Consider the following 56,680-nt stretch of genomic DNA (forward strand, 5'->3'; position numbering starts at 1 on the left):
TTGGGCATTGAGCGCATGACCCAGGAACTGACCTCGGGGCGCAACACCATCGAGATGATCCTGGCACTGGGCGGTTCACGCTGGGAAGCCGCCCAGGAGGCGATCCGCCAGGCCGTGCGCGCCGGGATGATCCCGACGCTGAACCAGATGACCGTGGTCGGCATCGTCAGCCTGCCCGGCATGATGACCGGCCAGGTACTGGCCGGCGAAAGCCCGGTGGACGCGGTGCGTTACCAGATCGTGATCATGTTTCTGATCGCCGCGTCCTCGGCCTTGGGCACGGTAGGTGCGGTGCTGCTCACCTACCGTCGGTTGTTTTCCAACAGCCATCGGTTTTTGCGCGATCGGCTTGAAGAGCGCGCTTGAACCTCAGGTGCTGGTCTGGCCGTTCCGTCACCTGATGCCCGCTGCTCAACCCACATGGCGCTTTTCTGTGGGAGCTGGCTTGCCTGCGATACGGGCACCTCGGTACATCAGGTACACGGAGGTGATGCAATCGCAGGCAAGCCAGCTCCCACATTTGACCGGGCCCCGTCCTGCCAGAAGGCCGCCACAACGCTGAATCAAGCTCAGTCAGTCACACCAAAATCCAGCACCACTTTCATCGCCTGGGTCTTGTCCGCCGCCAGTTCAAACGCCAGCACCGCCTGTTCAAACGGCACGGTGTGGGAGATCACCGGTTTCACATCAATGATACCGCGATTGAGCAAATCCACCGCCTGGGCAAACTCGCTGTGAAAGCGGAAGGTGCCGCGCAAGTCGATCTCGCGGCTCACCAGCAGGTTCAATGGCAACGACACATCGCCGCCGAGTCCGACTGTCACCAGCACACCCCGTGGCGCGATGCATTCCAGGCCATTGCGCAAGGCCTGGGCGCTTCCGGAGACTTCGAACATCACCTCGAAATAGCCCTTTTCGGCGGTGTAGCGCTTGAGTGCCTCCGCGCCGTCGGCAATGTTGTGGGTGCGCGTGGCGCCCATTTTTTCGGCGCAGGCGAGGGCGCTGGCAGACAGGTCCACGGCGACGATTTTACCCGCCCCGGCAGCCCGCAAACTGCCAATCAGCAGGTTGCCGATCGGGCCGCAGCCGGTCACCAGCACGCGTTTGCCGAACACCGCGCCGGCGCGTTGAATCGCGTGTAGGCCCACCGACAGCGGCTCGGCCAGCGCACCTTCGGCCAGGCTCACGTGGTCGGCCAGCCGATGTGCCTGATGCGTCTCGATCACCAGGCTCTGGCGAAACGCGCCCTGAATATGCGGAAACGGCATCGCACTGCCGTAGAAACGCATATTCAGGCAGTGATTCGGCAGGCCTTGATGGCAGTAGCGGCAACCGCCGCACGGGCGCGAGGGCGATACGCTGATGCGCTGGCCGACCTTGAACAGCCCGGCGTCCGCACCCACGGCATCAATCACCGCTGACACTTCGTGGCCGAGCACCATCGGCTCGCGCAGGCGCACGGTGCCGAAGCCGCCGTGCTGGTAGTAATGCAGGTCCGAACCGCAGATGCCGCCACGCGCAATGCGCACGCGCAGTTGATCGGGGGCGAGGGGTTGCGGTTCGTCCTGGGGGTCGACCCGCAGGTCTTTGGAGGCGTGACAAACGATAGCGTGCATACAGTTCTCCGGTTTACAGCGACGCGGTGATACCACCGTCGACGTACAGAATATGGCCGTTGACGAAGCTGGCAGCGTCACTGGCAAGGAACACGGCGGCACCGGCCAGTTCGGCCACGTCGCCCCAGCGGCGACTCGGTGTGCGTTGCACCAGCCAGTCGCTGAACTCGGGGTTGGCCACCAGGTTGGCGTTCAACTCCGTCTTGAAATAACCGGGGCCGATGCCATTGACCGTCAACCCATGCGGGCCCCAATCGATGGCCATGCCCTTGGTGAGCATCTTCAGCGCGCCTTTGCTGGCCGCATACGGCGCGATGCCGGGGCGGCCCAGCTCACTTTGCACCGAACAAATATTGATAATGCGCCCGCGCTTGCGCGGGATCATCGCCCGCGCCACGGCCTGGCCAACCAGAAAGGCGCTGTCCAGATTGGTGCTGATCAACTCGCGCCAGTGCTGCTCGCTGTAGTCCTCCAGCGGCCCACGCCGTTGCATGCCGGCGTTGTTCACCAGGATCTCCAGCGGGCCGAGGCGCGCTTCGATGTCCGCCACGGCGGCTTGGATCGCCGTGCTGTCGGTCACGTCAAACGCCTGGGTGTGCACCGTCAACCCTTCGGCCGCCAGCAGCGCCGCCGCATCGCGCAAGGTGCTGCGGTTGCGCCCGTTGAGCACCACCTGCGCCCCGGCCTGGGCCAGGCCACGGGCAATTGCCAGGCCGATACCGGCACTGGAGCCGGTGACCAGCGCCAGCCGGCCATCAAGGCGGAAGTTGTCTAGAACGCTTTGCATGGCTACCTCTCCTAACGCTTCACACTACCAACGACAGCAGCATGATGAACTCCAGGGCGACAAAGGGATGGACCTTGAGGTGGGTGATCAACAATATCTATCCGATAATCGTGATCAGCGCGACCCGCAGCAGATACGTGGGGTCCGTGTTCGGATTGTTATAGGCCACGCCCCGTCATATCGTGTATGAATTGGGCTTACTTCACCCCAGGCGCTGGGCAGCGTCCAATTTTCATTTGTGATCGGGTGATCACCGTTTGTGATAACCGTTTCTAATGGCTGAGAGAATTTAATGGAGTTGAAGCATTTGCGCGCCTTCGTGGTGCTCGCCCAGGAGCTGCATTTCGGTCGGGCAGCGGCGCAGCTGTCGATCGTGCAACCGGCGCTGAGCATGCAGATCAAGCTGCTGGAAAGCGGCTTGGGCGTGCGCCTGCTGGATCGTAACCGCCACTCGGTCACACTCACCGAAGCGGGGCGGGCGTTCTTGCCTGAGGCCCAGGCCACCTTGCACCAGGCCGCTCGGGCGGCAGAGGCGGCGCGGGCATCCAACCGCGGTGAAATCGGCCGGGTGCGCCTGGGGTTTGTGTCCTCGGTATTGCCGCAATTGCTGCCGCAACTGATCCGCGCGGTGCATCAGCGTTACCCGCGTATCGAACTGGAACTCAAGGACATGCCCGGCCCCGACCAAGCCGCCGCGTTAAAGAATGGCCAGCTGGATTTCGGCCTGATGCGCCTGCCGGCCGCCCACCCCGGCGTGCAGACCCGTGCGGTCTTGCGTGAGAGTTTCTGCGTGGCGCTGCCGATGGACCACCCTTTGGCCGCCCTGGAGTCCATCCAGCCTGCCGACCTGCTCACGTGGCCGGTGTATATCCTCGCCAGGCGTTACGCGCCGGGGTTCTACGATGAGTTTATCCAGGCCGTCGGCATGCCCTTGGACATCGCCAGCGAACTGGGTGAGTTCACCACCATGCTCGCGCTGGTCTCCGCCGGGTTGGGCATCGGCGTGTTGCCGCAGCAGGCGGCGCGGGCGTTGCCAGTCAATTGCGTGTCGCGGCCTTTGCAATTGGGTGGGTTTCAGGCCACCACGGGGTTGGCCTGGACCGAGTTGGACAGTGCGGTGAAGACCACCTTGTTCAACCTGATCGTGGAATTGTTTGGCGAGTGATTGTTTCATCGAGTGAAATGCTCGATTGTAAAGTCTGGTGATTCCATCGATCAGGGCAGCGGTGGAGTATGTGTGGCGTCAACACCCCCACTTTTGGAGCCTCTCATGTCCCAGCCTGCGATCAAGCTTTATGGTTTCCCCTTGTCCGGCCACTCCCACCGGGTCGAGCTGATGTTGTCGTTGCTGGGCTTGCCCAGTGAATTTATCCTGGTCGACCTCAAGCAAGGCGCGCAAAAAGCGCCGGACTTTATCGCCCACCTCAACCGCTTTGGCCAGGTGCCGGTGATTGACGATAACGGCACGGTGTTGGCCGACTCCAACGCGATTCTGGTGTACCTCGCCAACCAATATGGCAACGGCCAGTGGCTGCCGAGCGACCCTGTCGGCCAGGCTCGCGTGCAGCGCTGGTTGTCGGCGGCTGCCGGCCAACTGCACGCCGGGCCCGCTGCTGCGCGGTTGGCGGTGGTGTTTGGTGCCGAAGTCGATACCGTCGCGGCCATCAGCCGTTCCCATGCGCTGCTCAAGCTGGTGGACGAACAACTGAGCCAAAGCCGCTTTTTGGTCGGTGAGCAGCCGAGCATCGCCGATGTGGCGTTCTACACCTACGTGGCCCACGCGCCGGAAGGCAATGTGTCGTTGGCCGACTACCCTCAAGTGCGTGCCTGGCTTGCTCGCATCGAGGCGTTGCCGGGGTTTGTCGGCATGCCGCGCAGCGCCGTGGGTCTGCAAGCAAAGTAACGTAAACCCCCTGTGGCGAGGGAGCTTGCTCCCGCTGGGCTGCGCAGCAGCCCCAATAAGGGCAGCGCATTGATTCAGGCAATACGCGGTCATTTTTTTGGGGGTCGCTGCGCGCCCCAGCGGGAGCAAGCTCCCTCGCCACAGGTAAGTAGTTTTTCAGCTAATGAGAAGGCGTGCCGATGGATCGATTTCATGAGATGCAGGTATTCCTGGCGGTGGCCGAGGAGGAGGGCTTCGCTGCCGCTGCGCGGCGCCTGAAAACCTCGCCGCCCAGCGTGACCCGAGCGATTGCCGCCATGGAACAGCGTATCGGCACGCAGTTGCTGGCACGCACCACCCGCAGCCTGCACCTGACCGAAGCCGGCCAACGTTACCTGGAAGATTGCCGACGCATCCTGGCCGAGCTCGATGAAGCCGAGGAAGCGGCGGCGGGCAGCTACTCCATCCCCGGCGGCCACCTGACGGTGACCGCGCCGGTGCTGTTCGGCGAGCTGTATGTGGCGCCGGTGCTGGGGGATTACCTGGACCGCTTTCCCTTGGTAAATATCACCGCCTTACTGGTCGACCGTGTGGTTAACATGACCGACGAAGGCGTCGATGTGGCCGTGCGTATCGGTCATCTGCAAGAACTTGGACAGCAGGCCATAAAGGTCGGGGAAGTGCGCCGGGTGGTGTGTGCATCGCCCGGTTACCTCGACCAGCACGGTCGGCCGCAACGGCCTGAGCAGTTGCGTGAAGCCAAGATCGTCACGTCATCCTCCAGCCAGTTGGTAAGTGAATGGGCGTTCGTCGACGCCGGGCAGCCGTTGACGGTGCCCATCGAGCCGCGTCTGGTGGTCACGGCAAATAATGCGGCGATCAACCTGGCGCGCCTGGGTTGGGGCATGACGCGGGTGCTGTCTTATCAGGTCGCGGCAGCGGTGGCGGCGGGGGAGTTGGAGGTTGTGCTGGAGGCTTTTGAACCGCCACCGCTGCCGATCCAGGTGGTGTTCCAGAAAAGCGGCCGCGTACCGGCCAAGGTCCACACCTTTGTGGACTTCCTCACCCATCGCCTCGGGCAGGACGCTGCCCTGAACCCGGCGATGAAGCGCCGCGGCTGATGGAACGCTATCGCGACATGCAGCTGTTTGCAGCGCTGGCTGATCAGCCCAGCCTGGCTTCGGCGGCGCGCCAGGCCCAGGTTTCCGGCCCGACCCTGATCCGTGCGGTTGCTCGCCTGGAAGCCCGCCTGCGGGTGCCGTTGTTGCAACGCAGCACACGCGGCGTGAGCCTGACCGAAGCGGGCAGCGCCTATCTGGCCGATTGCGTGCGGTTGCTGGCAGCCGTCGATACCGCCGAGGCTTCGGCCAAGGGCTTGCACGTGCAGGCCCAGGGCAATTTGCAGGTGTTCTTGCCGTTTCTGTTCAGCCGTTATGTGATGGCGCCGGTATTGGCCAGCTATATGGACAACTACCCCGACGTCCGCCTGGTGGCGCGCTACCACGACTACTACCCGAACCTGCACGAAGAGGGGCTGGATGTGGCGATCCTGGTCGGCGAATTGCCCAATTCATCGCTGATCGCTCGGCCGGTGGGGCAGGTGCGGCATATCCTCTGCGCCAGCCCCGATTACCTCGCCGCCCATGGCGAACCCCGACATCCGAGCGAGCTTAAAAAGCATCGGCTGATTGCCAGTGCCGACCCGGTGGCCTGGGATTTTCAAGGCTTGCAGCTCAAGGCCCGCGCGCGTTTGAGCTGTGCCAGCGTGCAAGGTGCAATCAACGCGGCGGTGCAGGGTGCGGGGGTGATTCGTTGCGTGAGTTACCCGCTGCACCAGCACCTGCAGAGCGGCCAGTTGCGCCGTGTGTTGCCTGACTTTGAACAGCCGCCGTTGCCGGTGCATGTGGTGTACCGCGAGGGCCGCAACGCACCGATGCGCGTACGCAGTTTTGTCGACCACTGTGTGGCGGCGCTGCGTGAGCATCCGGCATTTCAGTCGGTGAAATAGTGGATTGCCAAGTGTGGGCATTCTCACGTTGGCAGGTGGGGCGCAGCATGGGCGCATCCAACCTGAGGTGCTCAACATGAACCCAGTCGAACAATCTCCCTGGCATGCCGGCGAACGGCACCTGCAAGCAAGCGCTGGCGCGGCTGAGCGCATGGCCGTGGTCGGGCTCAAGGTGATTCGCGATCACTTGCCGGAGCAGCATCGCGACTTCTACCCGCTGTTGCCCTACCTGATGCTCGGCGTAGTGGATCCCCAGGGCATTCCCTGGGCGACCATGCTTGAAGGCGCGCCGGGCTTTGCGCATTCACCCGACCCACACACCTTGCAGATCGACAGTTTGCCGTCCAAAAGCGACCCGGCGCTTGGCGCCTTGCACTTAGGTGCCAGCGTGGGTTTGCTCGGCATTGACCTAAACACCCGGCGCCGCAACCGCATGAACGGCCGCATCGGTGGTTTGGACCACGAAGGTTTTTCGGTCGATGTGGTGCACACCTATGGCAACTGCCCCAAATACATCCAGTTGCGGCCCGTCGACGGCATCGCCCGCAAGCCCGGCACCACGGTCGAGCGCCTCAACGGCCTGGACGCTGCGGCACAAATGTTGATCCGCAGCGCCGACACTTTCTTCGTCGCCAGCTACGCCGACGTGGATGGCGCACGCTCGGTGGACGTTTCACACAGAGGCGGTAATACGGGGTTTGTGCGGGTTGAGGGTGACGTGCTGACCATCCCGGATTTTGCCGGCAACCTGTTCTTCAATACCTTGGGCAATTTGCAGCTCAACCCGGTGGCGGGGTTGCTGTTTATTGATTTTGAGTCGGGCGATGTGTTGCAGGTTGCCGGGCGCACTTCGCTGATCCTCGACGGGCCTGAGGTGGCCAGGTTCGAGGGCGCCCAACGGCTGTGGACAGTGACCGTGGAGCAGGTAGTACGCCGCCCGGCGGCATTGGCGCTGCGCTGGCAGTTTGCGGAGTTTTCGCCGCATAGCCTGGCGATGGGCGGTTGGTAACTTCTGTGGGAGGTAGTGTTTACAGCATGTGTAATCAGTACCGAATCATCACCGACTTAAGCTCGGTGTAATCCTCGATAAACGCACTGCCAAACTCGCGCCCAACCCCCGAAGACCGATTGCCTCCAAACGGCACCGCCGGGTCGAGCAGGGTGTGCATGTTCACCCACACAGTGCCGGCATTGACGGCCGGGATCATGCGCAGCGCCTTGCCGAGGTCGTTGGTCCACAGGCTGGCGCTCAACCCATAAGGGCCGTTGTTCATCAGTGCCAGCAGTTCGTCTTCGCTGTCGTAGGGCAGGAAGGTGGCGATGGGGCCGAAGGTTTCTTCGTTGAGCAGAGTGTCGTTGATGCTATTGGCCAGGATCACGGTGGGTTCGAAGTAGGAGCCGGGGCGCTCGATCAGGTTGCCACCGTGAATGATTGTGTTTTTTTCGGCGCGGGCCTGATTGATGTAGCCGAGCAGTTTTTGCTGGTGCTGCCGGTGAGTCACCGGGCCGAATTCGGTGCGTTCGTCCAGGGGCGAGCCGATGTTAAGGGCGCTGAGGCGCTGGCTGAGCGTGTCGAGCACGGCGTCGATCTGCGAGCGATGCACGAAAAAGCGTTCGGCCGCCGCGCAGATTTGCCCGGAGTGTAAAAAACCGGCTTCGATGATGCCGCCCACGGCTTTGTCCACGTCCATATCGCGCAGGAATCCGGCGGCATTTTTGCCGCCCAGCTCCAGGGTTGCGCGGGTCAGGCCTGCGCCCATGGCGCTGCGGCCGACGGCGATGCCAGTGGGCACGGAGCCGGTGAACGATACCTTGTGGGTGCCCGGATGCTCCACCAGGCCTTTGCCGACATGGCCGCCGCCCGTCAGCACGTTGAGCACACCGGCAGGCAACCCGGCGTCGATCGCCAGTTCAGCGATGCGCAGGATCGTCAGCGGCGTGAATTCGCTGGGCTTGATGATGATGCTGCAACCGGTGACCAGCGCCGAGGCGAGTTTCCAGATGGCGATCATGGTCGAGAAATTCCACGGCACGATGCCCACCACCACGCCCACCGGTTCACGCAGGGTAAAGGCGGTGTAGCGCTCGCCATTGAAGGAGGGCAGCGATGGCGTGAGCGTCTGGCCGCTGATCTTGGTGGCCCAACCGGCGTAGTAGCGCAAAAAGTGCGTCGCCTGGTCGACCTCGAATGCTCGGGAAATCTGGATGATCTTGCCCGACTGGCAGGTTTCGATCTGCGCCAGTTCTTCGCGGTTTTGCTCCAACAGATCGGCCAGTTTGAGCAGCACATTCCCGCGAGTGGCGGGTGCGGCCTGGGACCACTGCTTAAAACCCCGATTGGCAGAAGCCACCGCCGCGTCGATATCCGCCACGTCCGCATCGGCAACCTCTGCGATCACCTGGCCGGTTGCCGGGTTGGTCACTGTCAGCGTCTGGCTGGCGTGGCTGCGCACGCTGACGCCGTCGATAAACAGCCCATGTTGGCGACGTAAAAAAGTTTCGACGTGGGGCAGCAGCGCAATATCACTCATGGCAGGTTCCTGGCAGTTCACAAAGGAAAACTCGAGGGTAACCAACCCTCCTGGAGGCGGCTTGACTGTGCCTGCCAGGTTTTATGCCTGTGCCTGCCGTGCTTGTGAAAAGTACAACCTTGCCTGCCGAATGTGCATGTTGCGCCGCTGCCCCGCGGCCGATACTGGGCCTGCATCCAGCGCCGCTCTTGACCTCGGAGCGCCTGCCGGACTTCCAATAATAAGCAGGGCTATCCATGAAAAAGCCAAACCCGCTGCTCGAAGACCTCAAACCTCTCTTGCCTGCCATTGCCGCGAATACCGCACGTGCCGAACAACTGCGCCAAGTGCCGGATGAAAATATCGCCTGGCTCAAAAGTATCGGCCTGCACCGTGCCTTTCAGCCCAAAGCCTTTGGCGGCCTGGAACTCTCGCTGCCCGAGTTCGCCGACTGCATCGCCTTGCTCGCCGGCAGCTGCGCCAGCACTGCCTGGGCCATGAGTTTGCTGTGTACTCACAGCCATCAGTTAGCGTTGTTCAGCGTACAGTTGCAGCAAGAAATCTGGGGTGCGAACCCCGACGCCACCGCCAGCAGCAGTATTGCGCCCTTCGGGCGTGTCACCGAGGGCGAGGGCGGCGTGTATTTCAGCGGTGAGATGGGTTGGAGCAGTGGTTGCGACCATGGCGAGTGGGCGATTGTCGGCTGCCGTCGCCAGAACGCCGAAGGCAACCAGGATTACTGCTTCGCCGTGCTGCCGCGCAGCGACTACCAGATCCGTGACGACTGGTACGCCGCCGGCATGAAAGGCAGCGGCACCAAGACCTTGATCATCGACCGTGCCTGGGTGCCCGAGCATCGTATCCAGAAAGCCAAGGACATGATGGAAGGCAAATCCGCAGGCTTTGGCCTCTACCCCGACAGCAAGATTTTCTACGCGCCGTACCGGCCGTATTTCGCCAGCGGGTTCTCCACCGTGAGCCTGGGCGTGGCCGAGCGCATGTTGGAGGTGTTCCGCGAAAAAACCAAAACCCGCGTGCGCGCCTACACCGGCGCTGCCGTGGGCGCGGCGACCCCGGCCTTGATGCGCCTGGCCGAGTCCACCCATCAGGTCGCCGCCGCTCGCGCCTTCCTGGAGAAGACCTGGCAGGAACATGCCGAGCACAGCGCCGCGCACCAATATCCCAGCCGCGAAACCCTGGCGTTCTGGCGCACCAATCAGGCCTACGCGACCAAAATGTGCATCGAGGCGGTGGACCGTCTGTTTGCGGCAGCAGGCGGCAATGCCTGGTTCGAGCATAACGAGATGCAGCGCCTATTCCGCGATTCCCATATGACCGGCGCACATGCCTACACCGACTACGACGTTTGTGCGCAGATCCTCGGCCGCGAGCTGATGGGCCTGGAACCTGACCCGAGCATGGTCTGACGGGTTTGCCACCACACTAATCAGGGCGGCCGTTTAGCCGCCGTCCGGGAGTCTTGCATGTCTGACAGCAGCCTTTTCGACCCACGCGCCTTTCGTCGCGCCCTGGGCAATTTTGCCACCGGTGTGACCGTGGTCACCGCCGCCACCGCCTCCGGGCGTAAGGTCGGTGTGACTGCCAACAGTTTCAACTCGGTGTCTCTCGACCCGCCGCTGGTGCTGTGGAGCATCGACAAACGCTCCAGCAGTCACGAGGTGTTCGAGGAGGCCAGCCACTTTGCCGTGAATGTACTGGCTGCCGACCAAGTGCACCTGTCGAATAACTTTGCGCGCCCGCGTGAAGACCGTTTCGCCTTGATCGAATACGAACCGGGCGAGGGTGGCTCGCCCGTGTTCGCCGACTGCTCGGCGCGCTTTCATTGCGAGAAATACCAGCAGATCGACGGTGGCGATCACTGGATCATGATCGGCAAGGTAGTGGCCTTTGATGACTTCGGGCGTGCGCCGTTGCTTTATCACCAAGGCGCTTACGCAGAGGTTCAGGCGCTGCGTCCGTGCGCGCCCGAAGGGCTTCAAAACGGTACGGCAACCACCAACTGACTGTAGACATTGGTGCCGTTACCGACGACCTGGTTGCCGCCGGTTTCGGCATCCTTGTTGGGCTTGTACAGGCCCATCAGCGGCGTAATGATCAGGTGCTCGTTGACCGCCCACTCGGCGTACAGGTCCAGCTCACGGCCATCCAGGTTGAGCTGGCCACGGGTGCTGACGGTGCTGTAGTCAAAAAACAACGCGCCGAGGGTCAGGTTGTCCAGTGGCTTGAGCTTGAACGCCACGTGCTGCACCCCCGTGTTGCTGTTGTAGGGGCCGGAATAGTTGCCCGCCACTTCGCCCTGAACCCAGGTACCGTAGCCGCGATTGAAGCCTGAGAACATGCCGTCCCAGTTTCTTGAGTAGCGCGCATAGCGATAGGTCAGGTCGGGTGACCACGGCAAGCCAGCGAAGGTGTAGCCGGCCTCGGCGTAACCGGCGTTTTGCTGGCTGTCGCGGCGGTCCTGACGCGCCAGTTCAAAGGCAAAGTGCGCGTTATCGATACCGGCATTGCCGCTGCCGCGCAGGCTATAGAGGTTCATGCCCTTGCGCTGGCGTTGCAGGTCAGTGGCGTAGCGCTCATCCACGTCAATGCCGTGAATATAAGTCAGGCCCAAGGTGCCCGGCGCGGCGCTGTAATCGAGGGTGCTGATGGCCATTTCGGTCATGGCTTGCGCCGGGTTGTCGGACTTGAGCCACATCAGGCTGCCGTGCACGCCGTCCTTGCCGCCCAGGCGGATCACCGCCGCCTTGTCGAACGCGTGGCGCGCAGCAATGTAGTAGGCACCGCCGCGATTGAACTCGCCATCGCCCACGCCCTTGCCCAGGTTGGGGCCGTCGTCGTTGATGATAAAACCGTCCCCCAGCGTGATGATTTGCCGCCCGAAGGACAGGTCGACGCCATCCTTGCCCAGCGCCGGAAACAGGTCACCGGAGCGCCAGCCGGCGAAGGCTTCGTCGAATTTGGTGGTGCGCTCGGTGCCGTTGGTGACCCCGGACGCATCGCCATCGCCCCAGGTGCCGGAACTCACCAGGTTGGCGGTGCCGTACACGCCGCCAAAGTTGCCCAGGTTTTGCTCGACGCTCAGGCCGTACTTAATGAACGCCTCACGCCAGGTCGAGCCGCCGCTGCGCCCGTCGTAGTTTTTCGGGCTATTGAACATGCCGTACACGGCGAGGAAGTTACCGGTGACCCTGGTGTCGGCATCGCTGTACAGCTCGATGGCTTGAACCTTGCCGACCAGCAACGCGATGCCCAGCCCTACCGCCTGGCGCAAGCGACGGTTTTTCAGTGTGTGCTCCATTGTTATTGTCCCCAGCTTGGTTAAGAGTGAGGGCGCATTAGGGCGAGCGCTGCAGGCGCAAGTCTTTCATTTGCGTGCCAGGGAATTGACCCTGGCCGCCAGGCAATACGCCGTGGCAGGCAGCAACAAAACCGGCGGCAGACAGGGGCAAGACGACCAACTTGGGTGGGGCGCACAGTGCTGGCACATTAAAAAAACGCTTTCGAGGACCCCATTATGTCGATCAATGACCGACTCACCGCGCACCTCAACCGGGGCACGGTAGGTTTTCCCACCGCCTTGGCCAGTACCATTGGCCTGATCATGGCCAGCCCGGTGATCCTCACCGCCACCATGGGCTTCGGCATCGGCGGCAGCGCGTTTGCCCTGGCGATGCTGATCGCCGTGGTGATGATGCTGGCCCAGGCCACCACTTTCGCCGAAGCCGCCTCGATCCTGCCCACCACCGGCTCGGTGTACGACTACATCAACTGCGGCATGGGGCGGTTTTTTGCGATCACCGGCACCTTGTCGGCCTACCTGATCGTGCACGTGTTTGCCGGCACCGCCGAAACCATTCTAGCCGGCGTCATGGCCTTGGTGAACTTCGAGCACCTCAATACCTTGGCCGAGTCCGCTGGCGGTTCCTGGCTGCTGGGCGTGGGCTTCGTGGTTGTTTTCGGGGTGCTGAATGCCTTTGGTGTCAGCGCTTTCGGCCGGGCAGAAATCATCCTCACCTTTGGCATGTGGACCACCTTGATGGTGTTCGGCGTGCTTGGCCTGATCGCCGCGCCAGCGGTGCAGTTGGACGGCTGGTTCGGCGTGTCATTGGTCGGCACCGACATGATCACCGTGCTGTCCCTGGTGGGTATGGCGATGTTCATGTTCGTCGGCTGCGAGTTCGTCACGCCGCTGGCGCCAGACCTGCGCCAATCGGCCAAGGTCATGCCCCGGGCGATGATGCTCGGGCTGGTGGGCGTGGCCACGTGCATGTTCATCTACGGCGCTGCAATGAAGCGCCAAGTGGAAAACGTGGTGCTGGACGCTGCGTCGGGCGTGCACCTGCTGGACACACCCATGGCCATCCCCAAGTTCGCCGAGCAGGTGATGGGGCAGGTCGGCCCGCTGTGGCTGGGCATCGGCTTCCTGTTTGCCGGCGCGGCGACCATCAATACCCTGATGGCCGGTGTGCCGCGGATTCTCTACGGCATGGCGGTGGATGGTGCATTGCCCAAGGTCTTTACCTACCTGCACCCGCGCTTTAAAACACCGCTGCTGTGCATCCTGGTGGCGATGCTGATTCCGTGTCTGCACGCGCTGTACCTGGGCGGCAACACCGACAACATCATGCACCTGGTGCTGGCGGCGGTGTGTGCCTGGAGTTTCGCTTATCTGCTGGTAACGGTGTCGGTGGTGAGCCTGCGCATTCGTCGCCCGGATTTGCCACGGGCCTACCGTTCGCCGTGGTTCCCGCTGCCGCAGATCGTCTCGAGCATCGGCATCTTGCTGGGCATGTGGTTTATCACACCGCCGGGCATGAACCCGGCGGATATCTACGTGCCGTTCGGCGTGATGCTGGCGATCACCGCCGCCTATGCGTTGTTCTGGACCCTCGTGGTGCAGAAGGTCAACCCCTTCAAGCCGGCCTCCGTGGAGGAGGTGCTGGCCAAGGAATTCGGCAATGAACCGGGGCATTCCCATGAAGGTTATAGCGACTTTGCGGCAAAAGCTGTTTGAGCTGTTTCGCGCGGATCGTGCGCCTTCCGGCTATCGGCCTGGGGTAACGCTGGAGCGTCTGCGGCGCAATTTGGGGCTGGCGACACTGGAAGTGGAGGGTGTGGCGTTCGAGATTGTCGAACGCGCCGAATCGCAGTTGCTGATGCACCTGGTCATGACCGAGTTCGTGCTGCATGTGCCTGCGACGACAGGAGGCACGGGCAGTTTTGCGGTGCACCATGGCGGCGCGATTCGGCGCACTGGCGTGCGTGTACGCCGGCGTGCAGGCAACCAGGCGCTGGGCCGTGAATTGCAGGCGCGTTTGCTGGCGGATGAGGCGTTGTTTCGGGCTTTGATGCCGCTGGATTTCAAGCGCCTGCGTATCGAGTTGCAGGACCAGCAATGGTGTGTGCGCCTGGAACATATGGGCGGCAGCGAGGTGGTCAATCGCCTGCCGGCGTTTCGGCGTTACATTGCCCTGAGCCCTGTGCAGAGCGAGCATTTGCTGGTGACACTGGTGGGGCTGCAACGGGTGTTGTCGAACCTCTGATTGGCATCAATAGTGCTTCTGCAAGGGTAAACCGGTAGTTGTTGCGCGCATATAGATAACATGTTAACTATTGCAGCAGAACAACAAGAACAAGCCATTGCGGAGGCACCCCATGAGCATCCAACAGCAGGCACACGACGGGCTGGACAGCTGGAACCACGAACTGCGCGCTGCGTGTGGGCACTTCGACACGGAACTGGCCTTCAACCGCTCGCTGTTTATCGGCGAGATCAACAACTTGCCCCGTGGCCTGGCGATCCTGCGCACCAATGCCGGGCTGATCAAGCGCCCCACGCACCATGCCGACCACGACAACGACCAGGAGTGTTTCCTGGTCAGCCAGCGCAGCGGTTATTCGCAAATTGTGCAGAACGGCCAGATCCTGCAACTGGCGCCTGGCGAGATGCTGTTGATGGACTCGGTGGGCTCCATCGAGATTACCCCTTTTGGCTTGATCGAACACGCGTCGCTGTCGCTGTCGCGGCCTGAGGTGTGCAAGCACTTGGGCGGGGAGTCGCGCGCGTTTGGCAAAATTTCTTCGACCAAGGCCTGTGGGCGCATGTTGCATGTGTTGATGGACCAGCTGTGCAAGGACGATACGGCCGATGGGGCGGGCGAAGTGGCGGCGCTGCAGACGGCGTTTGTGTCGCTGTTGGGTTCGGCGCTGGAGCAGGGTGACGAGTGCCGCGAAGGGCTGGCGACGTTGCAGGGCAATAACCTGCGCAGCTATGTGCAGAAGGTGATTGACGAGTCGCTCAGCCAACCCGGCCTGAGCCCGGTGGGTTTGGCCAACCGGCTGAATATTTCGGTGCGGCATTTGTATCGGTTGTTTGAGGAACAGGATGACAGTGTGTGCCGCTATATCCAGCGGGCGCGGCTCAAGCGCAGTGCGGATGACCTGACTAACCCGTTTTTGCGCAGTGAGTCGATTACGTCGATTGCGTATAAGTGGGGGTTTACGGATTCGGCGCATTTCAGCCGATCGTTCAAGAAGCAGTTTGAGCTGTCGCCCAAGGATTTCCGGTCCAGCCGGTTGCAGGCGGTGGGGGCGTAAGAAAATGCGTTGTGGGCTGGTGTGGGAGCTGGTTTGCCTGCGATGGCATCACCGCAGTGTGACTGACACGCCGAGGTGGCTGTATCGCAGGCAAGCCAGCTCCCACATTGGAATTGGGTTTTAGACTTCTGGCAGGGTTGAACCGCCATCCACCACTAAGGTCTGGCCAGTGATGTAGCCCGCCAGATCCGAAGCCAGAAACACCATCGCCCCAGCAATATCCTGCGCCGAACCCAGGCGCCCCAACGGCACGCGCCCGGCAATGCTGTCATTCAACGCAGCATCACCCAGGTTCCCCATCGCTGGCGTAGCGATCATCCCCGGCTCCACACCATTGACCCGCACATTCAACGACGCCAATTCCAACGCCGCATTGCGGATAAAACCATTGACCCCGGCTTTCGACGCCGCATAGTGAGTGAGCCCCGGATAACCCACCCGATTGCCAGTGACTGAAGACGTCACCAGTACGCAACCACGGCCTTGCTCACGAAACATCGGCAACGCCGCCTGAGTCAGCCAGAACAACGCCGACAGGTTCACCGCCAAGGTGCGCTGCAGAATCTCTGGGGTAATGTCGTCAAACGCCGTCAACGGAAAATACCCGGCGTTGTGCACCAGCACATCCACCCGTGCCAGCCCCTGAACGCAAGCAAACACCGCGTCCGACTCCGCCAGGTCAACTCCGACGGCCTCCACGCGATAACCCTGTGCACACAGCTCAGCGGCCACAGCCTGGGCCTGTGCCAACATCCGATCGGCAATCACCACCTGCGCGCCACGTTGGGCAAACGCGTCGACAATGCCCAATCCAATGCCCTGGGCGCCGCCAGTTACCAGCACCACTTGCCCGCGGAAATCCAGGTCACGGCGCATGGCTGGCCTCCAGGCGCGTGAACGCCAAGGTCGGCACATCAACAATGCTTGAACCGCCGTCGGCCACTATCGTCGCCCCGGTGATGATCGATGCATCGCTGGACGCCAGGAAGCGGCAGACCTTGGCAATTTCCTCGGGCTGGGCGGCCCGACGCAGTGGCACGTCGGCGCAAACTCGTGCATAGGCCTGCTGCAAGGTATCGCCATAGGCGTCCATCAAGGGCTGCATTTCCGCATCGGCCATGGGCGTTTTTACCCAGCCGGGGCACACGGCATTCACCCGCACACCGTGAGGCCCGTAATCGCGCGCGAGCGAGCGGTTTAGCCCCAGTAGCGCATGCTTGGCGGTGGTGTAGCCGCAGACTTCCGGCCCCGCCGCCAAGGAGGCGATGGAGCCGATCAGTACGATGTTGCCCGCACTTGCCTGCAACAACGGCAAGCAGGCACGGGCGCTGTAGAACGCGCTGTCGAGGTTGCTGCGCAGGGCGCCTTCCCAGGTGGCGGAGCTGGTCTGGGTGGCGCTGCCCAAGCCATGGCCACCGGCGCAGGCCAGCAGCACATCGAGGCGCCCGTAGTGCTCATGGATCAGCCGGATAAACCCGTCCCAGGTGCCAGGACAGGCGGCATCGCCCACCAGGATCAAGCCGCCGGTGTCGCGCGCCACCTGTTCCAAGGGTTCACGGCGCCGCCCGATCAACACCAGCTGCGCACCTTGCTCGGCATACAGGCGCGCGCAGGCGGCGCCGATGCCGGTGCCGGCCCCGGTGATCACCACCGTGCGCGGCTCAGTCACGGGGGTACTCCGTGCGGTTAAGCACCTGGCAATACGAGCTGATCGGGAAGTTCGACAGCGCATCGAACGACGCCCCGGCATAGCCGAAGATCTTGCCGTCGCTGCGGTGCTGTTGCAGGTCGATCAACACCAGTCCGAGGGTGGGCACAATCTTCTCCTGCCACACAAACAGGTACAACTGCTCGGCGATCTTGTAGTAATGGCAGCGGTCGATGTCGCACAGGCCTTGCTCCACGCCCTTCAAGCATTGCCAGGCGTAGAAGCGCTCATTGAGGTAGATGTGCTCGTAGACCTCACTGGGGCTGTAGCGATATTGGTTACGCAGGCCCACCAGCTCATCGGTTGGCGCGTGCTTGCAGTGGCCGTCCTGCCACGGGCGGTCGAGGCTGCCGTGCAGGAAGTCGACCTGCACCGAGGTCAGCGGTTTGCCGGCCAGGGCTCGGTGGTAGAGACCTTCGTGGGTCTCTGCCGGGTCCGGCATACGCCCGATCACGGCAGTAAAGGACGCATTCGGCGTATCCAGCACCAGGCTGATCGACCAGCTTTGGCCAGCCTCATGCTTGATGAAGTCGACCAGGTACAGGCCCGCTCGAATCGAGGTGGCGCGGTAGGCTGCGCTGCCGCTGGAATGACCGTCGGCGGCGTGCCAATCAAGGCGCTCCGGCGCGAAACGGTGCTCGATCTGCCAGCCATTTTCAAAGTGCAGGGTGAAGGTCTTGCCGGCCAGCTCGGCCAGGTTCGGCAGTATAAAGGCTTGGGGAGCGAAACCGTCGGCCAGGGCGCCCACGGTGATCCAGTCTGGGGAACTCGTCATGGGAGGCCTCCTCAGGCAACGGCGAAGTAGTGTTTGACGAAATGCTCGCTGACCACTTCCCACAGCACGGGCGTGCCCTTGGTCACGAACCAGCTGTCGCCGGCCTTGAAACGCGTCGATTGACCGGTGGATTCGTCGGTCAGCACTACTTCGCCGCTGACCACCGTGGCCTGCTCGGCAAACGGGTAGACCATGCGGAACTTGCCCTGGGTCGTGCCAAAATATGCGCTGCTGACCGGGTCGGTGGGCGCGCCGAAGGTCATCTTGCCGAAGGCTCGCACTTCGCCTGCAAGGATCTCGGAGCCGAGGTCGGCCACGGTGCCCCAGGCATCGAGTTCAGACAGCTGGACGTTGTGCTTGATGGTGGTAAGGGTCATGGCAGTTGCTCCTGATGAGTAAAAAGGGGGTTAGCGGCGCCCGTTCCAGTAGCCGGAAAGTTGGTGCCAGGATTTGCCCGCCGTTAGCAACAGAGGGCGGATCGCGTCCTTGCCGATGATGGTCGGGCGGTGAATCGAACTGACCAGGTCATAGCGTGCCGAGCCTTCGCTCATACCTTCGGCCAGGACCTTGCAGATGATGTGGCTGGGGGTGACGCCAAAGCCCGAATAGCCCTGTACGAAAAACGCATTGCTGCGTCCCGGCAAGGTGCCTATCTGTGGGAACAGATTGGGGCTGCACGCCATCGGGCCGCCCCAGGCCAGATCAATTTTCACGTCCTTGAGGTAAGGGAAAATCTTCAGCATCAGGTTGCGGTTCCAGGCCTTGAGGTCACCGGGGATATGCTCGACCAAGGGTGTCGCGGCGCCGAACAGCAGGCGGTTTTCATTGGTCACGCGGTAGTAGTCGATCACTGGGCGAATATCGCTGTAGGCCCCGCGGATCGGGCTGATGCGCTGGATCAGCTCTTCTGACAACGGCTCGGTCATCATCTGGAACGCGTAAGTGTTGATGGTCGAGCGGTGCAGCTCGGGTTCGAGCTTGTTGAGGAAGCTGTCGCAGGCCCACAGCAACTTGCTCGCGCGCACCGAACCACGCCCGGTGCGCACGGTGATGCGCTCGCCATAGCTGACGTCCAGGGCCGGGCTGTTCTCGAAAATCCGCACACCGTGGCCCGCCAGCGCCGTGGCCTCGCCCAGCAGCAGGTTGAGCGAATGCACATGCCCGCCGCCCATGTGCAATAGGGCGCTGGTGTAGGCGTTGGAACCGATGATCTGCTGCACGTCGGAGCCACCCAGGAAGCGAATCTCGTGCTGGCTGTTGATTGACTTGAAGTCTTTCTCCCAGGCGCGCAGGGTTTTTTCCTGGCGGGCGTTGAAGCCCATGTAGCCGTAGCCGTGGCAGAAGTCCGCGTCGATGTTGTACTTGGCAATGCGGTTCTTGATGATGTCGGCGCCCAGGTCGCTGATCTCGAAGACCTGTCGCAGGCCGTCTTCGCCCACATCCTTCTTGATCTTCTCCAGGTCATGGCCGATGCCCGCCATGATCTGCCCGCCATTGCGGCCGGTGCCGCCAAAGCCCAGGTAGCGCGCCTCCAGCACAACAATGTTGGTGATACCTTTTTCCGCCAGTTCAAGGGCGGTATTGATGCCGGAGAAACCGCCGCCGATCACCACGACGTCGGCGTCGATATCCTGTTCCAGCGTGGGAAAGCCGAGGTTGTACTTCTTGGTTGCGGTGTAATACGTGGGGGTTTCAATGTTGATCATGGCGCAGCCTGAAAAGGTGAAGGAAGGCTCTAAAGCGGATGCCTCCATTAGGTACCCTGGCGGGATGGAAGTCTTGACCCTGCGTGCCCAGGCTTTTGATTCAGCGCGCCACGGGCAGCTGTTGCCAACAAGTTATAGCGCGCTGGGCGACCGGGAATGCTAGAGTTTCGTTAAATTATTAACTAAATAACCCGTGACCCTGATCCCTATGTCCAAACCTCGACAATCCTTGACGCTGGCGCTGCTGCAAGCCCGCGAAGCCGCCATGAGTTTTTTCCGCCCATCCCTGAATGAACACGGGCTGACCGAACAGCAATGGCGGATCATCCGCATCCTCGAACAGTACGGTGAGCTGGAGATTTACCAGCTGGCGGAACTGGCCTGCATCCTTAAACCCAGCATGACCGGCGTGCTGGTGCGCATGGAAAACGCCGGCATGGTGCACCGCCGCAAGGCCGAGCAAGACCAGCGCCGTGTACTGGTGACCCTGGCCGACAAGGGCAAGGCGAGCTTTGAGTCGATGAGCCAGTGCATGGAGGCCAACTACCAGCGTTTGCAGGATCAGTTTGGTGCAGACAAGTTTGAGGCGCTGCTGGGGCTGCTGGATGAGCTGAAGAACATCAAGCGCTGAATCACCACACATCCAAATGTGGGAGCTGGCTTGCCTGCGATGCGGACACCTCGGTATGCCTGGTAAACCGAGTTGATGCTATCGCGGGCAAGCCAGCTCCCACAGGTGTCTCAGTACACACTGCCTGTGTGGTTGGCAGTGGGAGCGCCGTTGAATTTCCCCGCCAACGCCTGCAACCCACGCATCAACACGGTGGTATCCACGCCCACCGCTACAAACGTCGCTCCCAGCTCGATATAACGCCGCGCCAAACCCTCATCGGCACTGAGAATCCCCGCCGCCTTGCCCGCCTGCACAATGCGCTTGATCGCATCTTCTATTGCTGCCTGCACGTCAACGTGCCCCGGATTACCGCGATGCCCCATCGACGCACTCAAATCCGCCGGGCCGATAAACACACCGTCCACGCCGTCGACCGCCGCAATCGCATCCAGATTGGCCAGGCCTTCAAGGCTCTCAATTTGTACCAACAGGCACATCTGCTCATCGGCCTGGTCGAGGTAACAGGCAATGCTGTTCCAGCGCGACGCCCGCGCCAACGCACTGCCAACCCCGCGAATGCCCTGTGGCGGGTAGCGCATGGCGCGCACCAGTTCGCGGGCCTGGGCGGCACTTTCCACCATCGGCACCAGCAAGGTCTGGGCGCCGATATCCAGCAGTTGCTTGATCAGCGCGCTGTCGCCGATGACCGGGCGAATCAGCGCCTGGCTGGGGTAGGGTGCGATGGCCTGCAATTGGCCGAGCATGCTGTGCAGCTGATTGGGCGCGTGTTCGCCGTCGATCAGCAGCCAGTCGAAACCGGCGTTGGCAGCCAGTTCGGCGCAGTAGGCATCGGCGAGGCCGAGCCACAGGCCGATCTGCACCTCGCCGTTGCGCAAGCGTTGTTTGAAGCGGTTGATGGGCATGTTCATGGCTAACCTCCAGGGCTCAAACGAAACGGCAGGCAATTGACCCGAGCATGTCGTAGTCGACATGGAAGGTATCGCCAGGGCGGGCCGCCACCGGGCGGGTGAATGAGCCACCGAGGATCACTTGCCCGGGCAGTAGCGTGACGTCGTACGCGGCCAGCTTGTTGGCCAGCCAGGCCACGCCCTTGGCCGGGTGGTTGAGCACCGCCGCTGACACGCCGGACTCTTCGATCACGCCATTGCGGTACAGCACCGCCGGCACCTTGCGCAGGTCGATCTCGGTGGGCCGCACGGCGCGGCCGCCCAGCACCACACCGGCATTCGCGGCATTGTCGGAGATAGTGTCGAAGACCTTGCGGGTAGCGTTGGTCTGCGGGTCGACCTGTTGGATGCGCGCGTCGATGATCTCCAGCGCCGGGATCACCCACTCGGTGGCGTCGAGCACATCGAACACCGTGCAGTTCGGGCCTTTGAGCGGTTTACCGAGAATGAAGGCCAGTTCCACTTCCACCCGTGGCACGATGAAACGCTCGAACGGAATGTCGCTGCCTTCGTCGAAAAACATGTCATCGAGCAGCGCGCCAAAATCGGGCTCGGTGATGTTCGACGAGACCTGCATGGCCCGCGAAGTCAGGCCGATCTTGTGGCCTTTCAAGCGGCGCCCGTCCTGGATCTTTTGCGCCACCCAGGCGCGCTGGATGGCGTAGGCGTCTTCAATGGTGATGCCGGGGTAGTCGAGGGAAAACTGGCGCACCTGTTCGCGGCTGCGTTCGGCGCGGTCCAGGTGGGCGGCGGCGGCGAGGATTTGCTGGGAGTCGAGCATGGCAACGGTCTCTAGTGTGGGTTGACGATGGCGGCGTGGGTGCGCAGCACCAGCAGGCCGCCGAGGGCGATAAACAGGGCGAGTACGTAAAGCGCCAGGCTGGCGCTCTGGGTCGCGTCGCGCATCCAGCCGATCAGGTACGGCGCGAGGAACGCGGCGATGCTGCCGAACGAACTGATCATGGCGATGCCGGCAGCTTGGGTGGTGGTCGAGAGGAACGCCGGCGGCAGCTGCCAGAACATCGGCAAGGCGGCACTGGCGCCCATGCCGGCGACCACCAGCCCGCCCATCACCAGCAGCGGGTTGCCCGGCGCCAGGCCCGCCACGGCGATGCCGACGGCGGCCATCTGCAGTGGCACACACAGGTGCCACCGGCGTTCGCGATGGCGGTCGGATGAGCGCCCGCAACCGATCATGAAGAAGCAGCCGGCCAGGTAGGGTACGGCGCTGAGCAGACCGACCTGGCTGTCGCGGCCGATGCCGGCGCCGTGGATCAGCGTGGGCATCCAGAAGGCGAGGGTGTTGACCGCCAACATCACCGCAAAGTACACCGCCACCAGCAGCCACACTTGCGGGTCACGCAGGATGCCGCCGAATGAAGTGATGGTCTTGCGCTGTTCCTCGCTGCTGAGTTGGGTGCGCAGTTGCTGCTTTTGCGCGTCCGTCAGCCAGCTCACTGAATCAAAACCATCCGGCAACCACTTGAGCACCACCAGACCGAGCAGCACCACCGGCGCGCCTTCGATCAGGAACATCCACTGCCAGCCGCGCAGGCTGCCGACATCATGGAAGTTTTCCAGGATCGCGCCGGAAATCGGCCCGCCCAGCACGCCGGCCATCGGCACCGCAATCGCGAACAGTGCGGTGACCTGGGCGCGGCGGCGTGCCGGGTACCAACGGTTGAGAAACACCAGAATGCCGGGGAAAAAACCGGCCTCGGCCACCCCCAGCAGAAAGCGCAACACGTAGAAACCACGCGCACTTTCGACCCACAACATGCCGGTGGACAACAGGCCCCACACCACCATCAGGCTGGCTATCCAACGCCTCGGCCCGACCCGGTCCAGGGCCATATTGCTTGGCACGCCAAACAGCGCGTAGGCGATAAAAAACAGCCCGGCGCCGAAGCCGTAGACCGTGTCGCTGAAGTGCAGGTCGCTGCTCATCTGCATTTTGGCAAAACCGATGTTGATGCGGTCCAGATGGGCGAACAGGTAACACACCAGCAACAGTGGCATTAGCCGCCAGGTGACTAAACGATGGGTGCGGTCGTGCTCAGCCAGCACGTGGCTGGCAGTGGAATTGGCTGTGCTCATGGTGTTGTACTTTTTGTTTGAGTGGCCGTGAGAGGGGCGGCGGGGCTTAGCCCGTCGGGTTGTTCAGGAACGCATGCACATTGTTCTGCTTGAAATTGAGCTGCGGGTGCAGCTCGACCATCTCGAATGACAGCGCCAGCAAGCGTTGCGCTTGCAACGGGGCAAAGTGTGCGGTGATCACCGCGAACAGCGCTTCGGCCACCGCCTGGCGGGTGGCAAGGTCGCGGCCATGGCCGACTTTTAGGGTCATGTGTACAAAGGCGTAGTCGTGCTTGCCGTCAGCCATGCGCCAGCTGTCCAGGCGCACGCCACGGCTGCGAATGCCGCCGAGTGGGAACACGCCAGTGTCGCCCAGCACGTGATGGACTTTTTCAAACAGGCTGGGCAGATCGGCCTGTTGCTCAATGTTGTCGGTGTACTCGGCGATAAAATGCGGCATGGTTTTTCTCCCAGGTTTACAGCGGGAAAATCGCGTTGATCTGGCCGGTGCCCGAACTGCCGAACGGCGGCGTGATGATCTCGGCAGGCTTGGCATAGTCCGGCCCCCCGAGCAGGCCCAGGAGCATGGCGGTGTCGTGCATCTTGCCTTCGCCAAAGCAGTGTTCGGCGTAGTCGGGCAGCATCGCGCAGAACTCCTCGAAGCGGCCTTGCTTCCACATCTCCACTACGTGCAGGTCCACTTGCTTGTCGAACTCACGGGTCCAGTTATGGATATTCGCCTCGGCCTGGCGGTCATCCGAAAAGCGGTGGGACAGTGAACCGGAAGCCAGCACCAGTACCTTGCGATCACTCTTTTCGATAGCCCGGCGCACAGCGGCGCCAAACGCGAAACTGTCCTCCAGGCGATGCCAGGCGCACCAGGCCGCGATGGAGATGACCTTGAATTTCTCATCCTCCGGCACGCCCATGTGCATGTAGCGCATGGGCACCAGGGTGCCGTATTCCAGCTCCAGGCTCGGGATGTTATGGGCCATGCTGCGCACGCCGGCGAGGTTGGCTTCAGCGGCAATCAGCTCACCCAATTGCGGGTCGCCTGGGTAGGCGTACTCCATGTTCTTGATAAAGTGCGGCAGCTCGTTGCTGGTGTAGGTGCCCTGGAACTGCGCGCCACAGTTGACGTGATAGCCGCTGTTGACCAGCCAGTGCACGTCGAACACCACGGCGGTGTCGGCGCCCAGCTCGCGGGCGCGCCGACCGATTTCCTTGTGGCCGGCGATCGCCGCTTCGCGACAGCCGTGATGTTTGCCGGGCAACTCCGACAGGTACATCGACGGTACGTGGCAGATCTTCGCTGCCAGAACCACTTCGCCCATGATCATTCTCCTGAGTACTTATTCTTGTAATACCAGTGAGGCCCCTTTGGGAGCTGGCTTGCTCTGGTGCTACACACCCCAACGCGGGATGTGATGGCTGCCCATGGAAATGCACACGTTCTTGATCTCGGCAAACACTTCAAAGCTGTACTGGCCGCCTTCGCGCCCGGTACCGGAGCCTTTGACGCCGCCGAACGGCTGACGCAGGTCGCGCACGTTCTGGCTGTTGATAAATACCATGCCGGCTTCAATTCCGTGCGCCAGGCGATGGGCCTTGCCGATGTCCTGGGTCCAGATATACGAGGCCAGGCCGTACTCGGTGTCGTTGGCCAGTTGCAGCGCCTCGGCCTCGTCCTTGAATGGAATCAGGCACACCACCGGGCCGAAGATTTCTTCCTGGGCGATGCGCATCTTGTTGTTCACATCGGCAAATACGGTCGGCTGGATAAACTGGCCTTTGCTCAAATGCGCGGGCAGATTGGCCGGGCGTTCCAGGCCACCGGCGAGCAAGGTGGCGCCTTCTTCCAGGCCAATCTTGATGTAGCCGGTGACCTTGTCGTAGTGCGCCAGGGTGATCATCGAGCCGACCTGGGTTTTCGGGTCTTGCGGGTCGCCGACGATCAAGCGTTTTGCGCGTGCGGCAAACTCGGCGACAAACTGCGGGTAGACACTCTCCTGGATAAAGACCCGGCTGCCGGCGGTGCAGCGTTCGCCGTTCAGCGAAAAGATCGTGAACAGCGCGGCATCCAGGGCGCGTTCAAGGTCGGCGTCTTCAAAGATCAGCACCGGCGACTTGCCGCCCAGTTCCATCGAGTACTTTTTCAGCCCGGCGGTTTGCATGATCTTCTTGCCGGTGGCGGTGCCGCCCGTGAAGGAGATAGCGCGCACGTCCGGGTGGCGCACCAGTGCATCACCGGCGGTGGCGCCGTAGCCCTGGATTACGTTGAGCACGCCGTTGGGAATTCCGGCTTCCACCGCCAGGCGCCCGAGTTCATTGGCGGTCAGCGGCGACAGCTCGGACATCTTCAGCACTGCTGTGTTACCCAGCGCCAGGCACGGCGCGGTCTTCCAGGTGGCGGTCATGAACGGCACGTTCCAGGGCGACACCAACCCGCACACGCCCACCGGCTGGTAGAGGGTGTAGTTGAGCATCTGATCGTCCACCGGGTAGCTGTGGCCGTCCATGCGCGTGCAGACTTCGGCGAAGAAATCAAAGTTGTGCGATGCGCGGGGGATCAGCACGTTCTTGGTCTGGTGGATCGGCAAGCCGGTATCGAGGGTTTCCAGCTCGGCCAGGCGCGGCACGTTCTGCTCGATCAACTCACCCAGTTTGCGCATCAGCCGGGCGCGTTCTTTGGCCGGGGTGTTGGCCCATTTCGGGAAGGCTTCTTTGGCGGCTGCAACGGCCTGCGCAACTTCCTCGGCGCCGCCGCTGGCGACTTCGCCAATGGCTTCGCCGGTGGCCGGGTTGTAGTTGATGAAGGTGTCTTTGCTTTCGACCTCACGGCCGTTGATCCAGTGTTTGATCATGCTGCTCACGCCTCTTTACGGGCGGAGAAAAACTCCGCTTCGCTGACAATTCGGTTGACCAGGCGACCTACGCCTTCGACTTCCACCACCACTTCATCGCCCGGCACCACATCGGCCAGGCCTTCGGGCGTGCCGGTGGCGATCATGTCGCCGGGTTGCAGGGTCATGAAGCTGGAGAGGTACTCGATCAGGTAGGGGATATCGAAAATCATGTCGCGGGTGCTGCCTTCCTGACGCAGTTCACCGTTGATCCAGGTGCGCAGGGTCAGGTTGCTCGGGTCGGGCACGTCCGCGACATCGACGATCCACGGGCCGACCGGGGTGGTGGCGTCACGGTTTTTCACGCGCAGGTTGGGGCGGTAGTAGTTTTCCAGGTAGTCGCGGACCGCATAGTCGTTGCACACCGTGTAACCGGCCAGGTAGTCCAGGGCATCCGCGCGCTTGACGTTGCGCGCGGTCTTGCCGATGACCGCCACCAGCTCGCACTCGTAGTGCATGTAGGCAACGTTATCCGGGCGCCAAGTGACTTGGCGATGGCCGGTGTAGGTGCCCACCGACTTGATAAATGCCAGCGGTTCGGTGGGCGGTGTGAAGGCCAGCTCGGCAGCGTGGTCGGCATAGTTCAGGCCCAGGGCGAACATGCTGCCGGTGGCCGGTGGCAGCCATTGCACCTGTTGTTCGGCGAGCAGGCGGCCGTCGTTGAGGCGCACGCTGCAATCAGCCTCTACCTGTACGTGATGGGTTTCGCCTTCAAAACGGATACGAGCGTGTTTCATGCGTGTGCCTCCGCCTGCACGGTGTTGGCCAGGCGACCGATACCGTTGATTTCAACCTCAACCTGGTCCCCAGGCTGCACATCCACGCGGCCCTCCGGTGTGCCGGTGATCAGCACATCGCCGGGGTATAGGGTCATGAACTCGCTGATCTCGGCGATCAATTGCGGGATGTCGCGCACCCAATGGGTCGTCGAGTTTTCCTGGCGCAGTTCGCCGTTGACGAACAACTTGAGGCTCAGTTGGTTAGGGTTTGCAACTTGATCACGCGGGATCAGCTCGGCGCTTAACGCGCAAAACCCGTCACGGCATTTGGCTTTGACGGCGGGGCGGTAGTAGCTGTCTTCCGGCAGGCTGAATTCATTGACCACCACATAACCGGCCACATGCGCCATGGCGTTTTCCAGGCTGACGCGGCTGGTGCGCTGGCCGATCACCACGCCCAGCGCCGGCCCCGGTTGCAGGCGTTCGCCCGCGGGATGCAGCACTACACCGCCATGCTTGTTGCGTGTGTTGGGGGTCTTGATAAACAGCACCGGCTTGGCAGGCGGCTTCTGGTAGGGCGCCTGCTGGAAGGCGGCGAGATGCTGGTCCAGCAGACCCTGGTAGTTCAGCGCAACGCCGAACAAGGTGCCGCTGGCAACATCATGCAGGGTACGGCTCATGCGTTTCTCCTGGCGGTGGCGACTGCTGCATAAGCAGTTCGTTAATGTGTTAACGTTATAATTAATATGTTAACTACCGTCAAGCGTGGCAAAATCCGGCGGGATCAAAACAATAAGAAGAGTGTTCTGTGAAACCGATTCCGAACATCAACATCGGGCAGGTCTACGACCAGCGTTACAGCGATGCCGAGGTGCATTACGACAAGCTCGGCAACCTGGCGGGGTTTTTCGGGCGCAATATGCCCGTGCATCGGCATGACCGGTTTTTCCAGGTGCATTTCGTCAAGAGTGGCGCGGTGCGGGTGTACCTGGATGACCGCCAGTTCGTGGAGTCGGGGCCGATGTTTTTCCTCACTCCGCCCACAGTGCCCCATGCGTTTGTTACGGAGCCGGATGCCGACGGGCATGTGCTGACCGTGCGTCAGCAACTGGTGTGGGCGTTGATCGACGCCGACCCCAGCCTTGCATCGGGCGCCGCCTGCGTGGCGCTGACCGCCGATGCCGAAGGGCTGGATCAACTCTTCGGGGAACTCAGCAGCGAGATCAACGCGCAAAGGGCAGGGCGCGCCGCCGCATTGGAGAGCCTTACCCGCCTGATCATGATTCGCCTGCTGCGTCTGTGCGCCAACAGCCTGCCGGCCCGCCCGACACGGCATGAAGACCTGCGCATTTTCCATCGTTTCAACGAACTTATCGAAGCCCACTACCTGGAACACTGGCCGCTGGCGCGTTACGCCGAGGGGATTGGCGTGACCGAAGCGCGGCTCAATGAGGTGTGCCGACGCCTGGCCGACCTGCCGTCCAAGCGCCTGATCCTGGAGCGGCTGATGCAGGAAGCCAAGCGTCTGCTGCTGTTTACCGGCAGCTCCGCGAATGAAATCTGCTACCAGCTGGGGTTCAAGGACCCGGCGTATTTCAGCCGGTTTTTCCTTCGTTATGCGCAGGTGACACCGGGGGAATATCGGCTGCGGCAGTCGGGCTTGGGTTGACGCTCCAGGCGCCGCCCAGAGCCGTGTACAGGTTCACCTCCGCGACCAGTTGCGCCAGCCGATCGACAATCAGCGCCTGCTGCGAACTGAACAAGGAACGCTGCGCATCGAGGAACGTCAGGTTGCTGTCCACACCGCTGCGGTAGCGGTGCTGGGCCAGGTCGTAATAGGCCTGGTTGGCGGCGACAAAATCCCGTTGCGCGTCCAACTGGTCGTTAAAGGTTTGCCGGGCGGCGAGGCCGTCGGCGACTTCCTGAAACGCCGTTTGAATGGATTTTTCGTACTGCGCCACCGTAATGTCTTTCTGCAGTTTGGCGTAGTCGAGGCTGGCGCGCAGGCTGCCGGCGTTGAAGATCGGCAGGTTGATTTGCGGCTGGAAGGTCCAGGTGCCCGCGCCGCCCTTGAACAGCCCCGACAGCTCCTTGCTGGTGCTGCCGGCGTTGGCGGTGAGCGTCACCGACGGAAAAAATGCTGCCCGCGCCGCGCCGATATTGGCGTTGGCGGCTTGCAGTTGGTATTCGGCCTGGAGGATATCCGGGCGCCGTTGCAGCAGGTCGGAGGGCAAGCCTGCGGGCAGGCGCGCCACCAGGTCATCAGCGAGCGGGCGCGACGGCAGGTTTTCATCCACCGGGCCGCCCACCAGCAGGGCCAGGTTGTTGACATCCTGGGCGACCTGGCGCTCATAGCGGGCCACGCTGGCGCGGGTGCTTTCTACTGCCGTGCGGGCTTGCACCACATCCAGTGCCGAGGCCTTGCCCGCGGTTTTGCTGCGGCTGGTGAGCTGCCAGCTGTGGTCGTTGGCGGTCAGGGTTTGCTGCGCCAGGGTCAGCAGCTCCTGGTCGGCGCGCCAGGTCAGGTAGGCATTGGCGACGTTGGCCACCAGGCTCAGTTGCGCGCTGCGCCGCGCCTCTTCGGTGCCCAGATACGTGAGCATCGCCTGCTCGCTGAGGCTGCGCACCCGTCCGAACAGATCCAGCTCATAGGCACTCAGGCCCAGGGTGGCCGAATAGTTGGAAGTGATCGCCGACTTGCCGGTGCCGGTCAGATCGCCCGGTACTTTCTGGCGTTTGCCGGCGCCGCTGGCCGATATCGCCGGGAACAGGTCCGCTCGCTGGATGCGGTACTGCGCCTGAAACGCCTGCACATTCAGCGCCGCTACCCGCAGGTCGCGGTTATTGGCCAGTGCTGCGCCAATCAGCTGTTGCAGCGCCGGGTCGTGGAACAGCTGCTGCCAGTCCGGCTCGACCGCCACAGTGCCGGCTTGCGCCAGGCTGTAGACCCCGCCTTGTGGGTACTGCGCCGGCACCGGCACAGCGGGCCGCTGATACTCGGGGATCAGCGAGCAACCGCCGAGCACCCAGGCCATGCCAACGGTGGTGAGGGTGAATTTTTTCATCAGGCGCCAACCATCCATTTGGCCAGGCCATGGCGCCCGCTGACGCCCAGTTTGGCGGCGGCACGCTTGAGGTAGGTTTCGATCGAGCTGTTTTTCACGCTGAGTTTTTCCGCCATTTGCGGCACGGTGCCGCCGGTCAACAGGCCCAGGCACACCTCCTGCTCACGCGCCGACAGGGTGATATCGCTGAGGGACAGGCGCTTGTAGAACTCGCGCTGCAACTGTGACTGTTCCAGCTGGCTGTGGGCTGGTTCGGCCTGGCTGTGAGGGGCCTGGCGCAAAATCCGCGCATGCCGTTCCATCAACGGCAACAGGGTGTCCGACAAGCACTTGAGAAACGACAGTTCTGCCAGGGAAAAGCCTTGTTGGGTCGGCGGGCGGTAGAACGAAATCACGCAGCGTCGGTTGCCCTGGCGCGAGACCAGGTTGCACTGGTGCGAGGTGCCGCGTGGGTGTGCGCTGTTGGCCTTGGCCTTCATCTGGATCAGCAACGGGTCTTGCATGCGCAGCATTTCCCGTAGCAGCGGGTGGTCGTTCAACGCATGTACGGGCTGGGGCGCCAGCAGGTGTTTTTTCAACCCGGCGCTGCCCAGCAGCTGAATATCGATCGCGCTGTCACGCAGTTCGTCGAGTGTCCATTCACTCAGGTCGACCAAGTGAATCGGCACCCATTTATCCACCAGATGCAGCATGTTGGCGGCGAAATTTTCCTGGCCGCTGTTTGAAATCAATTCACCCATTTCGGCGTAGAACTGCGGGCTGTGGGCGCCGCCAATACTAGAAGTCAGACTCATAGCCATCTCATCCTTGATGTCGAAAACCGTCAACGGGTGCCCTGGGTCTGTGTGGGGCGGCCCGTACTCCTTGAACGTGACTCTTCTTCAGCGTCATTCGGCGTTCGAGATTTTATTTAGCCATAGCGATTTGTCCTACGTATGTAGCGGAAACGAGGGACACAAGCTGCCATAAAAACTACGTCATTAATTCGACGTTTCAGACGGAGAATTCCGCCAACGAAAAACCATGGCTAAAAATTAGAGCTGATTAACCAATTGATATTTATAGTAAAAATAAGTAATTGGGGCGTGTTGAGAAAAACTGACTGCGGCCATGTGTAGTCAATTTCCTACAGCGCTTTAATCGTTTCAGCAGTCAACCATCAGCCAAGCCCGTTTCCATCCATATGAATGTCCGGGTTTCGGGTGACAGACACCTTCGGATCGCCATGCTCAAATCCGGCAATTTTGGCGAAATGGGCCCGTGTGCGGCCGTGCCGGACTCCTATTGAGAAGGATCTTATGAAGCATTCCCCAAGCTTCCCCCTGACTGCCGCCCAGCAGGACATCTGGCTCGACCAACTGCGAGCAGGCGACTCGCCGCTATACAACATTGGCGGCTATATGGATTTCGCCGGCCCCTTGGTGCCGGAACTGATCCAGCGCGCCGCCGAGCTGCTGGTGGCCAAGCACGATGCCTTGCGCACCCAGTTGCACACCGATACCGACGGCTTGCCTCGACAGACCTTCGACGCTGCGCTGACGGTGCAGGTACAACGGCACGACTTCTGCGCGCTGCAAGACCCGCAGGCCGCGAGCCAGGCGCTGATGCAAGCGCAAATGGCCCGGCCCTATGCGATGAGTGGTGAACCGTTATTGCGGTTTGTCCTGGTCAAGCTCGATGACGACCACTACCGCCTCGGCATCCAGGCCCATCACCTGATTCTCGATGGCTGGGGCTTTGGCCAGGTGCTGCAATCCCTGGCCCGGCTGTACACGGACCTTGAACAGGGGCGGCAACCGGAGCCGTACGCCCCGTCCTATATCGACTTTATCGACACGGACCTGCGTTACCAGGCATCGGCCCGTTACGCCCGTGACCGCGCGTACTGGCTGGACAAATACCAGGTGCTGCCCGAGCCGTTGCTGACGCCGCGCCACAATGCCCCGGCGTCGAGCAACACCTGGGTGGAGCCGTTCCCGGTGGTGCTGCTCAACCGCATGGAGCAAGTCGCCAACCGTTACCAGGCCTCGGCCTTCCATGTGTTGCTGGCGGCGCTGTACGTGTATTTCACCCGCACCAGCCAGCGTGAAGAGTGGGTGGTGGGGCTGCCAATTCTCAACCGTTCCAACGCGCGTTTTCGTTCCACCGTGGGCTTGTTCACCCAGGTCAGTGCAGTGCGTTTCCAGTTCGATGCGCAATTGCCGTTCAGCGCGGTAGTGCGCGGTGTGCGTGACCAGCTCAAGCAGGACTTTCGCCACCAGCGTTTTCCCCTGAGCGAGATGAACCGTGAACTAGGCCTGCGCCGTACCGATCGCGGCCAGTTGTTTGATTTGTCGGTGTCCTTTGAGCAGGACGATCACGACCTGCGCTTCGGCCAGGTCCAGGCCCGCGCGGTCAAGGTATCCAACTACCACGAGCCGCTGCCGATTGCCTTCCACCTGCGCAGCAACCGTTACCAGGACACTGCTTGCCTGCACTGCGTGTACAACGAGGCGTGGTTTCGCGAGGACGAGGTGCAGGCGTTGGCGCAGCGCTTTACCTGGCTGCTGGAGCAGGGGTTGGCAAATACCGCGTTGACGCTGGCTGAGTTTGCCTTGGTGACGCCGGCCGAACAGCTCCGGTTGCAGCAGTGGAATGCCACCGCACAAGCGCCTGCCAGCGCGCAAACCCTGCATCGGCGCATCGAGGCGCAAGCAGCGCGCACGCCTGACGCCATTGCGGTGGTGCATCAGGACCGGCAATTGACCTACGCCCAGCTCGATCAACAGGCCAATGCCCTGGCCCACCAATTGCTCGAACATGGCGTGCAGCCGGATGACCGTGTGGCGATTGTGGCGCGGCGCGGGTTGGACACCGTGGCCGGGTTGCTGGCGATCCTCAAGGCCGGCGCCTGCTACGTACCGGTGGACCCGGCTCACCCGGCCGAGCGCCTGAGCTACCTGCTGCACGACAGTTCCCCGGTGGCGGTGCTGGCCCAGCACAACGTGCTGGCGCGCCTGCCGATGCTCGACGTGCCGATAATCCGTTTGGACCTGCCGACGCATGGCCGCAGTGACAGCCCACCGGTGGCGGTCACGCCGTCGAACCTCGCGTATGTGATCTACACCTCAGGCTCCACCGGTTTGCCCAAAGGCGTGATGGTTGAGCACCACACCGTGTCGAACCTGGTGGACTGGCACTGCCGCGCCTTCAACCTGCACGCGGGCAGCCAGACGGCCAGCGTGGCCGGCTTCGGTTTTGACGCAATGGCCTGGGAAGTGTGGCCGGCGTTATGCGTGGGCGCGACCTTGCACCTGGCGCCGGCACAGGACGACGCCCAGGACATCGACGCGCTGCTCGACTGGTGGCGTGCGCAGCCGTTGGACGTGTGCTTTTTGCCGACGCCGGTGGCCGAGTACACCTTCAGCCAGCGCCTGCAACACCCGACCCTGCGCACCCTGCTGATCGGCGGCGACCGCCTGCGCAGTTTCAGCCGCGCACAAACCTTCGACGTGATCAACAACTACGGCCCCACTGAAGCCACCGTGGTCGCCACCTCCGGGCGCGTCGAGGCGGGCCATGCGCTGCACATCGGCGCGCCGATCGACAATGCCACGGTGTACGTGCTGGATGAACAGCGGCGCCCGGTGCCGATTGGCGTGGCGGGGGAGCTGTATATCGGCGGCAAGGGTGTGGCGCGGGGTTACCTGAACCAGCCTGAACTGAGCGCCGAGCGCTTTGTGGATGACCCGTTCAGCGAGGGCCGGATGTACCGCACCGGCGATCTGGCGCGCTGGCTGCCCGACGGCAACCTTGAGTACCTGGGCCGCAATGACGACCAGGTGAAAATCCGTGGCGTGCGCATCGAACTGGGGGAAATCGAGTCCGCGCTGGCCAGCCATCCGGCGGTCCAGGAAGCCGTGGTGCAGTGTCGCGAGGGCCAGTTGTTGGCTTGGTTTGTCGCCCGGCACAGCGTCGAAATCGAAGCGTTGCGTGCCCATCTGCAAGCCTCGCTGCCCGATTACATGCTGCCGGCAGCCTATGTGCAGTTGGAGGCGATGCCGCTGACCGCCAACGGCAAGCTCGACCGCAAGGCGCTTCCTGCGCCCACCCAGCAAGCCTTTGTCACGCGCCAGTTCGAAGCACCGTACGAAGGCGCGGAAACCCTGCTGGCGCAGATCTGGGCTGAACTATTGCAGGTGCAGCAAGTGGGGCGCCATGACCATTTCTTTGAACTGGGCGGCCATTCGCTGTTGGCGGTGCAGTTGGTGCAGCGCATGCGCCAGGCCGGCTTGCATGCCGATGTGCAGGTGTTGTTCGGCCAGCCGACGCTCGCCGCGCTGGCGGCGGTCAGTGGAGGCAGTGAGGTACAGGTGCCGGGCAATCGTATTGCGCCAGGTTGCAGCCACATCACCCCGGACATGCTCGCACTGGCCGAACTCGACCAGCCGAGCCTGGATCGTATCGTCGCCGGCATCCCCGGTGGGGCTGCCAATGTGCAGGAAATCTACCCGCTGGCGCCGTTGCAGGAGGGCTTGCTGTACCACCACCTCACGGACGCGCGCGACCCCTATCAGCAACATGCACTGTTCAGTTTTGCCCGTCGCGACCAGTTGGAGGCGTTTGCCCAAGCGTTGCAGCAGGTGATCAACCGTCACGATATTCTGCGCACCAGCCTGGTGTGGGATGCGCTTGAACAACCGATGCAAGTGGTGTGGCGCCAGGCGCAGTTGCGCGTCGAACCGCTGCAGGATCAGCACGCACCGCTGGATCTGCGCCAGGCGCCGCTGATGGCACTGGATTACGCCGAGGAGCCGCACAACCAGCGCTGGGTCGCCAAGTTGCGCTTCCATCACCTGGTCAACGACGCCACCTCGACCACTGTGCTGGTGGATGAAATTCGCGCCCACTTGCTGGGCCAGCAGGCGCAATTGCCGGAACCGGTGCCTTACCGCAACGTGGTCGCGCAGGCCCGCTCGGCAGCGCGCCAGGCGGCCCATGAGGCGTTCTTTCGCGAGCGCCTGGCCGACGTTGACGAGCCGACCCTGGCGTTCGGCTTGCAGGAGCGCCAGGCCAATCGCGCCGACATCGAAGCGGCCGAACGGCCCCTGGCAGACGCCCTCAACCTGCGCCTGCGCGCCCAGGCGCGAGCGCTTGGGGTGAGTGCCGCGAGCCTGTTTCACCTGGCCTGGGCCCAGGTACTCAGCCGGGTCGCGGGCCGCGATGATGTGGTGTTCGGCACCGTGTTGCTCGGCCGTTTGCAAGCCGGCGAGGGCGCCGACCGTGCCTTGGGCATGTTCATCAACACCTTGCCGCTGCGCGTGCGCCTGGCCGGGCAAAGCGTGGTCGCTGCGCTGGCAGACACCCATGCGCAACTGAGCGCGCTGGTCGCCCATGAACAGGCATCGCTGGCCCTGGCCCAGCGTTGCAGCGGTGCATCGCCGCTGTTCAACAGCCTGCTCAACTATCGGCACACGGCGGCGGACAGGGACCTGAACCTGGTGCCGGGCATTGCGCTGCTCAGCAGCGAAGACATCCTCAGCTACCCGCTGATGCTGACGGTCGACGACGTCGCCAGCGGCTTTCGCCTCACGGCCAAGGCGCCGCGCAAGGTCGGTGCCGAGCGCTTGCTGGATTATATCGAGACGGTGTTGTGCGGCCTGGCGGAAGCCCTTGAACACGCGCCGACCACACCCCTGCGCGAGGTACAGGTGCTGCCGGCCAGCGAACTGAAAACGCAGTTGCTGGACTTTAATGCGACCCACACCGACTACCCCGAAACCCTCACCGTCCAAGCCCTGTTCGAAGCCCATGCGCGGCAGATTCCCAATGCCATTGCGGTGCAGGCCGGCGAACGGCAGTTGACCTACCGCGAGCTCAACGAGCGTGCCAACCAGCTTGCCTTTCACCTGCGCGAGCGCGGCGTCCAGCCGGATTCGCGTGTGGCCCTGTGCGTCGAGCGCGGGCTGGAGCTGGTGGTGGGGTTGTTGGCGATCCTCAAGGCGGGTGGCGCCTATGTGCCGCTGGACCCTGGCTACCCGCGCGAACGCCTGGCCTACATGCTCAGCGACAGCCAGCCCGTGGCGTTACTGGTACACGCGGCCACCCGTGACTTGCCCGGCGAGGTGTCGATGCCCGTGATCGACTTCGACCGCTGCGCCTGGAACCAGGCACCTGGCGGCAACCCGTTGGTGCCCGGTTTGAGCGTCGCCAACCTGGCCTACGTGATGTACACCTCCGGTTCCACCGGCACGCCCAAAGGCGTGATGATCGAGCATCGGGGCTTAAGCAACCTGATGCACTGGGGCTCCCGGTTGTGCCCGAATGCCCGGGGCGGCGCCTTGTTGCAACGTGCGCCGTTCAGCTTCGATGGCTCGGTGTGGGAGCTGTTCTGGCCGCTGACCAATGGCATGCGCCTGGTGCTCGCACGGCCCGATGGGCACCGTGAACCGGCGTACCTGGCCCAGGTGATCCGCGAGCAACAGATCAGCGTGATCAAGTTCGTGCCGGCGATGTTGCAGCAGTTTCTGGAACTGGAAGAATCCGCGCTGTGCACCAGCCTCACCGACGTGCTCTGCGGCGGCGGTGAGTTCACTGAAGCCCTGGCCCGAGGCGTGCAGGCACGCTTGCCCAACGTGCGTTTGCATAACGTCTACGGCCCCACCGAAGCCACGGTGGACAGCAGCGCCTGGACCCTGGAACCCGGCGCCGCCGTGCCGGCCGTGCAACTGCCGATTGGTCGGGCGATCAACAACACCCGCCTGTATGTGTTGGATGAACATGACACGCCGGTGCCCATGGGCGTCAGCGGCCAACTGCATATCGGCGGCGTCGGCGTTGCGCGGGGTTATTTGGGCCTGGAACAGATGACCGCCGAGCGCTTTATCGACAGCCCGTTTGTGGCCGGTGATCGGCTGTATCGCACCGGCGATCTGGTGCGTTACTTGCCCGATGGCAACCTTGAGTTCCTGGGGCGCAATGACTTTCAGGTCAAGCTGCGGGGCGTACGCCTGGAGCTGGGCGAAATCGAATCGCGCCTGGCCGCGCACCCGGCGCTGCGGGACGTGGCGGTGCTGATTCGTGATGAGCGTTTGGTGGCGTACTTTACCCTGCGCGGGCAAGCGCCAAGCCTGGAAGCCTTGCGTGCGTACGTGTTGGAACAGTTGCCTGAATACATGGTGCCGGCGGCCTTTGTGCAGCTTGATGAATGGCCGCTTAACCCGGCTGGCAAACTCGACCGCAAAGCCCTGCCGGAGCCTGGGTTGGAGGCGGTGGTGAGTCGCGCCTATGAGGCTCCGGTGGGTGAGGTGGAAACCCTGATGGCGGGCATCTGGGCCGACGTGTTAAAGCTTGCGCGGGTAGGGCGTCACGACCACTTCTTCGAATTGGGCGGGCACTCGTTGCTGGCGGTGAACCTGGTGGCACGGATGCGCAAGGCTGGGTTGGAAGTAGATGCGCGCACCTTGTTCAGCCAGCCTACGTTGGCGCAATTGGCAGCCTGTACCACTGCTCAGGTACAGCGCGTGGACGTGCCGCAAACCGCGATCCCCCAACTCAACCGCCGCCGCCGGATCTGAAGCCTGGAGGCGGGCAATGTGGGAGCCGGGCTTGTCGGGTCGCCGCATCGCCGCGATAGCGGTAGTTCAGGCAACGCCTCTGTTGCTGATACGCCGCTATCGCAGCATGGGTATCTACACAACGTTTGAAGGCAGCCAATTTCTCCACAACAGCCCACCTGCCACAAAACCGGTTGTGTAGATACCTATGGCTATCGCAGGCAAGCCAGCTCCCACATTTTTAGACCACAGTCAGGCAGTTGGTTTTGGAGGGTTCAGGCACTCGATAGAGCGGTCCACCGTGGTCTTGGCCACCTCCAGCAAATGCCACACCGCCAGAATCTTCGCCCGCTGGGGGCTGGCCAGCAGATCGCCGCAATTGAGAGCGGTCGCTGAAGCGCTGTCGAGCAAGCTGGCGGTGTAGAGCAGGGCGTCTTCGAAGCTCAGGTCTTCGATTTGAACACCTTTGGAGGGCAGGTAATGGTCGATGGCGCGATTGAAGGCGGCGCGGTCTTTGGTGCAATTGCGGGGTGGGTCGGGGACGACTTTTTTCATGGTGTAACTCCGTGATGATTAGGAGTCGACACCCGTCGCGACTAAGCGAATGGGTGGCGGCTGTGCGCAGGTTAGTCGACCGGTCATCACGAAACCCGGCGCACCCGAAGGCGCCCTACGCACAGCCACCATAAAAATCGGTAGAAGACCGTGCGCGTGATGTTAGCGGGCGACTAAACCCGATCACTGATGAGCAGTGACGGATCGCAGACTAGCCATCGATTCCAACAGGCACAAGGCGGCAGGGATTGTCTAGGAAACGTCCTGCAATTAAAAGGGATGCGTCTTGCTGGCCTTTTACAAACCATGACCAAACGCCATCAACCGCCGGACCCGATTTGATCGTTCCCACGCTCCGCGTGGGAATGCAGCCCGCGACGCTCCGCGTCGCAAGTGCGCAATGGTGGAGGGACGCAGCGCGTCCCAAGAGGCGTTCCTTTGCTGCGCGTGGGAACGATCGCCATCAACCGCAGGTTCCGATGGAACCTTTTTTGCCGTCACCACCAACACACTGTGCAGTTTCGCCTGAAACGTCGGCGTCAGCGTTTCGACGCCGTTGGATTTTGATGGACAACCTGGCTCATGACCCCAACGCTTGGACACTTTCAGCCTTTCATACAGACGCGCGCGCCGACGTTGCCTACCCCTCGCACAGAGGCCGACACCTCCAGCCTGCCGACGCGCGCGCAAACACGGCCGGCGGATGATCAACGCTCAGCGACGCAAATCTACAAGGACAACCCCATGCTGGGCACGGGCATCATGTCACGCGCCTATGGCTGGAACCCACAAAGGCGTGAGCGCCAAACCCGATTGATCACCCACTTGAAGCGACAGGTGGGCGACTTTACCGCCGCCAACCCAGACCCCGTGTCGCGCGCCGACGCCATGTATCGCCTGGCGCGGGTGATCCACCACATCGACAACGACCCCTGTCTGCGCCGGGTCAAAGGCAGTTATCCAGGGGATGGGCGCCTGGACGTGCAGGGTATAAAAGGGTTTGCGTCCGAGGTGGACCGCCTGACTCAGTTCGCCGAGCAAGGCTACCGCGTACTGGGGGAGGGCGGTCGTGGGGTCGTCTGGCCAAAGCCTGCCCCCCACGGCCGCGCAGCAGGTGACCGACGCGCGGTGCAGGCAATCACTGTGAATCCCTTGTTCAAGGCACTTGATAACGTGCTCGACGCGAACGAACGGCTCGCCTTCAAAGTGCTCGTAGGCGGTGACTGGAACGACCCCCGGTTACCCGCCGATGTTCGCGCAGCCAGTGCCGCGAATGCTGAACACCTCCTTGAATTCATTGATCAGCAAGGCGGCGCCCATTCCACGGCCAGTAACGGCGAAATAGACGGAAGGGTGGAGGACGTTCCTGACCTTCCTGCGTCTTACCTGACACGTGACCATTTCACTTACCCCGGTTCTGAAGCGCGGCGGCTGTCGGATTTTGCTTATGTCGGTTATGCCGTGTTTGAGAAGCGCTAGCGGCGTTCCAGGCAGGGTGACGCCGATAATGCCGTCAGCGTGGCGTAGGAACAAACGCCACACTGCCCCCCGAGCGCTTCTGGAACAACCGCTCGCCATTATCCGGCTGTGTGGTGATCACCGTGTGATCCGCGCCCAGGTAGGCCAGCGGCGTCGGGTCTTCCTTGGAATACTGCGCGACGATAATGGTGTGCTGCGGGTCGAAGCCCTGGCCGCTGGTTTTTTCCAGCCAGGCCATCAAGGCGGCGCTGTCGCCCTGGCGCGGGAAGTCCTGGGTCTCGCTGACGTAGTAGAACGGTTTGCCGCCATTTTGCAGGTACATCGGCACTTTGTTGTCGACTTCTACCATCACCATCTGCCATTGATTCCACGGCGCACTTTTGACCGCCTCGGCCTGTACGTCGTCGGCGAAGCGGGTCACGCCGCCATTGCCGTTGACCCAGGGATAGATCCCTCCGAGCACCAGCAACAGCAGACCTGCAGTGAAGCCGAAGCCTTTTTGCCAACGCGGCCAGCTGGCGGTTTTTTGCTCCAGGCGTTCACTCAACCACCAGGCCGCCAACAACTGGGCAAAAGGCACCAGCGGCAGCACGTAGTAGCTGCGCCGGCTGCCACTGGCGGTGAAGAATACAAACAGCAGGCCCAGGCCCCACACCAGCCAGCGCACGTTCGGTGGCGTGTGGCGCCAGTTGCGCAGCGCCAGCCACAGGCCCAGCAACCAGCACGGTGCCCAGGGCAAGGTGTAGGCGGGCAGGTAGATCAGGTAGGTGTAGATCGGCCCCATGTGGTCGAACGGGTCGAAGAAACGCACGACGTTTTCCTTGAACACCAGTTCAAGGCCACTCTCGCCGTAAGTCGGCGCCCCGTAGAGGTGGGACAGCACGAAGGGAATCGCATAAAACGCCGCTGCAATCAGCATGGCCAGCAGCAGGCGCAGGTTGAGGTGGCGCTTGTAGCGGTGCTCGCTGAGCAGGTGCGGCAGCAGCACCAGGCCCGGCAGCACAAAACCGATCAAACCTTTGAACAGCGAGGTGGCCGCCAGCAGCAGGAAAAACACCGTGTAGCGCCCCAGCCGCGTGTCGTCCGGCCCGCGCCAATACCACCACACCGCCGCCAGCACGCCGCACACGGTGAGGATGTCGGCCGTGGCCACGCGCGCCCAGAACAGAAAGTAGAAGGTGGTGGCGAGCATCCAGCCGGCAATCAGCCCGGTGCCTTTGCGAAACAGGCGTTCGCCGATCAGGTACACCAGCCAGATGCTCAGCCACGCCGCAATCACCGACGACAAACGCAGCGACCAGGGGCCAAGCCCGCCCATCAGGTTGGCGAAGCCGGTGATCAGCCAGTAGGAGGGCAGGGGTTTGTCGTAGTAGGGCGCGCCCTTGAGGTAGGGGTCGAAGTAATCACCACTTTGCAGCATCTGCAACGCGATGTTGGCCCAGCGGGTTTCCGGCCCCCACAAGTCGCGACTGCCCAGGCCCAGCAGCAGGAGCAGCGACGAGACGCCCAGCAGCAGCACCAGGGCGCCGCGTTCGGTTTTGAAGACACTCATGGGCGGCTCTCAAGGCAGACGTAACGTTAGGGAAGCTGCGGATAAATAATCAAGAGCAGGGCGCCTTTGCGATAGCGCTTGCCACCCGGTGGCAGTTGCCCTTCTTCGCGGTGTTCGCTGGTGCTGCGCACGCGCATCAGCACACCGACCGAACCTTGCTGGCGCGCCTGCGCAAGCCAGGTCCGCACGCTGTCCAGGTCGACCTTGCGGTGCACCGAGTCGGCGTACTTGAGGCCATAACGCAGCTCGCCTTCGGTGTCGTAAAACGCCACTTCCGTGCGGCCCAGGCGCCAGGACAAGGCCGATGCAGAGCCCAACTCGTTGCTGATCAAAGCATGGGTTTGTTGCAATTCATCCAGATGCTCAAGCACGAACTGGTCGGGCATTTCGGTATCGGTGATCATTTCCGGCATGCCCGCCGGCAGCAACGCCACCAGCAAACCGATGCCCAGTGCCGGCATTGCCCACAGGGTCAGCGGGCGCAGCGCTTGCAGCAGGTTGGCGAGGATCCAGGCCAGCAACACGATAAACGCCAGGGACAGGCTGAACATCTCCGCGTGGCTGTTGCCGTACATCGGGTTGCTGATTTGCAGGTAGATCAATGCCACCATCGCCGCCAGGCCAATCACGGCGTTTACCAGCCCGTTGATCAGGATCGCGCGGGCCTTGCCTTGCTGGATCAAGTCGATCAGCGCGTGGCCCATCAACAAGGCCAGTGGCAGCAGGCACGGCATGATGTAGGTCGGCAATTTGCCGCGGCTCATGCTGAAGAAGGCCAGGGGCAACAGCAGCCACAGCGCCAGGAACACGATGGCCGGCTGGGCTTTGTCTTTCCAGGTCTTGATCAGTGTGGCCGGCAGCAACGCCGCCCAGGGCAGGCAGGCGACCACCATGATCGGCAGGAAGAACCACCAGGCCCGCGCATGCTGGGCATTTTCGGCAGAGAAGCGACGGATATGCTCGTGCCAGAAGAAGAAACGCCAGTAGTCAGGCTCCTGCAAGTGAATGGCCAAGGCCCACGGCACACACAAGATCGCGGCGACCACAATGGCCAGCGGGCCGTAGCGCAACAATTCGCCCAGGCGGCGCTGCCAGAGGATATAGGGCACGGCGATCAGCACGGGTAACAGCCAGGCCAGAAAGCCCTTGGTCATAAAGCCCATGCCGCAGGCCACGCCCAACACTGCCCAGGCACCCAGGCGGCTACGCGGCGTGCGGCTGTCGAGGGCAAACCACAGCGCTACCAGGCTGAGGTTGACCCAGAAGGTGAATTGCGGATCGAGGTTGGAATAACCTGCTTGCCCAGCCACCAGCCCGAAGCTCATGTAGAGCAGGGCGCAGGCGAAGCTTTTGCGCGGGTCGTTCCACAGGCGGCGAGCGATAAGGTAGGCCAGCACCACGCTCAGGCCGGTGGTCAAGGCCGAAGCCACACGCACACCGAACAGGTTTTCGCCGAACACCGCCTGCCCGAGGGCGATCAGCCAATAGCCGGCGGCGGGTTTTTCGAAATAGCGCACACCCATGAAGTGCGGTGCGACCCAATTGCCGCTCTGGAGCATTTCCTGGCTGATCTGGGCGTAGCGGGTTTCATCCGGGATCCACAAACCGTGCAGGCCCATGGGCAGTAGATAGAATACCGCGAAGGCCAATAGCAATAGAGGTAAGGGTTTAAGCAGTCGAGTCATGAAAACGTCGCTCCTTGACGTTTAATGGCGAAGTAAGCAGATGTGTAAAAGTTTGTAGGAAGAATCACTAAGTTCACTAAGTCGATGAAAGTATTCATGACGTCCAATAGTAGCGGGCGCAGTTGAACATGCCAGAACAGGGCTGTCGTTTTGCTGAACATGAAGAAAGTTATAGGTAAAAAAGTGTCTATAGCTTTTTAAGTACGGCGGCCCAGGCGGGGCCTTTCATGATGCCAAGCGTCTCGAATTTGCCGTTGGCCAGTACGCGCACGAACAGGGCACTGCCGTACTCGGAGAACGTCGCATGGGGGTAGCCCAGGGCGCTTTCGAAGTCGGCAATACAGCCGCTGTGGGTGACAAAGACGAGGTTACGACCAGGTCGTTTGCGGCTGAGCAGTTCTTCATCGATGTCCTCGCCACAGATGGTCTTTTCCCCAGCGGTCAGCTCGGCTTTGCCGAACATGAAGTGCGAGGTCTGTACCGTGCGCAAGGCCGGGCTGGCAACGATGTCGCTGTTTTCCAGGCCCAGTAGTTTGAAGGCCTTGCCCACTTCTTCAGCGCGTTGGGTGCCGACGGTCGTCAGGCCTTCAGGTGCGCCGAAGCAGGCATTGGGCGAGCGGTCGCAGCGCTCTTCGTGACGCACCAGCACGATCAGGTCGCCATTACGCCAGGCCGGCAGCACTTGTGAGGTCAGCAGGCGATTGCCGACGCTCAGGTCGCGCGGCGAGAACGGCCACACCAGGAAACCGGCGAGCAGCAAGCCGATAACGGCAAGGCCCGCCCACCACTTTCGCAGGCGCTTGAGATAGCCCCGGCGTGAGCGCGGTTTGGTCAGGGTAAGGTCAACCACATCATTCACCATGGGCACTGTCTTCAGTGTTTTATTCAAATAGGCGCAACGCACTGACGGATGCCCGTAGTTGAAGCGGAGCGTGTCATAGCGCTGCTGTCTTTTGGCTGAACATCCGACGGTTAAAAGTTGCCGTGGGCGGTAACTAACAAGTTGCCGTCTAGCGACGCATGGCGGGCAATTTAGAGGGGCGAGGGTGGGCAAGCGGTGAAATCCATGTGAAAAATTTGCGTGGGGCCGTCAACCAGCCGTTATGCTCGTTTGCAGTCCTTTAAACGAGCGTGTTTATGTTGCAGGTGCAAGGTGTTGTTAAAAGCTACGCCACCCCGCAAGGTCCACTGCCGGTGCTGGCGGGTGTCGACCTGTACCTGGGAGAGCGTAGCAGCCTGGCGCTGATGGGCGAGTCGGGCAGCGGAAAAAGTACGTTGCTGCATCTGGTCGCCGGGCTCGACCGTGTGGACAGTGGCACTGTCCAGGTGGGCGAGCAGCGCCTGGACCAACTGAGCGAGGCGCAACTGGCGCATTGGCGGCGTACCGAAATCGGCCTGGTGTTCCAGCAGTTCAACCTGATCGGCAGTTTGCGTGTCGACGACAACCTGGCGTTCCAGGCACGTCTGGCCGGGCGCTTCGACCCGCAATGGCAGGCGCAACTGGTTGAGCGCCTGGGCCTGGGCGATTTGCTCAAGCGTTATCCCGAACAACTCTCCGGCGGCCAACAGCAGCGGGTTGCGGTGGGCCGTGCGTTGGCCTCGCGCCCCGGCTTGTTGCTGGCGGATGAACCCACCGGCAATCTCGACGAGGCCACCAGCGATGACGTGCTGCAATTGCTGCTAGACCTGCTGCGAGACAGCCCCACCAGCCTGTTGATGGTCACCCACAGCCCGCGCATCGCCGCGCGCCTGGACCGCCAGGTGGTGTTGCGGCGTGGTCGTGTGGTCGCATGAGATGAGGGTATTTTATTGGGCGCTGCGCGCATTGTTGAGCCATTGGCGACGACACCCGGTGCAGTTCTTCAGCGTGCTCACCGGCTTGTGGCTGGCCACCGCGTTGTTGACCGGCGTGCAAGCCCTTAACAGCCAGGCGCGCGACAGCTATGCACGTGCCAGCCAACTGATTGGCGGTGAGCCCCAAGCCAGCCTGACTGCGCCGGACAGCGCGAGCTTCCCGCAAGCGCTGTTTGCCGAACTGCGCCGCGCCGGCTGGCCGGTGTCGCCGGTGGTGCAGGGGCGGCTGCAGCTCAAGGGGCATGAAGATCTGCGCCTGCAATTGATGGGCATCGAGCCGTTGTCCTTGCCCGCTGGCGGTGCCGTGGCGGGGCAGCGCTTGAGCCAGGCGCAGATGCTCGGGTTTTTCAACCCGCCTGGGCAAACCTGGATCGCCGCGCAAACCTTGCAGGCGTTGGGGTTGCAGGCCGGTGCGCGACCGTTGACGGCGAACGGGCAACGGTTGCCACCATTGCAGGTTCAGCCTGACATGGCTCCCGGCCTGTTGCTGACCGATATCGGCTTCGCCCAACCGTTATTGGACATGCCGGGGCGTCTGTCGCGCCTGCTGGTGGACAAGGCATTTGCCGCCACCCACCCGACGCCTCCCGCCGCGCTGCAACTCAAGCAAGGCGAGGACAACAACCTCTCGCGCCTCACCGAGAGCTTTCACCTGAACCTCGATGCCTTGGGTTTTTTATCCTTTGTAGTCGGCCTGTTTATTGTCCACGCCGCCATCGGCCTGGCCCTGGAGCAACGCCTTGGCTTGCTGCGTACCTTGCGTGCCTGTGGGGTCAGCGCGCGCCTGCTGATCGTCAGCCTGGCGGTTGAGCTGGGCGTGTTGTCGTTGCTGGGTGGCGTGTTGGGTGTGATCAGTGGTTACCTGCTGGCCAGCCTGTTGCTCCCGGATGTGGCCGCCAGCCTGCGCGGGCTGTATGGCGCCGAGGTGGCGGGCCAATTAAACCTCAGCCCGTGGTGGTGGCTGGCCGGCTTGGGCTTGAGCCTGCTCGGCGCGCTGCTGGCGGGCGCCAGCAGCCTGTGGCGCGCGTCGCGTTTGCCCTTGCTGGCGCTGGCCAATGCCCAGGCCTGGCACGAGGCGCACCGGCGTTGGCTGCGACGTCAGGGTTGGGTGGCGGCTACTGCGTTGGCGATTGCAATGCTGGCGCTGTGGTGGGGTAACAGCCTCGCCGCCGGGTTTGTGCTGATGGCAGCCTTGCTGCTGGGCGCGGCGCTCGGCCTGCCGGTGGTGCTCAATGGCCTGTTGACGGCGGTGCTTGGACGTAGCCGTTCGGTGTTGGGCCAGTGGTTTCTTGCCGACTGCCGCCAGCAGTTGCCGGCCTTGAGCCTGGCGCTGATGGCGTTGCTGTTGGCCCTGGCGGCGAACATTGGTGCGGGCTCCATGACTTCGGGGTTTCGCCAGACGTTCAATAACTGGCTGGAACAACGCCTTACCGCCGAGCTGTACCTCAACCCGCAAAACCCGGCCCAGGCTGAGCAGCTTTCCACCTGGTTGGCGCGGCAACCGCTGGTGCAGGCGGTGCTGCCCACCTGGCAGGTGGCGGTGCAATTGCAGGGCTGGCCGGCGGATGTGTTCGGGGTGGTCGACGATCCGACCTATCGCCAGCACTGGCCGCTGCTGCAAGCCGTCAGCGCACCGTGGGATCAACTGTTGGAGGGCGATAGCGTGATGCTCAGCGAGCAATTGGCGCGCCGCTTGAAGGTGGGCCTGGGCGACGCCATCAAGCTCCCCACGCCGCAAGGCGTGTGGTCGCCAAAAGTGGTGGGGGTTTACGCCGACTACGGCAACCCCAAGGGCCATCTGCTGGTCAATTCGCAACACCTGCTGGCGCACTGGCCGGGCCTGGCACCGGCGCGCTTCAACCTGCGCGTACTGCCCGGCAATGTGCCGGCGCTGGTGCAGGAGGTGCGGCGCGCCTTTGCCCTGGAGGACAGCCGCATCGTCGATCAGCAGCAGCTCAAAGGCTGGTCGAGCCAGGTGTTCGAACGCACCTTCGCCGCCACCGCGGCACTCAACAGCCTGACCCTGGGTGTCGCCGGTGTGGCGCTGTTTATCAGCCTGCTGACCCAGAGCCAAAGCCGCCTTGGCCAACTCGCACCGCTGTGGGCGCTGGGCGTGACGCGCCGGCAACTGATGCTGCTCAACCTCGGCCAAACCTGGCTGCTGGCGGTGTTGACGCTGGTGTTGGCCTTACCCTTGGGCCTGCTGCTGGCCTGGTGCCTGGACGCGGTGATCAATGTGCAGGCGTTCGGCTGGCGCCTGCCATTGCAAGTGTTCCCGTGGCAGCTGGCGCAATTGCTGGGGCTGGCGATGCTTGCCACGCTGCTGGCCTCGGCCTGGCCGCTGTGGCAGTTGTACCGCAGCCGCCCGGCGGATTTGCTGAGGACCTTTGCCCATGAAGATTAACCCCTGGTGCTGGGCCGCCGTGTTGCTATTGACCGCCTGCGACAAAGCCCCCGCGCCGCAGGAAAGCTTCGCCGGCCTTGGCAGTGAAGCGGCGGATTTCGCCCAGGTGGTGCCTGGCAAGGTCTTCAGCTTTCCCGAAGACCACGGCCCGCACCCCGGCTTTCGCATCGAATGGTGGTACGTCACCGCCAACCTCAAGGATGCCCAAGGCCATGTGTTCGGCGTGCAATGGACGTTGTTTCGCAACGCGCTCAAGGCCGGGCCGGTACATGCGGGCTGGCGTGACTCGACGATCTGGCTGGGCCACGCCGCCGTCACCTCCGCCACCCGGCATTACGCCGCCGAGCGCTACGCCCGTGGCGGTGTTGGCCAGGCCGGCGCCCAGGCAGCGCCATTCACTGCCTGGCTCGACGATTGGAGTTTTGCCACCCGGCCCGATGCCGCCAGCGCCTTGGCCGATATGCAACTCAAGGCCACAGGCCCACAGTTTGCCTACGACTTGCAACTGACTTCCAGCCGCCCATTGGTGCTGCAGGGTGAAAACGGCTACAGCCGCAAATCCGATCAAGGCCAGGCGTCCTACTACTACAGCCAGCCGTTTTTTACCGCAGCAGGCAATGTCACTCTCGACGGCACCACCTACCAGGTCAGCGGCCCGGCCTGGCTCGACCGCGAATGGAGCAGCCAGCCCCTGGCCGCGAGCCAGACCGGCTGGGACTGGTTCTCCCTGCACCTGGACCGTGGCGAGCAGTTGATGCTGTTTCGCGTGCGGCAAAAGGACGGCACGGGTTACCTGACCGGCACCTGGATCGACCAGCAAGGGCACACCCAGACCCTGCATAACGCCGATATTCAACTCACACCGCTGGCCACCACCGAGGTTGACGGGCGCACTGTTCCTACGCGCTGGTCACTGAAAATTCCCGGCAAGCAACTGGATATCACGCCCCAGGCCGTCAACCCGAAGGCGTGGATGAACCTGAGCATCCCGTACTGGGAAGGGCCGGTGCAGTTTGACGGTGGTGTGGGGTATCTGGAGATGACCGGATATTAATCGCGGGTTTTTGTAGGCGATTTTTCTCTGCCGAGTAGGCAACTTCCCAAATGTGATTTCCCGCGCCCGCCCTTGTGTGCGGGCCGCCTGTGCTTGCCTATATTCCGACGCCATCTTCATTGCATCCGGGATGGAAGGCATGGCGCAGGGGTTCATCAATGACCGCACAACGGACTACGGCAGTTTGAAATCCAGGGCGATGGGCGGGGCGCCAAATCGTCAGCGTTCTGATCACTTTGACGTGTTGAACCGGCACTTACGTACTGGCCTGGTAACACCGGGGCAACTGGTAATTATCCCTGACGACTTCAGCTTCAGCTGTCGCAGTGAAGAAGCTTGGTTGATGCGTTATGGCGAGCAGATTCGCTGGGGGCTGGAGCCATCGGCCGGTTCGGCGGTAATCAATAACTACGATTTGCTGCAGAGCTTGCTGGCGAACGGCTCGATTGGTATCGGCAGCGCCACGTCGGCGTGGGCACGGCATCTGGATGAGGTGGCGCAGACCCTGGAAGCGATTGAGCGCTTGCATCAGCGGTTGAAGGGCGGTGGGTTGGAGCGGGGAGAGTTTGCTCGTCAGCGCCAAAGGCTGTTTCGGCAGTTGGACGCGCAACTGCAAGGCGCGGCGAGGTTTGGCACGGGGTTGCGGGGCAATCAATCGTTGAAGAAGGTGCTAGGGATATCGACCAAAAGCTTTCTGCATAAGGGTGAGATTGCGGGGTATGCGCAGCGGGTCGGGGACGTGGCGCAGGTGTCGAAGTGGTTGGGGAAGGGCACTTATGTGGGGTTGGCATTGGATGTGGGAGCAGCAGGATTAGAGATCAAGGAGGCGTGCGGGATGGGAAGGGAGGCGCAATGTAGAAGGGCGAGGTATGTGGAAACGGGAAGGTTGGTGGGGGCGGTGGCAGGTGCCGCTGTGGGCGGAAAATATGGTGCAGCCATCGCTCGTCGTGCATGCAACATTGTGTTGGGTATTTCTATGAAGGGGAATGGTGCGCTTGCCTGTGGCGTTATTGGAGGCGCCGCTGGAGGGTATGGCGTAGGCAATGAAGGTGGTGATTATGGAGCGCTTCTGGGTGGGAAAATCCTGGAGGTCAATGGTGATTTGATCTTCGAGCCAGAGGGCGCGTAACCATGGATTTTTTTCTGGTCTACTCAATTGTGTGGTTTGTTTGGATGTTCGTCGTTCTGGGGCTGATGCTTTTTGCCGAATATACAAAACTCGATGAGGTGGAAAGTTACTTCAGTCACAACGAGCGGGTTCGTGGCAACAAACGTTTTTGGAGACGAAAGGAGTGGATTGACAGGCAGTACCGCATGTTGCTGATTTTTGAGTTTCTGTCCGATTCAAAGCGCCACGTGAAAGCCGGTGTTGTGACCGAGGCCGAACTGGCGTCTGTGCCTTTAGCGCTCAAACGCTGGGTGTTATGGCCCTATTACCTGGGGTTTACCTGGCTGATCACAACCGTGGTCTGGTCCGTTTGGCGCAGGTGGGGTGACTTACCTATTTGAAGAAGGTTAATTTTTTCTAAAAAATACTGTTCATGCATACAGTATTGTTCTACATTCCATCCCAGGTGACCGGATGTCACCGATCACCTGAGCTTCAATTTTTTAACTATGGATGGATAAAAAATGAAACCAACCAAAGCCCTTATGCTGGGCGCGGCCATGATGGCCTCCTGCTTTATCTCGGCCTCTGCCCTGGCCGACCTGACCCTTCCCAAACTCACCCCCGGCACAGTCAGCCAAGGCGAGATTGACGCGCTCAAACCTGGCGGCACGCTCACTGCGGTGCCGATTTCGGAGGCGCTGCGGCAAAAGCTGCTGGAGGCGCGGGACGGCAAGACCAAGGCGGTCACTAAAGCGGCCAGGTCCGCACCGTTCAACACCGTCATCGGCACGTTGAAAAAGCCGAGCCAGAGCGAGCTGAAAAGTGCAGCGGTCGCCGACTTTGTTCCGCTGTTTCCGACCCTGGATATCAACACCCTCTACACCATCAGCGAAGTGCAAACGGGCCAGGATTTCCCTTACCACTTCAACCTGCCAAAAAGCGCGCGGGTGCTGGTGCAGTTGATCAACCAGAGTGCCGGCGCCGACATGTCGCTGAGCCTGTTCCGCGACGACGGCCAAGGCAACCTGCAACTGCTGGCCACCGCCGATAACGCCGGCAATGCCGATGAATACATCGACGGCGTGCTGCCGGCTGGTGACTACTACTGGTACATGGTGGCCAAGACCGCCACCAACGCGCAGTTCAGTTTCGGCGTGGCGGTAGACACCAACATCGATGCCTTCGAGCCCAACGACACACCGCAGGACGCTTTTGCGCTGCCGGACACCATGAACAAGGTGAGCGGCAACCTCGACAACGCCAACGACGTCGATTACTTCGACTTCAAGGCCGTGCGTGGCCAGGCCGTGAGCATGTACCTGGCAGGCGATGACAGTGGCAGCCGTAACCAGTGGATCTTCGAGCGCTTTGATGGCGTCAACTGGATCGTCGTACCGGCCGGCTCTACGTCCACCTACCCGAGCGTCACGCCGGGTACGACGGTCAAGGTGCGTGTGCGGGCCAACCCGGCCGTGACGCAGGATCCAAGCAAATATTACAAGTTGAGCCTCGGTTCTGCGCCACGGCTGAACACCTCGCAGGTAACCGGTGACAACATCGTGCGGGTGCCGGCATCGATATTCTGGATGGCGACTCAGGCGGGGCGCACATTGAACTGGACCACCAACTGGTCCGATTCCACGGGCGCGCCGCTGCTGGGCGTCACACCTGTGCTGCGTGTCGACAAGCGCTTTGAGGGCACCGAGTTTCATTGGACCGACTTCAAGGCCACCACCAACAGTGCCGGCACATCCCAGGCCAGTGCTGCGCTCGGTACCTGCTTTGGCGATAACCGTGTGCAGTACCCGGACAGCAGCACCGGCGTGCAGTACACCTGGGACACCACCTTCAACTTCGGCGGCTGGCGTATCGAGCTGGACGAGTTCCCGGGCGTGGGTGTCGGCGGTGATAACGTGCAGTATGTGACCTTTGGGCACATCTGCACCCAAGACATCATCCATTGATACCGTGATGTAAATCAGAAGGGGCAGCCTGAACAGGCTGCCCCTTTTTGTTATTCGCCGGCCAGCGCCAGCTTCAACGGCAGGCGCGCCATGCTGGTACTTGTGAGCGAGCCCAGGTACAACCAGTCGCCGTATTCGCGTGCGGTAGTGACCGGCGAGAAATTGCCCTCAGTGCCATCCTGCAAGTTGGCGATGACCTTGCCATCGATGTCCAGCCCCAGCACAAAGGCTTTACGCTCGATGGGCTTGGGCACCACCATCAGTGCGCGCACCATCACCTTGCGCAACAGCGGGTAGCCGGCGAAACCGTCCAGCAACGGGTTGCGCGGCGAATACAGGGCAACCCAGAAGCGATCGCGGCCATTGAAACTGAGGTTGTCCGGCAGGCCGGGCAGGTTGTCGATAAACAGGTCATGGGTGCCGCTGCGCTCGCCCTTGAGCCAGTAGCGGCTGATACGGTAGGCGCCGGTTTCATTCACCAGTACGTAGTTTTCATCCGGCCCCAGGGTCACGCCATTGGCAAACTGCAGCCGGTCCAGCAACACCTCTGTGGTGCCGTTGCTGAAGTCATAGCGCAGCAACCGGCCGTCGCCACCATGTTCGATCACCGCTGTGCCGTCCTGGCCATAGCCCCAGCGGCTCGATGCGTCGCTGAAGTAGGCATAGCGCCCGCTGGCATCGACGGTCACATCGTCGGTGAGGCCAAAGGGTACGCCGTCAGCGCTGCTGCTCAATGGCTTGAGTTGGCGATTGGCATCCAGGGCAAGCAACCCCTTGACCCCATCGGCAATGATCAAGCGCCCATCCGGGTGCAACGCCAGGCCGAGCGGGCGGCCGCCGGTGTTGGCGAGCACTTCCAGCGTGTGACTGTCCGGCGAGGTGCGGATGATGCGCCCGTCTTGCAGGCCGCTGATCAGAAAGCCCTGGGGGTCGAGCAGCAAGGCTTCGGGGCCGGCGATGTCCTGTGCGCCGATTTTTTCAATGCCCTTGAGCCGCTGGTTCTCGGCGTAGGCGCCGTCTTTGAGCGAGGGCGCCTTGGGCGGCGACCAGTTCACCGGTTGCACTTTGGTGGGCATCAGCAGCAGAAAAGCGATGACTGCAAGCAGCAGTACGAACAGCAAATGGCGCAGTTTTTTGGGGCGGGTACTCATGACTATTCCTGGTTGTCGTGGGCGTTCGGCTCCCAGTGCAGGGTGCCGAACAGGTAATCCATCAGGGGGAGGACGATATTGAAGTTGCGCCCCTGCATCAGCTCACGGCGGTGGTGCAGGGCATGCAATTGGTGCATCTGGCGAATCCATGGCAAGCGCGCCACCGGGTGCTCGGCGGGCAGGTGTTCGCAGGCGTGAAACACTTCGTAAAGTAAATACCCAAGGATCATGCACCCGGCAAACAACCCGGCGACGTTGGGGCTCAATTGTTTGAGCAGCCACCAGGCGGGCAGGGTGATCGTCAGGCTGTGCAGCACGATCAGCCAGGCCGGGAATAGAATCACACGCCAGTCTCGCGGGCTGTCATAGGTCATGTGGCCGGGAGTAAAGAAACTGTGGTGGTCACCCGTGTGGCGCGCATAGAACAGCCGGGCCAGGCTGTGTTTGTGATGACCCAGGTGGCGGTGTACGAGGTAGATGCACAGGTTGAAAAACACCAGCGTCAGCGGCACGGTCAGCCACTGCAGCGCGGTGATGTGCGTGGTGGAGGACCAGGCCAGGGCGATGCAGACGATGCCGTAGCCGAGCACGAAACTGGCGTGCAGCCAGGGGTTGTATCGGGCGCTCACGGCGGCGCGGTAGCCGGCGCGGAAGGTCTCGGTGGGATGGGCCATGGCGGCAAGCTCTGGTTTTTTTGTTGGAGCCTGAGCTTAGTTGGTACGCGAGATAGTGCGAGTTTTTGCGCAGTACGCGGTTCAAGTGTGGGAGCTGGCTTGTGTGGAAACAGGCTTTTGTGGGAGCTGGCTTGCCTGGGATGCAGACACCTCGGTGTGTCAGGTAGAGCGAGTAGATGCTATCGCAGGCAAGCCAGCTCCCACACTTGAACCGCGGGCGACCGACGGGGGCTTGCACAGGCCTGATTTACTTGCTAGCTTCTCGCAAAATGTTATCGATAACATTTGCTCTAAAAATAAAAACAAAACAGAGAACCACGCCATGAAAATGCTCCCGAAAACCCTGTGTTTACTGGCTGTCAGCATCACCCTCGGCGCCACCAGCGCAGCGTTTGCCGACGCCGCCAAGCCCATCCGCATCGGCGCTTCCTTCCAGGAAATCAACAACCCCTATTTCGTCACCATGAAAAACGCCCTGGAAGAAGCCGGCGCGACCATCGGTGCGAAGCTGATCATCACCGATGCCCGTCACGACGTGTCCAAGCAGGTCAGCGACGTCGAGGACATGCTGCAAAAGGGCATCGATATCCTGCTGATCAACCCCACCGACTCGGTTGGCGTGCAATCGGCGGTCAAATCTGCGCACGCCGCGGGTGTGGTCGTGGTCGCAGTGGACGCCCAGGCCGACGGCCCGTTGGACTCCTTTGTCGGTTCAAAAAACTTCGACGCCGGCTTCCAGGCCTGTGAATACCTGGCCAAGAACATCGGCGACAAAGGCAATATCGCGATCCTCGACGGCATCGCCGTGGTGCCGATCCTTGAGCGTGTGCGCGGCTGCAAAGAAGCGGTGGCCAAGCACCCGGACATCAAGATCGTGAGCATCCAGAATGGCAAGCAGGAACGTGACCAGGCGCTGACCGTCACCGAAAACATGCTGCAGGCCCAGCCCGGCCTCAAGGGCATCTTCAGCGTGAATGACAACGGCTCCCTCGGCGCACTGTCGGCCATCGAAGCCAGCGGCCTGGACGTAAAACTGGTCAGCGTCGACGGCGCACCGGAAGCCATCAAGGCGATCCAGAAGCCCGGTAGCAAGTTCATCGCCACCTCGGCGCAATACCCGCGCGATCAGATCCGCCTGGCTCTGGGCATCGCCCTGGCCAAGAAGTGGGGCTCGCAAGTGCCGGCCACCATTCCCGTCGACATCACCTTGATCGACCAGGCCAAGGCCAAGGACTTCAGCTGGTAAATCGCCCCGGCCCCACGTGAACCGTGGGGCTTGAGGTCTCCTTCTGAATACGAGGTCGGCGGCATGAGCAGTCTTCTGAAGCTGGAAAATATCTGTAAGCGCTATCCGGGCGTACAAGCCCTCAAGTCCATCAACCTGCAGGTCGAACGCGGCGAAATCCATGCGTTGCTGGGTGAAAATGGCGCGGGCAAGTCGACCCTGATGAAGATCCTCGGCGGCGTCGAGCATCAGGACGAAGGGCAGATTTTAATCGATGGCCAGGTGCAAAAGTTTGCCACTTACCGCGATGCGATCGCCGCCGGTATCGGCATTGTGTTCCAGGAATTCAGCCTGATTCCCTATCTCACGGCGGTGGAAAACATCTTCCTCGGGCATGAGTTGAGCAACCGCTTCGGCCTGCTGCGCAAACGTGAAATGGTCGAGGCCAGCCAGGCGTTGTTCAAGCGCCTGGGCGTGAGTATCAACCTGCGATGTGCGATCAAGCACCTGAGCGTGGCCGAGCAGCAATTCGTCGAAATCGCCAAGGCCCTGGCCCTGGATGCGCGCCTGTTGGTACTCGATGAACCGACCGCTACGCTCACGCCCAGCGAAGCCGAACTGCTGTTCGAGATCATGCGCGAACTCAAGCGCCAGGGTGTGGCGGTGATCTTTATCTCTCACCACCTGGAGGAGATTTTCCAGGTGTGCGACCGCATCAGCGTGCTGCGCGATGGCGGTAACGTAGGCGTGACCGATGTGGCCGACAGCGATATCAACCGGCTCGTCGAAATGATGGTCGGCCGCCGCCTGGAAAACAGCTTTCCACCCAAACCCACGAAAGACCGTGGTCCGTTGTTGCTGGAGGTCAAGGACATCCAGTTGGTACGCAATGGCCCGCGCAACAGCTTTCAGTTGCACAAGGGCGAGATCCTCGGCTTTGCCGGGCTGGTCGGCTCCGGTCGTACCGAACTGGCGCTGGGCATGATGGGTGCGCTGCCGTCGGTGAGCAAAGACGTGTGGTTGCGCGGCGAGAAAGTCAGCCTGGATGACCCGGCGCAAGCCTTGGCCCACGGCATCGGGCTGCTCCCGGAAAGCCGCAAGAGCGAAGGGCTGATCACCGATTTCAGCATTCGCGAAAACATCTCCCTGAACAACCTGCCCAAATATCAGAACGCCACGGGCCTGATCGACAAGAGCAAAGAGTGCGCCAGCGTCGACGCGCTGATGCGCCAGCTGTCGATCAAGGCGCCCAGCGGCGAAAGCCGGGTGTTCAACCTCAGCGGCGGCAACCAGCAAAAGGTTGTGATCGCACGCTGGATCAACCACCACTGCGACGTGCTGGTGTTCGATGAACCCACACGCGGCATCGACGTCGGCGCCAAGGCGCAGATCTACGCCCTGATGCGCAGCCTCACCGAACAAGGCTACGCGATCATCATGATTTCTTCCGAACTGCCCGAAGTCATTGGCATGTGCGACCGCGTCGCCGTGTTCCACAAGGGCGCCATCGTCAAGCTGCTGGAAGCGGCCGCCGTCAACCCACAAGAGGTCATGCGCCATGCAACAGGGGGCTCAAGTGAATATGTCCATTAATACCGGCGACACCCGCCGACTGCGCCTGAACCTGGCGCGGCTGCTGCGCTCGCCGGCGTTTTATCCCTTCGTCGGGTTGGTGGTGGTGACCCTGGTGATGATCTTCGCCAGCGATAACTTCCTCACCACCAGCAACCTGTCGAACATTGCGCGCCAGGTGTCGATCAACGCGATTATCGCGGTGGGCATGACCTGCGTGATTCTCACCGGTGGCATCGACCTGTCGGTAGGCCCGGTGATGGCGCTGTCGGGCACCTTGACCGCAGGGCTGATGGTCGCGGGCCTGCCGCCGGGCCTGGCGATTGGCGCCGGCCTGCTGATCGGCGTGGCCTTCGGCATCGGCAATGGCGTGTTCGTCGCCTACCTGCACATGCCGCCGATCATCGTCACCCTGGCGACCATGGGCATCGCCCGTGGCCTGGGCCTGATGTACACCGACGGCTACCCGATTTCGGGGTTGCCGGAGTGGTTCGGTTTCTTCGGCCGCCAGAGCCTGTTCGGCGTCGACGTGCCGATCCTGATCATGCTGGTCACCTACTTTGCCGCCTATGTGTTGCTGCAACACACGCGCATCGGCCGCTACATCTACGCCATCGGCGGCAATGAAGAAGCGGTGCGTTTGTCGGGCGTGCGGGCGGCGCGCTTCAAGTTGCTGGTGTACGGCATCAGCGGCCTGACCGCAGCGATTGCCGGGCTGGTGCTCACCTCACGCTTGATGAGCGGCCAGCCGAATGCCGGTGTGTCGTTCGAATTGGATGCGATTGCGGCGGTGGTCCTTGGCGGTGCGTCGATTGCCGGCGGGCGCGGGGTCATTGTCGGCACCTTGCTCGGCGCGATGCTGCTGGGCGTACTCAATAACGGATTGAACATGCTCGGGGTCTCGCCCTACG

48 protein-coding genes and 1 pseudogene (2 of these 49 cut by a window edge) are annotated in these 56,680 nt (G+C 62.1%); 24 read left to right on the forward strand and 25 right to left on the reverse strand.

The annotated features are described in order from the left end of the window. Positions 1-366 carry the 3' end of an ABC transporter permease gene (locus AB4P96_RS12380; protein ID WP_017139579.1) on the forward strand. 429 nt of this gene lie to the left of the window's left edge, so only the last 366 of its 795 coding nucleotides appear in the window; its start codon lies off the left edge, out of view; its stop codon occupies positions 364-366. A 203-nt stretch (positions 367-569) separates the two neighbouring features. On the opposite strand, the gene AB4P96_RS12385 is transcribed toward AB4P96_RS12380, so the two are convergent. After that, the gene (locus tag AB4P96_RS12385; RefSeq protein WP_395600823.1) at positions 570-1,616 is read right to left on the reverse strand and encodes an L-idonate 5-dehydrogenase; all 1,047 of its coding nucleotides are present in this window, start codon (positions 1,614-1,616) and stop codon (positions 570-572) included. Between the two features lie 13 nt (positions 1,617-1,629). After that, positions 1,630-2,403 (reverse strand): glucose 1-dehydrogenase, encoded by a 774-nt coding sequence (locus AB4P96_RS12390; RefSeq protein ID WP_099549962.1) that lies wholly within the window; start codon positions 2,401-2,403, stop codon positions 1,630-1,632. Between the two features lie 292 nt (positions 2,404-2,695). Here AB4P96_RS12390 and AB4P96_RS12395 point away from each other — a divergent pair, with 292 nt between their 5' ends. The 5 genes from AB4P96_RS12395 (at position 2,696) to AB4P96_RS12415 (ending at position 7,302) form a co-directional block, all read left to right on the forward strand. After that, positions 2,696-3,568 carry a LysR family transcriptional regulator gene (locus tag AB4P96_RS12395; protein WP_395600824.1) on the forward strand — a complete coding sequence of 291 codons (873 nt, stop codon included), beginning with the start codon at positions 2,696-2,698 and terminating at the stop codon, positions 3,566-3,568. Positions 3,569-3,673: 105 nt separating this feature from the next. Continuing rightward, positions 3,674-4,306, forward strand: coding sequence for a glutathione S-transferase family protein (locus tag AB4P96_RS12400; protein ID WP_017139576.1), 633 nt, complete (start codon positions 3,674-3,676; stop codon positions 4,304-4,306). Between the two features lie 179 nt (positions 4,307-4,485). After that, positions 4,486-5,406: a LysR family transcriptional regulator gene (locus AB4P96_RS12405; protein ID WP_017139575.1), complete on the forward strand. Its 921-nt coding sequence runs from the start codon at positions 4,486-4,488 to the stop codon at positions 5,404-5,406. After that, complete coding sequence (locus tag AB4P96_RS12410; RefSeq protein WP_017139574.1) at positions 5,406-6,293, forward strand: LysR family transcriptional regulator; 888 nt, start codon at positions 5,406-5,408, stop codon at positions 6,291-6,293. The genes AB4P96_RS12405 and AB4P96_RS12410 overlap by 1 nt, the downstream gene beginning before the upstream one ends. 76 nt (positions 6,294-6,369) lie before the next feature. Then, a complete protein-coding gene (locus AB4P96_RS12415; RefSeq protein ID WP_395600825.1) occupies positions 6,370-7,302 on the forward strand; it encodes a pyridoxamine 5'-phosphate oxidase family protein in 933 nt (310 codons plus the stop codon). A gap of 34 nt (positions 7,303-7,336) precedes the next feature. Here AB4P96_RS12415 and AB4P96_RS12420 read toward each other — a convergent pair whose 3' ends face one another. Further along, positions 7,337-8,824, reverse strand: a complete 1,488-nt coding sequence (locus AB4P96_RS12420; protein WP_170040414.1) for an aldehyde dehydrogenase family protein — start codon at positions 8,822-8,824, stop codon at positions 7,337-7,339. A gap of 236 nt (positions 8,825-9,060) precedes the next feature. On the opposite strand from AB4P96_RS12420, the gene AB4P96_RS12425 reads away from it, so the two are divergent. Together AB4P96_RS12425 and AB4P96_RS12430 are read left to right on the forward strand one after the other, a co-directional pair. Further along, positions 9,061-10,230: a p-hydroxyphenylacetate 3-hydroxylase oxygenase component gene (locus AB4P96_RS12425; RefSeq protein WP_138452235.1), complete on the forward strand. Its 1,170-nt coding sequence runs from the start codon at positions 9,061-9,063 to the stop codon at positions 10,228-10,230. Positions 10,231-10,287: 57 nt separating this feature from the next. Then, a pseudogene (locus AB4P96_RS12430) lies at positions 10,288-10,767 on the forward strand (flavin reductase family protein); the annotation flags it as partial. Positions 10,768-10,799: 32 nt separating this feature from the next. On the opposite strand, the gene AB4P96_RS12435 reads toward AB4P96_RS12430, so the two are convergent. Further along, the gene (locus AB4P96_RS12435) at positions 10,800-12,122 is read right to left on the reverse strand and encodes a hypothetical protein (RefSeq protein WP_138452231.1); all 1,323 of its coding nucleotides are present in this window, start codon (positions 12,120-12,122) and stop codon (positions 10,800-10,802) included. A 216-nt stretch (positions 12,123-12,338) separates the two neighbouring features. Between AB4P96_RS12435 and AB4P96_RS12440 the strand changes: the two genes are divergently transcribed. The 3 genes from AB4P96_RS12440 to feaR all read left to right on the forward strand — a co-directional run bounded on the left by AB4P96_RS12440 (position 12,339) and on the right by feaR (position 15,421). Beyond that, a complete protein-coding gene (locus AB4P96_RS12440; protein WP_236461119.1) occupies positions 12,339-13,838 on the forward strand; it encodes an APC family permease in 1,500 nt (499 codons plus the stop codon). Beyond that, the gene (locus AB4P96_RS12445) at positions 13,801-14,367 is read left to right on the forward strand and encodes a DUF3156 family protein (protein WP_170040418.1); all 567 of its coding nucleotides are present in this window, start codon (positions 13,801-13,803) and stop codon (positions 14,365-14,367) included. Before AB4P96_RS12440 ends, AB4P96_RS12445 begins: the two co-directional genes overlap by 38 nt. Before the next feature lie 112 nt (positions 14,368-14,479). Continuing rightward, positions 14,480-15,421: a transcriptional regulator FeaR gene (feaR, locus tag AB4P96_RS12450; protein WP_395600826.1), complete on the forward strand. Its 942-nt coding sequence runs from the start codon at positions 14,480-14,482 to the stop codon at positions 15,419-15,421. A gap of 120 nt (positions 15,422-15,541) precedes the next feature. Here the strand turns inward: feaR and AB4P96_RS12455 are convergent, their stop codons facing one another. The 5 genes from AB4P96_RS12455 to AB4P96_RS12475 are packed head-to-tail and all read right to left on the reverse strand — an operon-like array spanning position 15,542 to position 19,610. Then, positions 15,542-16,297 carry an SDR family oxidoreductase gene (locus tag AB4P96_RS12455; RefSeq protein ID WP_186617575.1) on the reverse strand — a complete coding sequence of 252 codons (756 nt, stop codon included), beginning with the start codon at positions 16,295-16,297 and terminating at the stop codon, positions 15,542-15,544. Beyond that, complete coding sequence (locus tag AB4P96_RS12460) at positions 16,287-17,090, reverse strand: SDR family NAD(P)-dependent oxidoreductase (RefSeq protein ID WP_138453179.1); 804 nt, start codon at positions 17,088-17,090, stop codon at positions 16,287-16,289. Before AB4P96_RS12460 ends, AB4P96_RS12455 begins: the two co-directional genes overlap by 11 nt. Further along, positions 17,083-17,904 carry a molybdenum cofactor biosynthesis F family protein gene (locus AB4P96_RS12465; protein WP_236461116.1) on the reverse strand — a complete coding sequence of 274 codons (822 nt, stop codon included), beginning with the start codon at positions 17,902-17,904 and terminating at the stop codon, positions 17,083-17,085. The genes AB4P96_RS12460 and AB4P96_RS12465 overlap by 8 nt, the downstream gene beginning before the upstream one ends. A gap of 11 nt (positions 17,905-17,915) precedes the next feature. Then, a complete protein-coding gene (locus tag AB4P96_RS12470) occupies positions 17,916-18,281 on the reverse strand; it encodes a cupin domain-containing protein (RefSeq protein ID WP_138453175.1) in 366 nt (121 codons plus the stop codon). A 30-nt stretch (positions 18,282-18,311) separates the two neighbouring features. After that, entirely contained in the window at positions 18,312-19,610 is a 1,299-nt protein-coding gene (locus AB4P96_RS12475) for an FAD-binding oxidoreductase (RefSeq protein WP_170040424.1), read from the reverse strand. A 208-nt stretch (positions 19,611-19,818) separates the two neighbouring features. Between AB4P96_RS12475 and hpaR the strand changes: the two genes are divergently transcribed. After that, on the forward strand, positions 19,819-20,241 hold the full coding sequence (gene hpaR / locus AB4P96_RS12480; protein WP_138453172.1) for a homoprotocatechuate degradation operon regulator HpaR: 423 nt from the start codon (positions 19,819-19,821) through the stop codon (positions 20,239-20,241). A 110-nt stretch (positions 20,242-20,351) separates the two neighbouring features. On the opposite strand, the gene hpaI is transcribed toward hpaR, so the two are convergent. The 8 genes from hpaI to AB4P96_RS12520 form a co-directional block, all read right to left on the reverse strand. Beyond that, the gene (gene hpaI / locus AB4P96_RS12485) at positions 20,352-21,152 is read right to left on the reverse strand and encodes a 4-hydroxy-2-oxoheptanedioate aldolase (RefSeq protein WP_170040426.1); all 801 of its coding nucleotides are present in this window, start codon (positions 21,150-21,152) and stop codon (positions 20,352-20,354) included. A 16-nt stretch (positions 21,153-21,168) separates the two neighbouring features. After that, a complete protein-coding gene (gene hpaH / locus AB4P96_RS12490) occupies positions 21,169-21,972 on the reverse strand; it encodes a 2-oxo-hept-4-ene-1,7-dioate hydratase (RefSeq protein ID WP_170040428.1) in 804 nt (267 codons plus the stop codon). Positions 21,973-21,983: 11 nt separating this feature from the next. Then, positions 21,984-23,288 (reverse strand): MFS transporter, encoded by a 1,305-nt coding sequence (locus tag AB4P96_RS12495; RefSeq protein ID WP_138450187.1) that lies wholly within the window; start codon positions 23,286-23,288, stop codon positions 21,984-21,986. A gap of 46 nt (positions 23,289-23,334) precedes the next feature. Then, entirely contained in the window at positions 23,335-23,727 is a 393-nt protein-coding gene (locus AB4P96_RS12500; protein WP_138450186.1) for a 5-carboxymethyl-2-hydroxymuconate Delta-isomerase, read from the reverse strand. 16 nt (positions 23,728-23,743) lie between these two features. Next, positions 23,744-24,601, reverse strand: coding sequence for a 3,4-dihydroxyphenylacetate 2,3-dioxygenase (gene hpaD / locus AB4P96_RS12505; protein ID WP_138450184.1), 858 nt, complete (start codon positions 24,599-24,601; stop codon positions 23,744-23,746). Positions 24,602-24,670: 69 nt separating this feature from the next. Further along, complete coding sequence (gene hpaE, locus AB4P96_RS12510; RefSeq protein WP_395600827.1) at positions 24,671-26,131, reverse strand: 5-carboxymethyl-2-hydroxymuconate semialdehyde dehydrogenase; 1,461 nt, start codon at positions 26,129-26,131, stop codon at positions 24,671-24,673. Positions 26,132-26,136: 5 nt separating this feature from the next. Continuing rightward, the gene (locus tag AB4P96_RS12515) at positions 26,137-26,907 is read right to left on the reverse strand and encodes a fumarylacetoacetate hydrolase family protein (RefSeq protein ID WP_138450180.1); all 771 of its coding nucleotides are present in this window, start codon (positions 26,905-26,907) and stop codon (positions 26,137-26,139) included. Further along, a complete protein-coding gene (locus tag AB4P96_RS12520; RefSeq protein WP_138450178.1) occupies positions 26,904-27,569 on the reverse strand; it encodes a fumarylacetoacetate hydrolase family protein in 666 nt (221 codons plus the stop codon). The genes AB4P96_RS12515 and AB4P96_RS12520 overlap by 4 nt, the downstream gene beginning before the upstream one ends. A 128-nt stretch (positions 27,570-27,697) precedes the next feature. Between AB4P96_RS12520 and hpaA the strand changes: the two genes are divergently transcribed. Next, complete coding sequence (gene hpaA, locus AB4P96_RS12525) at positions 27,698-28,558, forward strand: 4-hydroxyphenylacetate catabolism regulatory protein HpaA (RefSeq protein WP_138450176.1); 861 nt, start codon at positions 27,698-27,700, stop codon at positions 28,556-28,558. Here the strand turns inward: hpaA and adeC are convergent. Together adeC and AB4P96_RS12535 are read right to left on the reverse strand one after the other, a co-directional pair. Next, on the reverse strand, positions 28,485-29,954 hold the full coding sequence (gene adeC, locus AB4P96_RS12530; RefSeq protein WP_395600828.1) for an AdeC/AdeK/OprM family multidrug efflux complex outer membrane factor: 1,470 nt from the start codon (positions 29,952-29,954) through the stop codon (positions 28,485-28,487). The genes hpaA and adeC overlap by 74 nt on opposite strands. After that, entirely contained in the window at positions 29,954-30,748 is a 795-nt protein-coding gene (locus AB4P96_RS12535; protein WP_026013880.1) for a helix-turn-helix transcriptional regulator, read from the reverse strand. The genes adeC and AB4P96_RS12535 overlap by 1 nt, the downstream gene beginning before the upstream one ends. Positions 30,749-31,252: 504 nt before the next feature. Between AB4P96_RS12535 and AB4P96_RS12540 the strand changes: the two genes are divergently transcribed. Beyond that, positions 31,253-37,510, forward strand: coding sequence for an amino acid adenylation domain-containing protein (locus AB4P96_RS12540; RefSeq protein ID WP_395600829.1), 6,258 nt, complete (start codon positions 31,253-31,255; stop codon positions 37,508-37,510). Positions 37,511-37,741: 231 nt separating this feature from the next. Here the strand turns inward: AB4P96_RS12540 and AB4P96_RS12545 are convergent, their stop codons facing one another. After that, positions 37,742-38,044, reverse strand: a complete 303-nt coding sequence (locus tag AB4P96_RS12545; RefSeq protein ID WP_236461107.1) for a DUF6124 family protein — start codon at positions 38,042-38,044, stop codon at positions 37,742-37,744. A gap of 636 nt (positions 38,045-38,680) precedes the next feature. Here AB4P96_RS12545 and AB4P96_RS12550 point away from each other — a divergent pair. Beyond that, positions 38,681-39,523 (forward strand): hypothetical protein, encoded by an 843-nt coding sequence (locus AB4P96_RS12550; protein WP_170040434.1) that lies wholly within the window; start codon positions 38,681-38,683, stop codon positions 39,521-39,523. A 34-nt stretch (positions 39,524-39,557) separates the two neighbouring features. On the opposite strand, the gene AB4P96_RS12555 is transcribed toward AB4P96_RS12550, so the two are convergent. The 3 genes from AB4P96_RS12555 to AB4P96_RS12565 all read right to left on the reverse strand — a co-directional run bounded on the left by AB4P96_RS12555 (position 39,558) and on the right by AB4P96_RS12565 (position 43,622). Further along, positions 39,558-41,075: an ArnT family glycosyltransferase gene (locus AB4P96_RS12555; RefSeq protein ID WP_395600830.1), complete on the reverse strand. Its 1,518-nt coding sequence runs from the start codon at positions 41,073-41,075 to the stop codon at positions 39,558-39,560. 26 nt (positions 41,076-41,101) lie between these two features. Then, positions 41,102-42,760 (reverse strand): lipid IV(A) 4-amino-4-deoxy-L-arabinosyltransferase, encoded by a 1,659-nt coding sequence (gene arnT / locus AB4P96_RS12560; protein WP_395600831.1) that lies wholly within the window; start codon positions 42,758-42,760, stop codon positions 41,102-41,104. Between the two features lie 187 nt (positions 42,761-42,947). Next, complete coding sequence (locus AB4P96_RS12565; RefSeq protein ID WP_026013879.1) at positions 42,948-43,622, reverse strand: histidine phosphatase family protein; 675 nt, start codon at positions 43,620-43,622, stop codon at positions 42,948-42,950. 275 nt (positions 43,623-43,897) lie between these two features. Here AB4P96_RS12565 and AB4P96_RS12570 point away from each other — a divergent pair, with 275 nt between their 5' ends. The 6 genes from AB4P96_RS12570 (at position 43,898) to AB4P96_RS12595 (ending at position 51,147) form a co-directional block, all read left to right on the forward strand. Beyond that, the gene (locus AB4P96_RS12570; protein WP_017139562.1) at positions 43,898-44,554 is read left to right on the forward strand and encodes an ABC transporter ATP-binding protein; all 657 of its coding nucleotides are present in this window, start codon (positions 43,898-43,900) and stop codon (positions 44,552-44,554) included. A 1-nt stretch (position 44,555) separates the two neighbouring features. Next, positions 44,556-47,018: an FtsX-like permease family protein gene (locus tag AB4P96_RS12575; protein WP_395600832.1), complete on the forward strand. Its 2,463-nt coding sequence runs from the start codon at positions 44,556-44,558 to the stop codon at positions 47,016-47,018. Then, positions 47,008-48,072, forward strand: coding sequence for a lipocalin-like domain-containing protein (locus tag AB4P96_RS12580; protein ID WP_169988691.1), 1,065 nt, complete (start codon positions 47,008-47,010; stop codon positions 48,070-48,072). The genes AB4P96_RS12575 and AB4P96_RS12580 overlap by 11 nt, the downstream gene beginning before the upstream one ends. 139 nt (positions 48,073-48,211) lie before the next feature. After that, positions 48,212-49,201, forward strand: a complete 990-nt coding sequence (locus tag AB4P96_RS12585) for a hypothetical protein (protein WP_169988693.1) — start codon at positions 48,212-48,214, stop codon at positions 49,199-49,201. A gap of 2 nt (positions 49,202-49,203) precedes the next feature. Next, positions 49,204-49,581: a hypothetical protein gene (locus AB4P96_RS12590; RefSeq protein WP_017139558.1), complete on the forward strand. Its 378-nt coding sequence runs from the start codon at positions 49,204-49,206 to the stop codon at positions 49,579-49,581. 123 nt (positions 49,582-49,704) lie between these two features. Then, complete coding sequence (locus tag AB4P96_RS12595; RefSeq protein WP_099549973.1) at positions 49,705-51,147, forward strand: hypothetical protein; 1,443 nt, start codon at positions 49,705-49,707, stop codon at positions 51,145-51,147. A 50-nt stretch (positions 51,148-51,197) separates the two neighbouring features. On the opposite strand, the gene AB4P96_RS12600 is transcribed toward AB4P96_RS12595, so the two are convergent. Continuing rightward, positions 51,198-52,298, reverse strand: coding sequence for an SMP-30/gluconolactonase/LRE family protein (locus AB4P96_RS12600; protein ID WP_169988698.1), 1,101 nt, complete (start codon positions 52,296-52,298; stop codon positions 51,198-51,200). Between the two features lie 2 nt (positions 52,299-52,300). After that, a complete protein-coding gene (locus AB4P96_RS12605; protein ID WP_017139555.1) occupies positions 52,301-52,972 on the reverse strand; it encodes a sterol desaturase family protein in 672 nt (223 codons plus the stop codon). Positions 52,973-53,294: 322 nt separating this feature from the next. Here AB4P96_RS12605 and AB4P96_RS12610 point away from each other — a divergent pair, with 322 nt between their 5' ends. The 3 genes from AB4P96_RS12610 to AB4P96_RS12620 form a co-directional block, all read left to right on the forward strand. Continuing rightward, entirely contained in the window at positions 53,295-54,218 is a 924-nt protein-coding gene (locus AB4P96_RS12610; RefSeq protein WP_099549975.1) for a substrate-binding domain-containing protein, read from the forward strand. A 63-nt stretch (positions 54,219-54,281) separates the two neighbouring features. Next, the gene (locus AB4P96_RS12615; protein ID WP_395600833.1) at positions 54,282-55,790 is read left to right on the forward strand and encodes a sugar ABC transporter ATP-binding protein; all 1,509 of its coding nucleotides are present in this window, start codon (positions 54,282-54,284) and stop codon (positions 55,788-55,790) included. Continuing rightward, positions 55,756-56,680, forward strand: the 5' portion of a protein-coding gene (locus AB4P96_RS12620) for an ABC transporter permease (protein WP_236447291.1). 68 nt of this gene lie beyond the right edge of the window; 925 of the gene's 993 nt are visible here — the first part of the coding sequence; it begins with the start codon at positions 55,756-55,758; its stop codon lies off the right edge, out of view. The genes AB4P96_RS12615 and AB4P96_RS12620 overlap by 35 nt, the downstream gene beginning before the upstream one ends.

This window comes from Pseudomonas sp. B19125, assembly GCF_044218855.1.
Lineage (GTDB): Bacteria > Pseudomonadota > Gammaproteobacteria > Pseudomonadales > Pseudomonadaceae > Aquipseudomonas > Aquipseudomonas edaphica.

What these genes read in the sequence shown, in the direction of transcription:
- AB4P96_RS12385 (WP_395600823.1), bottom strand. Translation starts at nt 1,616, where the DNA reads ATGCACGCTATCGTTTGTCACGCCTCCAAAGACCTGCGGGTCGACCCC.
- AB4P96_RS12390 (WP_099549962.1), bottom strand. Translation starts at nt 2,403, where the DNA reads ATGCAAAGCGTTCTAGACAACTTCCGCCTTGATGGCCGGCTGGCGCTG.
- AB4P96_RS12395 (WP_395600824.1), top strand. Translation starts at nt 2,696, where the DNA reads ATGGAGTTGAAGCATTTGCGCGCCTTCGTGGTGCTCGCCCAGGAGCTG.
- AB4P96_RS12400 (WP_017139576.1), top strand. Translation starts at nt 3,674, where the DNA reads ATGTCCCAGCCTGCGATCAAGCTTTATGGTTTCCCCTTGTCCGGCCAC.
- AB4P96_RS12405 (WP_017139575.1), top strand. Translation starts at nt 4,486, where the DNA reads ATGGATCGATTTCATGAGATGCAGGTATTCCTGGCGGTGGCCGAGGAG.
- AB4P96_RS12410 (WP_017139574.1), top strand. Translation starts at nt 5,406, where the DNA reads ATGGAACGCTATCGCGACATGCAGCTGTTTGCAGCGCTGGCTGATCAG.
- AB4P96_RS12415 (WP_395600825.1), top strand. Translation starts at nt 6,370, where the DNA reads ATGAACCCAGTCGAACAATCTCCCTGGCATGCCGGCGAACGGCACCTG.
- AB4P96_RS12420 (WP_170040414.1), bottom strand. Translation starts at nt 8,824, where the DNA reads ATGAGTGATATTGCGCTGCTGCCCCACGTCGAAACTTTTTTACGTCGC.
- AB4P96_RS12425 (WP_138452235.1), top strand. Translation starts at nt 9,061, where the DNA reads ATGAAAAAGCCAAACCCGCTGCTCGAAGACCTCAAACCTCTCTTGCCT.
- AB4P96_RS12435 (WP_138452231.1), bottom strand. Translation starts at nt 12,122, where the DNA reads ATGGAGCACACACTGAAAAACCGTCGCTTGCGCCAGGCGGTAGGGCTG.
- AB4P96_RS12440 (WP_236461119.1), top strand. Translation starts at nt 12,339, where the DNA reads ATGTCGATCAATGACCGACTCACCGCGCACCTCAACCGGGGCACGGTA.
- AB4P96_RS12445 (WP_170040418.1), top strand. Translation starts at nt 13,801, where the DNA reads ATGAAGGTTATAGCGACTTTGCGGCAAAAGCTGTTTGAGCTGTTTCGC.
- feaR (WP_395600826.1), top strand. Translation starts at nt 14,480, where the DNA reads ATGAGCATCCAACAGCAGGCACACGACGGGCTGGACAGCTGGAACCAC.
- AB4P96_RS12455 (WP_186617575.1), bottom strand. Translation starts at nt 16,297, where the DNA reads ATGCGCCGTGACCTGGATTTCCGCGGGCAAGTGGTGCTGGTAACTGGC.
- AB4P96_RS12465 (WP_236461116.1), bottom strand. Translation starts at nt 17,904, where the DNA reads ATGACGAGTTCCCCAGACTGGATCACCGTGGGCGCCCTGGCCGACGGT.
- AB4P96_RS12470 (WP_138453175.1), bottom strand. Translation starts at nt 18,281, where the DNA reads ATGACCCTTACCACCATCAAGCACAACGTCCAGCTGTCTGAACTCGAT.
- AB4P96_RS12475 (WP_170040424.1), bottom strand. Translation starts at nt 19,610, where the DNA reads ATGATCAACATTGAAACCCCCACGTATTACACCGCAACCAAGAAGTAC.
- hpaR (WP_138453172.1), top strand. Translation starts at nt 19,819, where the DNA reads ATGTCCAAACCTCGACAATCCTTGACGCTGGCGCTGCTGCAAGCCCGC.
- hpaI (WP_170040426.1), bottom strand. Translation starts at nt 21,152, where the DNA reads ATGAACATGCCCATCAACCGCTTCAAACAACGCTTGCGCAACGGCGAG.
- hpaH (WP_170040428.1), bottom strand. Translation starts at nt 21,972, where the DNA reads ATGCTCGACTCCCAGCAAATCCTCGCCGCCGCCGCCCACCTGGACCGC.
- AB4P96_RS12495 (WP_138450187.1), bottom strand. Translation starts at nt 23,288, where the DNA reads ATGAGCACAGCCAATTCCACTGCCAGCCACGTGCTGGCTGAGCACGAC.
- AB4P96_RS12500 (WP_138450186.1), bottom strand. Translation starts at nt 23,727, where the DNA reads ATGCCGCATTTTATCGCCGAGTACACCGACAACATTGAGCAACAGGCC.
- hpaD (WP_138450184.1), bottom strand. Translation starts at nt 24,601, where the DNA reads ATGGGCGAAGTGGTTCTGGCAGCGAAGATCTGCCACGTACCGTCGATG.
- hpaE (WP_395600827.1), bottom strand. Translation starts at nt 26,131, where the DNA reads ATGATCAAACACTGGATCAACGGCCGTGAGGTCGAAAGCAAAGACACC.
- AB4P96_RS12515 (WP_138450180.1), bottom strand. Translation starts at nt 26,907, where the DNA reads ATGAAACACGCTCGTATCCGTTTTGAAGGCGAAACCCATCACGTACAG.
- AB4P96_RS12520 (WP_138450178.1), bottom strand. Translation starts at nt 27,569, where the DNA reads ATGAGCCGTACCCTGCATGATGTTGCCAGCGGCACCTTGTTCGGCGTT.
- adeC (WP_395600828.1), bottom strand. Translation starts at nt 29,954, where the DNA reads ATGAAAAAATTCACCCTCACCACCGTTGGCATGGCCTGGGTGCTCGGC.
- AB4P96_RS12535 (WP_026013880.1), bottom strand. Translation starts at nt 30,748, where the DNA reads ATGAGTCTGACTTCTAGTATTGGCGGCGCCCACAGCCCGCAGTTCTAC.
- AB4P96_RS12540 (WP_395600829.1), top strand. Translation starts at nt 31,253, where the DNA reads ATGAAGCATTCCCCAAGCTTCCCCCTGACTGCCGCCCAGCAGGACATC.
- AB4P96_RS12545 (WP_236461107.1), bottom strand. Translation starts at nt 38,044, where the DNA reads ATGAAAAAAGTCGTCCCCGACCCACCCCGCAATTGCACCAAAGACCGC.
- AB4P96_RS12555 (WP_395600830.1), bottom strand. Translation starts at nt 41,075, where the DNA reads ATGAGTGTCTTCAAAACCGAACGCGGCGCCCTGGTGCTGCTGCTGGGC.
- arnT (WP_395600831.1), bottom strand. Translation starts at nt 42,760, where the DNA reads ATGACTCGACTGCTTAAACCCTTACCTCTATTGCTATTGGCCTTCGCG.
- AB4P96_RS12565 (WP_026013879.1), bottom strand. Translation starts at nt 43,622, where the DNA reads ATGGTGAATGATGTGGTTGACCTTACCCTGACCAAACCGCGCTCACGC.
- AB4P96_RS12570 (WP_017139562.1), top strand. Translation starts at nt 43,898, where the DNA reads ATGTTGCAGGTGCAAGGTGTTGTTAAAAGCTACGCCACCCCGCAAGGT.
- AB4P96_RS12575 (WP_395600832.1), top strand. Translation starts at nt 44,556, where the DNA reads ATGAGGGTATTTTATTGGGCGCTGCGCGCATTGTTGAGCCATTGGCGA.
- AB4P96_RS12580 (WP_169988691.1), top strand. Translation starts at nt 47,008, where the DNA reads ATGAAGATTAACCCCTGGTGCTGGGCCGCCGTGTTGCTATTGACCGCC.
- AB4P96_RS12585 (WP_169988693.1), top strand. Translation starts at nt 48,212, where the DNA reads ATGGCGCAGGGGTTCATCAATGACCGCACAACGGACTACGGCAGTTTG.
- AB4P96_RS12590 (WP_017139558.1), top strand. Translation starts at nt 49,204, where the DNA reads ATGGATTTTTTTCTGGTCTACTCAATTGTGTGGTTTGTTTGGATGTTC.
- AB4P96_RS12595 (WP_099549973.1), top strand. Translation starts at nt 49,705, where the DNA reads ATGAAACCAACCAAAGCCCTTATGCTGGGCGCGGCCATGATGGCCTCC.
- AB4P96_RS12600 (WP_169988698.1), bottom strand. Translation starts at nt 52,298, where the DNA reads ATGAGTACCCGCCCCAAAAAACTGCGCCATTTGCTGTTCGTACTGCTG.
- AB4P96_RS12605 (WP_017139555.1), bottom strand. Translation starts at nt 52,972, where the DNA reads ATGGCCCATCCCACCGAGACCTTCCGCGCCGGCTACCGCGCCGCCGTG.
- AB4P96_RS12610 (WP_099549975.1), top strand. Translation starts at nt 53,295, where the DNA reads ATGAAAATGCTCCCGAAAACCCTGTGTTTACTGGCTGTCAGCATCACC.
- AB4P96_RS12615 (WP_395600833.1), top strand. Translation starts at nt 54,282, where the DNA reads ATGAGCAGTCTTCTGAAGCTGGAAAATATCTGTAAGCGCTATCCGGGC.